Source organism: Amycolatopsis sp. WAC 04197, assembly GCF_003947475.1.
GTDB classification, from domain to species: Bacteria; Actinomycetota; Actinomycetes; order Mycobacteriales; family Pseudonocardiaceae; genus Amycolatopsis; species Amycolatopsis japonica.
The window spans coordinates 284998-342668 of record NZ_QHJK01000011.1 but is presented as its reverse complement, the minus strand read 5'-3'; the positions used below and the strand labels follow the sequence as shown (position 1 = coordinate 342668).

The window sequence follows — 57671 nt, the reverse complement described above, 5'->3', positions numbered from 1 at the left end:
CGCGCAGCGGAGCCGCGGGCCAGTCCCGGATGCCGAACGCGCCGCTCTTGCCGGAAGCGAACAGCTGCCGGAACGACTGCGCCGCGTAGAACGTCCCCGAAGTGTCCACACCGGACAGTGCGACGACACCGCGGTCGGCCGCGAGGACGTACCCGCCGGGGGCCAGGCCTTCCGGGCCTTTGAGACGGAGTGCTGCCAGGGCCAGTGCGGTCGCCCTGCTTTCGGTCGGACCCCCGACGAAGACGACGAGGCCGCCGTTGCCGCGTTCCCGGTCGATTGCCGCCTGATCGTTGTCGGTGACCTTGACGATCGTGCTCGCGCCCGCCGCCCGGAGGACCTGGTCCACGACGGCGAGCGCGGAGGGATCGGTGGCCGCTCCGACGACCTCGACGACGGTGCGCGGGATGGTCACCTGTCCCGCTCGTGGTGTCACCTGCTGGGGCGTCGGCCATACCTGTGCCAGGGGAGGGGCGGGAGCCGCGCTCGCGGGTGCGGGGACGGCCACCGCCACCGCGGTCACGAGCAGCGTCACCGGAATGAGTCGGAGTACCCATCGGAAGGACATCGGCGGCCCCCAAATCGTCGTTCAACGACGTTCTGTGAGCAAGCAAACACCCGATGCGATGACCTGGGCTAGGTCGGACCGGGTGATTTTCCGACCAGACCGACGGCTACTCGGTCAAGGCGGCGATTCGCCCCCGCGCGGACGCTGGGCACGACAGAATGTCCCGGTGCGGAACATCCTCGTAGCGATCGCCCTCGTCCTGCTCGGTGTCACCGGTTGCCAGGGCGGGGTCTCCGGCCAAGCCGAACCCGAAGGCGACAGTTTCGCGATCAAGGACGGGTCGCGGCTGCGGTTCCGTCCGGTCCTGGCGGAGCTCCCGCCCGGTCCGGCGACGGGCGCGGCGACCGACCGCCAGAGCACGGATCCCGCCGCACAGCAGGCGGCCGCCGCGGCGCTGGACTGTTCGGCGGGGCCGGATCCGCTGGACGGCCGCGACGATCCGGCGCTCCCGCTGGTCAGCTGCGACCGTGTGCAGGGCACGAAATACCTGCTCGGCCCGGCGTTCCTCACCGGAGCGGACCTCAGCCGGGCGAACGCTCGCCTCGACACGCAGTCGGGAGGTCCGCTCATCGGGCTCAGCTTCACCGACGCGGGCGCGCGGACGTGGGCCGACTGGACCGCGGCGAACGTCGGCAAGCAGGTCGCGATGGTGCTGAAGAGCCGGGTGCTGACCGCGCCGTCGATCCAGTCGGCCATCACCGGCGGGGAAACCCAGATCACCGGCAAGTTCACCATGGACGACGCGCGCCGGCTGGCGCGCGACATCGCCGGCGGCTGAGCCCGCGGAATACGATCACCGTGCCCGACGTTTGAGCGTTCAACTACTTGAGGAGTTGGACATGGGTTACGAGATCCTGGGCACCCCGCAGGCGCCGACGTTCGGCCTGGACACGTTCGGCGACGTCGGGAACGACGCGAACGGCCAGCCGGTGAGCCAGGCCGAAGCCATCCGCGAGGTCGTGGCCGAGGGTGTCCTCGCCGACCAGGTGGGCGTGGACTACTTCGGCGTCGGCGAACACCACCGCGCGGAGATGGCGGTGTCCTCGCCGGACGTCGTGCTGGCCGCGATCGCTGGCCGCACCGAACGGATCCGGCTGGGCACGGCGGTCACGGTGCTCAGCTCGGACGACCCGGTGCGCGTGTACGAGCGGTTCGCCACGCTGGACGCGGTTTCCCGGGGGCGCGCGGAGGTCACGCTCGGCCGTGGTTCGTTCACCGAGTCGTTCCCGCTGTTCGGCTACTCGCTCGAGGACTACGAAGCGCTGTTCGCCGAGAAGCTCGACCTGTTCACACATCTGCAGGAGGAGAAGCCGGTCGACTGGTCCGGGACCGTCCGCCCGGCGCTCGAAGGCGCGCAGGCCTTCCCGGTCACCGAATCGGGCAGCCTGCCCGCGTGGGTCGGCGTCGGCGGCACCCCGCAGTCGGTCGTCCGCGCGGCGGCGTACGGCCTGCCGCTGGTGATGGCGGTGATCGGCGGGTCGCCGGAGCGGTTCACCCCGCTCGCCGACCTGTACCGGCGCGCGTTGAAGGAGGCGGGCCACCAGGAGCTCCCGATCTCGATGCACAGCCCCGGCCACATCGCCGAGACCGACGAACTGGCCGTCTCCCAGCATTTCCCGCACCACCAGGCCGCTTTCGCCAAGATCGGCGCCGAGCGCGGTTGGGGTCCGATGTCCCGGGCCGACTACGACGTCATGGCGGGCCCGCGTGGTGCCCTGTTCGTCGGTTCTCCCGAGACCGTCGCGCAGAAGATCGCCTGGGCGGTGCGGACACTGGGCCTCTCGCGGTTCCAGCTCAAGTACAGCGTCGGCGCGCTTCCGCACGAGCAGCGTCTGAACTCCATCCGGCTTTACGGCGAGCAGGTCGTCCCGCGCGTGAAGGAGTTGCTCGGCTGACGTCCGAAGCCGTGGTGTTCGCTTCCGCGCCGATCCGTTGGCACCTCTGCCCGGTCCGGAGGCCATGACGGGGATCAGTGCCGATGGGCGGCTTCGCGGTGGAAGCCCGCGATCATCGCTTCGGTGCTCGGCGGGTTGAACGGCTGGCCGAGAGTGCGCATGAGCGAGTTCACGCTGGGCCGGTACATCCCGGTCTTGCAGTAGCGGGAACCCTCGAAGACACCGACCGTGCCGCCGTCGGGGGAAGGCTTGCCGAGCCACTTGTACCACTTGGCTTGGCGGTCCTTCATCTGCTGGGCCGTGAGCGCGGAAGCGTTGGGCTCGCGGGGTTCCCGGGTGTCGCAAGTGCCGTAGTCGTACTCGTCGGCCAGCCCGCCGATGGAGTGCCCGAGTTCGTGGGCGACGATCTGGCTGGCCTGGATGTTGCCGCCGGAAGAGGTCGCGACCCCACCGCCCGCGCCGCCGTACTTCGTGGTGTTCGCCAGCATGATGACCTGGTCGACGTCCGGTGCCGCCGCGGCGTACTGGTTCGCCTTGGTTTCGTTGACGCACAACAGCCGTTCGATGCCACCGCACCAGAAGTACGAGCCCAGCGCGGTGTTGCGCCGGATGCCCTGCGTCGGGTCGTTCGTGATGCCCGACTGGGGCGAGACGACGTCGACCTGCCAGAGGTTGAACTGCTTGCGGTAGCTCTTGTACGGCTCGATGGCGAACAGCGCCGCGATACTCGAGCGGACGTGCTGCGAGTACGTGCCCAGCTGCGTGGAGGTGTAGCCGTCTCCGACGAAGACCAGGTCGAAGGTGGTCTCGCTGGGGCCGTTGGTCTCGATCGGGGTCACCGCGGCGGCGGCCGCGATCTGCTGCGGCGCGGCCGCCCGGTCCGAAGCGGGCCGGGTGACGTCCACCCTGGTGATGGTTCCTCCGGGCTCGAAGGCCTCCATCGACGTCGTGAACCGGGGAGCCGCCGACGCCGTCGCGGGAACGAGCCCGGCGACGAGGACGGCGGTCAGCGCGACCATGAGACAGGCGCGTCGCATGCGTACTCCTTGCGGGGGAGGGGAGAGAGGGGAGGGGCGTGGAGGGGAGTACGAAAAACGATCCCGACTTTCGACGGCTTCCGGCACATCCCAAGTGGCCATAAGGTCCGCGTGATGGACGTCGAGTTACGTCACCTGCGAGTGGTGTGCGCCGTCGCCGACGCGGGCAGCATCACGCGCGCGGCGATCGTGATCGGGAGCACCCAGCCCGCGCTGACCGCCGCCGTGCAACGGATCGAGCGCGCGTTCGGGGGAACCTTGTTCGTCCGTGGGCGCGACGGCGTCTTCCCGACGGCGTTCGGCGAATGCGTCCTCGTCCGCGCCCGTGCCGTCCTCGCCGCGGCGGACACGATGCACCGGGACGCGGCGCGTTTCCTTGCGGAAGGCGAGAAACGTCCGGTCGCGCTGGGTGGGATCGGCGGGTCCATGGTCGTCGAGCTGGCGGACCGGCTCGGGGATTCCGGCCGGGGACAAGCGGTTTCGGTGACCACCGAGTTCTCGCCGTTGCGGCTGCTGGATCTCGTGGCCGGCGGGCAACTCGACGCCGCGGTCGTCGCCGACTATCCCGGCCACCCGCTGCCGTCGGCGCCGGGCGTGGCGTCGCGGCCGCTGGCCACGCAACCGGTGTTCGTGGCGATCGCCGCGGACCATCCCGCGGCCCGCCGAGCCGAGATCGATCTCGCCGAGCTCGCCGGGGAACGGTGGGTGCTCGGGCCGTCCGACGGCGCCGGATGGCCGGAGTGTTTCGAAGAAGCCTGTGCCCGTGCGGGATTCCGGCCGCAAGTCGCGCATCGGAGCACGGAATTGCGCCCGCTGCAACGCCTGATCGCGGCGGGCCGGGCGATTTCCCCGTGCCAGGTCACCTTTCCCTCGTCACCCGGGATCGCGATCCGGCCTCTCGCGGGGGATCCGCTGTGGATGCGGTATCTGATCGCTTGGAGCGCGGAAGGAGCCTTCGGCGGGGACACCGATGCCTTGATCGCCGCGGCCGAGGCGGCTTACCGCTCCGACACCGAAACCAGCCTGCCCTATCGCCACTGGCTCGCCCGCCGCGCGGGACCGGTCAACGGCAGACGTGCCATCGGGTGACACCTGGTCGGGGAATTCCCCTTGTCGGGCAGGGGGTCCTAGCCTCGGATCACCTCCGACGAAGGGTAAGAAATTGCGTCTGCGCGCCCTGCTGGCCGCTGCTGTCCTGACCATCACCACCGCTCCGGCCGCGCTCGCCGCGCCGGACGTCGCCCACGGCACCGATGTCCCACCGGGGCGGTTCGGGTTCGTCGCGAAGATCGCGATGACGAAGATCCCACGTCCCGACGGTTCGACCTACGGCAGCTACTGCACGGGCGCGCTGATCGCGCCGAGCTGGGTCGTCACCACGGGACACTGCTTCCACGACGCGCACCGCAAGCGGGTCGCGGGCAAGATGCCGTATCCGACGATGGTGACGTTGGGCCTGGTCGACGAGGCGGTCGAATCGGGTGTGGCCCGCAAGGCGACCGAAGTGCTGCAGGCGAAGGAAAACGACGTCGCCCTCATCAAGCTGGACACGCCCGTGACGACGGTGTCCCCGCTGAAGGTGAGCCGGGTGCTCCCGAAGGTCGGCCAGCAGCTGACCTTGGCGGGCTGGGGGAGCCTGAACGCCACGAATCCCGCTCCGGCCACCCGGATGCAGCAAGGCACCGTGCAGGTGGCGACGGTGGCGCCGACGACGATCGGCGTCCGCGGCGCCGCGCCGTCGATCACGACCAGTGCCTGCACGTACGACTCGGGGGCGCCGTACTTCGTCGCCGAGGGCGCGGGTGGCGCGTTGGTGTCGCTCGAGGCCACCGGGCCGAACTGCCCGCACGCCGGGATCGAGACGACCTCCCGCGCGGACGTCATCGCGGACTGGATCGCCACCCATACGGGCTAACGGACCGTTTCGGCCGGTGGCGCATCGGGTAGTGGCGTGATCAGGAGGTATGTGCGATGACGAATCCTCGAACGACCGCGCCTCCGGCGCCGCCGGACCCGATGCCGCCGGAGCCAGGTATGCCCGAACCGGTGCCCGATCCGGGCAGGCCGGAACCGGTCCCGGACCCCGGGGCACCCGAACGGGTTCCCGCTCCGGGACCGGACCGCCCGCTGCCGGAACCCGAGAGCCCGCCGGAATCCCAGCCGGGACCGGCGGGTCTCAGAGGGTGAACGCGAGCCAGAGCGCGAGCCACGCGCAGGCCGCGATCGCGACGACGACCGCGAAGACCCGCAGGCCGGCGGTGGCGATCCGGAGCGACGCCGTGCCGGTGTGGTGCCGGTGATTCCCCATGATTCCGCCCTCCTTCCAAGATCACCATCCGCTCCCGGCGCCTTCACCGCAGCGGGGATGATCGACCCGGGTGACCCCATCCGGGTGAGGGCTACCCGCATTCAGAGGACGAAATGCGGGGGTTTTCAGAGCCAGTTGTTGTGCGTGGCGAAGACCCCGAGCTGGAACCGGCTGGAGACGCCGGCGCGGTCCATCAGGGTTTCGAGGTAGCGGAACAGGGTGCGTCTGCTGACGCCGAGTTCGGCGGCGATCTCGTCGTCCTTGCGCCCGGCGGCGAGCAGGATCAGCAGCTCCCGCTCGACCGGCCGGATCGGTTGCCCGGACGTCCGGCCACGCCGGTCGATCGGGAGCGCGGCCGCCCAGGACGTCTCGAAAAGCCCCTCCAGTGCGGAGAAAAGGCTGCAGGGACGCACGATGACGATGGACTGGTTGCGATCGGCCTCGCGGATGGTCAGCGCGATGGTGGCCGCACGGTCGTCGAACAGCGTCAGCTTCACCGGGAGTTCGGGCAGCAGCCGGGCCCGCTCACCGGCGCGCAGGCACGGCAGGATGTTCGCGGCCAGATAGCCGGGATCGCCGAACGACGCTCCACTGTAGACACAGCGGTAGCCGATCCCGCGCCGCAGTTGCTCCTCCTCCAGGAGATTCCGTCGGCCGCCGGTGAAGTAGGGCGGGGAATCGAGACGGCGCACCTGATGCCGCACCGTGGTCGCGAGATGCTGCAGCCGGGGGATGATGGCGTCGCCGGTGACCACTTCGAGTAGGTCCTGCGCGTTCGGCATCCCCGCGTGCGCCCGCCTGAAGGCGCGGTACGCGGTCTGGACCGCGAGCCGCGCGTCGTGCAGTTCGGCCTGTCGTCGGGTGGTCAGCGCGGTGAGCGCTTCGCTGGGGTTCGCCGGGACGTACTCGTCTCCGTCCACTCCGGACGAAACCGCGAGACCGGCGTCGGCCAGTTCCTTCAGTGCCAGCTCGACGTTCTCCGCGTCGTCCTCCCGCCAGGCCAGTTCCGCGGCGGTGACGGGCGCGTTTTCGAGCATCCGCCGGTAGATCCGGGCGGCGGTCTCGCCGAGACCCAGCCTGCCCAGCTGTGGGCCGAGCCCGTCCGGAGTCGTCGATACCACTTTCCACCTGCCTCTCAGTGGTCCGGGAGCGGTGGCGCCACCGCTCCCGGACCCGTTCGGACCTAGACCCCCGAGGTGTTCCGGATCCAGGTGCGGTTCGCCGAGATGCTGGTGTGCGTCGAGCTGTCCACCTTGTTGCCCGCGATGTGCACGCCGACCTGCTTGCCGCCGACGAAGACCGGGCCGCCCGAGTCGCCGCCGTTGGTCAGGCCGTTGCCCCGGCGGGCCTTGATCAGTCCACTCCCGACACTGGTCACCGTCATCCGGGCGACCTTGAGGTAACGCTGCAGATCGCCGTCTTCGTTGTAACCCCAGCCATAAACGTATTCGGTGTCGCCGACCGCGACGGAGGTGCCGAGGGACGCGTACGTCGTGGTCACGGAACGGTCCAGTTTCAACAGTGCGATGTCGGCGCCGCTGGACGGCGTGTAGATGTCGGCCACCACCGCGTACGTGCCGGCCTGGTGGTCGACGTCGCCCACCCGGACGGAGTATCCGGCGCCGGGTTCGTCGATGCAGTGCTGGGCGGTGAGCACCCAGCGGGCGCTGATGATCGAACCGGAGCACCACTGCTCGCCGTTCTGCTCGATCATGGCCGCCCATGGGCCGGACTGGGCGTATTCGCCGTCGATGATGGGGGCCGCGACGGCGGCGGGTGCGACCGTCGTGAGCCCGGCCGCGCACAGCAGTGCGGTGAGGAGACCTCGGATGCGCATGGGTGCCTTCCAATGCAGGGGAATTCAGGGAAATCGACGGGTCACCCGTTTACGGCCACGGCGGATTCGCCAGGGATCGCCCGGCCGGATCCGATACCGGTTTTCCCATGCTAGGCAAGCGGATACGGCGGTTGATAGCGACTAAAGACGGGAGAAGGCCGCGGCGGGCGGCACGGGACCCGGGCTTCCGGCACTCGAGTGCCGATGGCACCGATGTGCCAGGGACTTCCGGCTGCGGCCAGTTTCAGGCCAGGTCCGTGAAGGCCTCCTTGAGGGACCCAGAGTCCCTCAAGGAGGCCTTCACGGACCGGCGAGATGTGGTCGACTAGCGACGTCGGCGGCGCTCGGACGGCCGCGGATCGAGCAGTTCCTCGGCGAGCAGGATGGCCCGGTCCGAAAGCGTGACGGACAGCCGCTCCACCGACTCGCCGATCCGGCCCGCTTCGCGGCGCACGCCCTCGCCCACGGGCTTGCTGTGCCGATCGGCGAGGCCCGCGAGCCTGCTCCCCGAGACCAGGACCAGATCGGCGAGGCGCTCGCCCAGTTCGGTCAGCCGGTTCGCCGTCCTGCCCGCGCGGCGCGCCACGAGATCTTCGGTCTCCCGTCGCAGCTCACGGACCGCGGACCTTGACTCTGTCGTCGTGCCGGTGAGTGCCGACCTCAAGGTTTTCGTCACGTCCATCAGGGTTCGACCTCCACACGGCTCGCCTGCGTTGAGTGTACAACTGTGCACCGTTTCTGCGGAATACGCGACCACGTCTTCCCGTATTCCCTCGTATTCGGAGAACAAGTGTGTCGCTAGACGGCCCAATGCCGACCGACGAACGCATGTCGCAAAATTTCGGAAACAAGTCTACTTCTTGCATTTTGTCTCCGAGTTGTTGCATGCTCGTACGGCTCTGGCTCCCTCCCCGCCGTCTCAAAGAAGAGAAGACGCCATGACACGTATGCGCCTGTCCCGGATCGTCGCCGGTCTCCTGGTCACGGGGCTTTCCGTCGCCGGACTCTCCTTCGCCTCCGCCGCGAGCGGGCCGCCACCGGATCCCGCCGCCCCACCCGGTCCGGCGGCGCTCGCCGAAGTGCCGTTGACCCGCACGGTGTCGGCGAGCAGCGCGTTGCCCGGTTATCCCGTCGCGAACGCCGTGGACGGAGAGCAGGACAGCTACTGGGAATCAGCCAACAACGCGTTCCCGCAATGGATCCAGGCCGACCTCGGAACGGCCAAATCCCTGTCGCGGATCGTGCTGAAACTGCCGTCCGGCTGGGAATCCCGCACCCAGACGCTGGCCGTGCGTGGAAGTACCGACGGCTCGGCGTTCACCGACCTCGCCGCGCCGACCGGCTACGCGTTCGCGTCCGGGACCAACACCGTCACGATTCCGATGACCGCGTCGGCCCGCTACGTGCGGCTGCAGGTCACCGCGAACACGCGCTGGCCCGCGGCGCAGCTTTCGGAATTCGAGCTGTACGGACCGGACACCGGCGACACCCAGGCGCCGAGCGCGCCCGCGAATCTCGCGCTGACCGAGCCCGCCGCCGGTCAGATCCGGCTGACCTGGGCGGCTTCGGCGGACAACGTCGGGGTCACCGGGTACACCGTCTACCGCGACGGCACGCCGGTCACGACGATCACCGGCACCACGTTCACCGAATCCCGGCCCGCCGGGACCCGGGTCGAGTACTTCGTGCGCGCCAAGGACGCGGCGGGCAACGAGTCCGGTGACAGCAACCACGTCGTGCGCTCCGGGACGAGCGCGGGCGCGAACCTGGCGGCGGGTAAACCGATCGAGGCCACATCGGCGGTCCACTCGTTCGTCCCGGCCAACGCGAACGACAACAACACGGCCACGTACTGGGAGTCCGCCGCGGGCTATCCGAACTCGCTGACGGTGAAACTCGGCGTCGACGCGGACGTCGACTCGGTCGTGGTGAAGCTCAACCCGGACGCGATCTGGGGCGCGCGGACGCAGAACTTCGAGATCCTCGGCCGCGCGCAGGGCGCCACCGCGTTCACTTCCCTTTCAGCGCGGGCCGATCACCGCTTCGACCCGGCCACCAATCAGAACTCGGTGGTCGTACCGGTCAGCGGACGCGCTTCGGACGTGCGCCTGCAGTTCTTCGCCAACTCCGGCGCTCCCGGCGGCCAGGTCGCGGAATTCCAGGTGATCGGCACGCCCGCGCCGAATCCGGACCTCGTCGTCACCGGCACGTCGTGGACGCCGGCGAATCCGACGGAGACCAGCCACCTCGCCGTCTCGGCGACGGTGAAGAACACCGGCACCGCGAGCGCGGCCGCCACGACCGTGAACGTCAGCCTCGGTGGCACCGTCGTCGGCGAAGCGGCGGTCGGGGCGCTCGCCGCCGGCGCGTCCACGACGGTGACCGTCGACGCGGGAACGCGTCCACAAGGGACGTACACCGTGGCCGCGACCGCGGATCCGGCGGGAACGGTGGCCGAGCAGAACGAAACCAACAACACCTACACGTCGCCGACCGCGCTGGTCGTCGCGCAGGCGCCGGGGCCGGATCTCGAGGTCACCGGCATCACGTCGAACCCGCCCAACCCGGCGGCGGGTTCGGCCGTGTCCTTCACCGTCGCCGTGCACAACCGCGGCACGAGCCGCGCGGACGCTTCGGTGACGCGGCTGGCCGTCGGCGGCACCACGCTGACCGGCGCCACCGGTGCGATCGAGGCTGGAGCCACCGCGAACGTCGCGATCGCGGGCACCTGGACCGCCGCCGACGGTGGCGCGACCCTGACCGCGACGGCCGACGCGACCGGCACGGTCACGGAGACCAACGAGTCCAACAACAACCTCTCGCGGGCGATCGTCGTGGGCCGCGGCGCGGCCGTCCCGTACGTCGAGTACGAGGCGGAAGCCGCACAGTACCAAGGACAACTGCTGGAAGCCGACCCGTTGCGCACCTTCGGCCACACGAACTTCGCGACCGAGTCCTCCGGCCGCAAGTCCGTTCGGCTGGCGAATCAGGGGCAGTACGTGGAGTTCACGTCGGCGAACGAGGCGAACTCGATCGTCGTGCGCAATTCCATCCCGGACGCCCCCGGCGGTGGCGGACAGGAAGCGACCATCAGCCTGTACGTCAACGGGACGTTCGCGCAGAAGCTGACGCTGTCGTCGAAGCACAGCTGGCTTTACGGCAGCACCGACGACCCCGAAGGCCTGACCAACACGCCGCAGGCCGACGCGCGGCGCCTGTTCGACGAGTCGCACGCGCTGCTGTCCCGTTCGTACCCGCCGGGCACGAAGTTCAAGCTGCAGCGGGACAGCGGTGACAACGCGGCGTTCTACATCGTCGATCTCATCGATCTGGAGCAGGTCGCCCCGGCCTCGGAGAAGCCCGCGAACTGCACGTCGATCACGGAGTACGGCGCCGTGCCGAACGACGGGAACGACGATTCGGCGGCGATCCAGCGCGCGGTGACCGACGACCAGAACGGCGTGATCGCCTGCGTCTGGATCCCGGCGGGGCAGTGGCGGCAGGAAAAGAAGATCCTGACCGACGACCCGAACGTGCCCAACGGCGGCGGCCAGTACAACCAGGTCGGCATCTCCAACGTGACGATCCGGGGCGCCGGGATGTGGCATTCGCAGCTGTACTCGCTGATCGAGCCGCAGAACGCGGGCGGCATCAACCATCCGCATGAGGGCAACTTCGGGTTCGACATCGACAAGAACACGCAGATCTCCGACATCGCCATCTTCGGTTCCGGCCGGATCCGGGGTGGTGACGGTGGCGCGGAAGGCGGCGTCGGTCTCAACGGCCGGTTCGGCACCGGCACGAAGATCACGAACGTCTGGATCGAGCACGCCAACGTCGGCGCGTGGGTCGGCCGGGACTACAGCAACGTCCCGGCGCTCTGGGGGCCGGGCGACGGCCTCGAGTTCAGCGGTATGCGGATCCGGAACACCTACGCCGACGGCATCAACTTCACCAACGGCACGCGGAATTCGAAGGTGTTCGACTCGTCGTTCCGCACCACCGGTGACGACTCGCTCGCGGTGTGGGCGAACCAGTACGTGAAGGACCCTTCGCAGGACATCGCGCACGACAACGTGTTCGCCAACAACACGATCCAGCTTCCGTGGCGTGCCAACGGGATCGCGGTCTACGGCGGCTACGGCAACAGGATCGAGAACAACATCGTCCACGATACGATGAACTACCCGGGCATCATGCTGGCGACGGACCACGATCCGCTGCCGTTCTCCGGCGAGACGCTCATCGCGAACAACGCCCTGTACCGCTGTGGCGGCGTGTTCTGGGGTGAGCAGCAGGAGTTCGGCGCGATCACGTTCTTCGCGCAGGGCAAGGACATTCCCGGGGTCGTGCTGCGGGACACGGAGATCCACGACTCGACCTACGACGGTGTCCAGTTCAAGACGGGCGGCGGCGTCGTGACCGCGGCCCTCACCAACGTCAGGATCGACAAGTCCAACAACGGCGCGGGCATCCTCGCGATGAGCGGCGCCCGTGGCAGCGCGACCTTGACGAACGTGACGATCAGCGGTTCCGCGAACGGTGATGTCGTCCGTGAGCCGGGGTCGCAGTTCGTGATCAACGGCGCTCCGGTGCCGGCGGTGGTCTCGTCGGGCCGCCGCGGCACCCGGTAGGCGGAATCCGTGCCGGGGGCCGGAGTGGGCGACCACTCCGGCCCCTTGTCACGTCCCGGGGCTCAGCCCCGTCACGGCCAGCCGGAACAGCCGGTCCGCCCGGGCGGCCGGATCCGGGTGGTGCTCGGTGGCCAGGACGATGCCGACGATCAGCGTGATCAGATCCGCGACGGTGACGTCCGGCGGCACCGCGCCGTCCCGCGCGGCCCGCCGCAGGAGCGGTTCCCCGGCGTCCTCGATGGCGGCGGAACAGGAGTTCTCCTGCGCGGGCCCGTCGTAGGAGAGCGCGGCCGCCAGCCCACGGGCGGAGACGCAGTAGACGACGACCTCGTCGAGCCAGGTCAGGAGCGCTTTCCGGCTGTCTTCCTCGTCGGTCAAGGCGGCGGCGCGGGCGCACAACGCGGCGATCCGGCTCGCGGAGACCGCCTCCAGCAGCGCCCGGCGGGTGGGGAAGTGGCGGCGCACGGTCGCCGAGCCGACGTTGGCGGTGCGGGCGATCTGCTCCAGCGAGGCGCCGGAGCCGTGGGCCGCGACCTCTTCCTCGGCCACCGCGAGGATGCGCGCGTAGTTCCGCCGCGCGTCGGCGCGCTGACCGTCGGACATGCCTTCACCTCGGTGTTTGCGTAAGTGGCGGGGCCCGCCATATTGTAGCGGACGATAAGTGGCGGGCCCCGCCACTTAGTCGAGCGAAGGAGCCACCATGTCCGAAGCACCCGTTCTGGTCACTGGCGCCACCGGCAGGCAGGGCGGTGCGACCGCACGCGCCCTGCTCGCGGCCGGCGTTCCCGTCCGCGCCCTCGTCCGCGATCCGGCCAAGGCGAAAGCCGTCGAAGCGCTCGGCGCCGAACTCGTCGTCGGCGATCTCCACGACATCGAGTCCGTGATCCGCGCGGCCAAGGGGGCCCGCGCCGTCTTCTCGGTGCAGATGCCCGGAATGAACGAAGACGGATTCGACTTCGCGGGGGAGGTGACGCAGGGCGTCAACCTCATCGAGGGTGCGAAGGCGGCGGGCGTGCCGCAGTTCGTGCACACCTCCGTCTCGGGAGCCGGACAGCACGTCGAGGCGGACGGATGGGCCGAAGGGCGCTGGGCATCGATGCAGCCGACGCTGGGCGCCAAGGCGGCGATCCAGGTTCACCTCCGCGAGGCTGGCTTTCCGCGGTGGACACTGCTCAAGCCGGGTTTCTTCATGGAGAACTTCCTGCCCGACATGAAGTTCCTGTTCCCGCGCGGGGTGGACGGCGGCCTGGTGAGCGTCATCAAGCCCTCGACGTCCCTTTCGCTGGCCGCCGTCGACGACATCGGCGCCGCCGCCGCGGCGGCCATCGCCGAACCGGACCGGTTCACCGGCGTCGAACTCGAGCTCGCGAGCGACTTCCTGACCATGACGGAGATCGCCGAAGTCCTGTCCGGTGCGCTGGGGGCGAAGCTGGCGGCTCCGGATATGACCGTCGAGCAGGCGGTCGCCGCCGGGATGCCGCCGATGGGCGCTTCGCACGAGTGGCTGAACGTGATCGGTCAGCCGGGACGCCCGGAATTCGCGCGGGACCTCGGCATCCCGCTCACCGGCTTCGACGACTGGGCGCGGAAATACCTTGCGTGAGGTGTGATCGTCGAGGCATGCGCATCGAACCCCTGCTGGACCATCTCGACCGTGAGGATCCCGGCGGCGTCCTCGGGTTGTACCTCTACGGTTCCGCCGCGGCGGGCGGGCTCAAACCGGACAGCGACGTCGATCTGCTGCTGGTCACCCACCGGTCGCTCGATGAAGAGGAACGCGCCGCTCTGGTTTCGCTGCTGCTGCGGCTTTCCGGCTGGCGTGGCCACGCCGACCGCTTTCCTGACGCGGCGGACCGGCGTCCGATCGAACTGACCGGGATCGTGGCCGGGGGCGCACCGGCTCGCCGGGATTTCCAGTACGGGGAGTGGCTTCGGGAAGAGTTCGTCGAGGGCCGTCTTCCCATGCCTGCCGAGGATCCCGATGTCGTGATCCTCGCGGCCACGGCCCATGCGGCGCACCGGGTTCTGCGCGGCGCCGCGCTCGCGGACGTCGTCGATCCGGTGCCGCCGGATCAGCTCCGCGAGGCGGCACTCGGCGTCATTCCCGACCTTCTGGCCGAGATCGAAGGCGATGAACGCAACGTCCTGCTCACGCTCGCGCGCATCGTCGTGACCGTCGAAACGGGACGGATCGTCTCGAAGGACGCCGCGGCGGCGATGGTCGACGGCGGTGTGCTGCTGGAACGAGCGCGGGCGGGATACCTCGGCACGGCTCCCGATGACTGGACCGGGCTTTCGGTCGAGGTGTCCTCGCTCGCGCGCGCTCTCGCGGACCGCGCGAGTGGCGTTTGACAAAGCGGAACACTGCTCCGTATGTTTGTGGAACAGTGTTCCGCTTAACTCGCGAAGGAAGTCCACATGAGCACGCCAGTGATCTCGATCGCCCCGGTGCAGCTGTCCACGCCGGACCGGGTCGTGGACCTGCGGCTACGGATCTCCGTGCCGGCGACCGGGCACGAACTGCCGATCATCCTGCTGTCGCACGGCCAGGGGCCTTCGAACCATCTCTCGTCGTTGCACGGCTACGCCCCGCTCGTCAATCACTGGGCGGCGCACGGATTCGCCGTCGTGCAGCCGACCCATCTGAGCTCACGGTCGCTGAACCTGCCGCCCGGCGATCCGGAAGCGCCGCTGTACCAACGGTCCAGGGCCGAGGACATGATCCGGATCCTCGACCGGCTCGACGAGATCGAGGACGCCGTCCCGCTGCTGCGGGGCAGGCTGGACCGGGGGAGGGTCGCGGTGGCCGGGCATTCGATGGGCGGGCACACCGCGAGCCTTCTGCTGGGCGCGCGATACACCGATCCCCGCAGCGGTGAGGAAGTACGCCTCGCCGAGCCGCGGATCTCGGCCGGTGTCCTGCTCGCCGCGCCCGGCCGCGGCGGCGACGCGGTCACCGGATTCGTGGCCGAGAACTATCCGTTCTTTCTCAGCATGGACTTCTCCGCGATGACGACCCCCGCGCTCGTCGTCGCCGGGGACAAGGACGACTCCGGTCATCTGACGGTCCGGGGCCCGGAATGGCACGCCGACCCGTACTTCCTTTCGCCGGGCCGGAAAGCGCTGCTGACCCTGTTCGGCGCCGAGCACGGGCTCGGCGGGGTGTCCGGCTACGACGTCGCCGAGACGACGGACGAGAACCCGGAGCGGGTGGCCGCGGTGGGGCACCTCACCTGGGCTTATCTCCGCTCCGAGCTTTACCCGGGCGACACCGCGTGGCAGGTGGCTTGCGAGGAACTGGCGGCGGCGCCGGATCCGCTGGGCCGGGTCGAGTCGAAGTAGTTCAGCGAACCGCCGGTTCGACGGTGAGGATTCCCGTCTCCGTGTCCAGGACGGCGGCCGTCCCCAGTGGCAGCGATAGGGGATCCGGGCCGTGTCCGACGTCGATTCCGCCGAGTACCGGCACGTTCAAGGAACCCAGACGGTCCTTGAAGACGTCGACGAGGGTCCAGCCGCGATCGGTGAAGCCCTCGAAACCGGGGAACCGGCCGAGCGCGATCCCGCGTACGCCGTCGAGCGCGCCTGATCGGATCAGTTGGGTCAGCTGGCGATCGATCTGACCGAGGCCCATCGTCCGCTCGGCCTCGAGGAACAGGATGGCGCCCGACAGTGAAGGCAGGCCGACGCCGACCGCGTGGGCGATGGTACCGAGATTGCCGCCGATGAGATCCCCGGCGGCCGTGCCGGGCACTTCGGCCGCGACGGTCATGGCCCGTGGATCGCGATGCAGGACGGCAGGTTCACCGTCCATCAGCAGCCTGCGGGTCGCGGTCGCGGAACGGGAGCCCGCCAGGAAACCGTGGATCCCTGCCAGTCCACAATGCCGCCGGAGTGCGAGGTGCAGGGCGGTGATGTCGCTGAAACCGATCACCGGCTTGGGATCGGCCAGCACCGCGGCGAAGTCCAGGTCGTCGGCGATGCGGTACGCGCCGGCTCCGCCACGGGTGGCGATCACCGCGCGGACGGCGGGATCACGGAACGCGTCGTCGAGGTCGGCGAGACGGTCTTCGTCCCGGCCGGCCAGGAATCCTCGCTGGTCGAGCGCGTGTTTTCCGATTTCGACCACCAGCCCCCAGCTTTCCAGGACCGCCTTGGTCTCGGCGACCAGTTCGCGGCTCGGAAAGCTCGCGGGGGAGACGAGGCGAACGTGGTCGCCGGGTCGTGGCTTCGGCGCGATCAGGGTGCTGGGCGGGGCCGTCACGCGATGATCGTGTCAGAGCACCGGGATCTCCGCCCACACCGTTTTGAATCCCGCGCCGGTGTCCACGCCCCATTCGGTGCTGATCGATTCGACCAGTGCCAGCCCCCGTCCATGCGGACTCGTCGGGTCGCTTTTGATCACCCGGTGCGGCCGCAGCCGAGGGCGGCGGTCGTCGACCTCGACGCGGACGACGTCCCGTCCCGAGGGGACGGAGACCCTGAGCTCGGCGACGCCGTCCGCGTGTTCGTGCGCGTTGGTGACCAGTTCCGTGGTCAGCAGTTCGGTGTCCGCGATAGTGGCGCGCCCGACCTCGCTCAGCCGCTCGCGCAGCCAGGCCCGGACCTCTCCCAGTGGCGGGGCGATGCCGGTGGGGAATTCGTACGTCTGTCGTGTTCTCGTGATACCCACGCGTTCTCCTTAGCGGGTTTCCCAGCTGGGCCAAGAGCATGGGCGCAGCCATGGAGTACCCAAGGAGTGCCGGGTTCACACGCGGGCGTTCCCGGCGATCGCGGTGACCCTGATCTCGACCCGCATCCTCGGCGCGCCGAGGGCCGCGACGCCGATCTCGGTCCAGATCGGCGCCCGGTCGCCCATGTGCTCGCGGAACTGCGCCACCATCACGCGGTTGTGGGTCTCGCCGATGAAGCCGGGGACCTCCGGGACGTGGTAGGAGTCGACTGAGATCACATCGCGCCAAGTGGCGCCCGCGGTGGCGAGGGTGCGGGCGACGTTCTCGAAGGCCTTGACGATCTCCTCTTCCAGTGACTCCGGGAAGGTCAAGTCATCGTCCCAGCCTCCCTGCCCCGAGATCTCGACGCGATCGCCGACGCGCACCGCCTGGCTGTAGCGCATTTCGGCCAGTTGCCGGTCGCCGTAGCCGGGCGTGGCGAAGAACTTCGGCTGGGTCATGGTGGATCCTCTCGTTGACTTCACGCTTGAAGTCAAGCTAGCACGATTCACTTCACGTGTGAAGTCACGCCGTTCTGGGTAAGGTTCCGCCATGGCCACCCTGGACCCGGACGAAGCGCTGTGGCTGACCCCTGCCGAAAAGGAGGCCTGGACCGGGCTGGTCTCCTTGGTCCTCCTGCTGCCGGGGCGGCTCGAGTCGCCGTTGCAGCACGACGCCGGGTTGACGCTGTTCGAGTATTTGACCCTCAGTCATATTTCGGAGGCCCCGGAGCGGCGGCTGCGGATGAGTGAACTGGCGTACCTCGCCAACGGCTCGCTCTCCCGTCTGTCCAATGTGGTCAAACGCTTCGAGCAACGCGGCTGGGTGGAGCGGACGCCGGATCCCGGCGACGGCCGGTACACGCTCGCCGTGCTCACCGACGACGGCTACGACGTGGTCGTCGCGGCCGCGCCCACGCACGTCCGTTCGGTACGGGAGCTCGTCCTCGATCCGTTGACCTCGGAGGACCAGCAGGCGCTGGCGCGGATCGCCGCCAAGCTGCGGACGCGGCCCGCGGATCTCGCCTAGCGAACCGAAGGTCGAACGTGTGTTGCTGGGCGGAGTGTCCAGGACCAGGGCACCTGCGACCGAACCGCCGCTCCCCGTAGCCGACCGGGGGCGAAGGCTCCTTTCGTCGCATCAGACTCGGTGAAGGGAGCCTTCGGCCCACATCACTCCGTTAGTGCCTACTGACGCAGGTTGGATCAGCCGGAGCCGCTCTCCGCGTAGGTAATTAAGGCGGTCGAATGTGCGCGCGAAGGTACGTTGTGCGCGCGTCGCGGACTCTGGTCCCCTGGCGGAGTTCATTCCGCACGAAGAGGGGGAACTCTCGTGGTCAAGAAGATATTGGCCGTCTTGTCGGTGTTTTCGACGGCGATCCTGGGGCTCGCGGGAACGGCGCAGGCCGGGATCGTGCAATGGTCCGACGGTTACGAATCGAACCCGTTCGGTGTATGGGAACGGGGAATCCAAGGCGGTGACGGGCATTCCTGGTTCGATATCGGTATGGGAGTGGCCCGGACCGGCAACAACAACGGCTGGCTCTTCGCGGACAACGGCTGGTCGGCGATGCGGACCGCGAAGTCGCTCAGCAGTTTCCCGTCGAATCGGTCGAATTGCGCCGCTGCGATCCATGCCGACCCGGTCGGTGGCGGAGCGAACATCGGCCTCGAGATCTGGGACCCCAACGGCTGGCGGAAAATCTCCCACACGGTGAAATGGATCGACGACTGGGCGGGCTATCAGCTCATCACACTGCCCAATCTGAATCTCAACGGCGTGGGTACCGTCTATCTGCAGCCGATCTACGGCAACAACGGCGGGCCGGCGAAGTACATCCGCTTGGACGACGCGATCATCCAGTGCGTCTACTGACGGACCCGATGTCTCGCGGCGGTATCGATCGGCCCGTTACGTTGCGACATTCGGTGACTGTTCGCCGCGTGAATACGGATTCCGCCCGGCCGAGGTGATCACGGAAAGCAGGAAACTTCGACATCTCTCACGCTGAAGAGTGAGAGATGTCGAAGGTCCTTCGGCTGGACGGTCCAATGCGGACCTGGTCCGAGTAGCCCGGATTCGCGGTAACAGCCCGTTGGGCGGCTTGACACAGGGCGCTCCGGGTGAAGCCCGGCTCTCACGCTAACGAAAATCGAAATATTCCGTCTTTCCGAGGAAGCCCACAGGAATTCCGGCTCCGGCCGGGTCTCGAAAGGGAAGTCCATGTCACGAAGACCACTGCTCGTCGTCTTGGCCGCGGTCACGGCGATGTTCGCGTCCACCGCGGTCGCCGCCGCGGCCCCGCCGGGAGTCGACCCGGCGACGGTCGATCTCACCCTCAACGCGGGGCAGAGCACGACCGTGACCAAGAACGTGACGACCTCGGCCGTACCGCCGAACCCCGACCTCGTCCTGCTCGCCGACACCACGGGCAGCATGGGCGGACCGATCGGCAACGTGCGGTCGAACGCCAGCGCCATCACCGGTGACGTGCTCGCCGCGCAGCCGACCGCGCAGTTCGGCGTCGCCGAGTACAAGGACTTCACCGATTCGGTGCCGTTCAAGGTCAACCAGGGCATCACGGGGGACACGACCGCCGTCCAGGCGGGGATCGACCAGTGGGTGGCCGCGGGCGGCGGGGACACGCCGGAGGCCAACCTGAACGCGCTTTACCAGCTGGCCACCGGCGCGGTCGCGTTCCGGCCGGACGGCACCCGCATCATCGCGTGGTTCGGCGACGCGCCGTCGCACGACCCGAGCGGCGGGCACACACTCGCCCAGACCATCGCGGCGTTGCAGGCGGCGAAGATCCGCGTGGTCGCGGTCAACGTCGGCGGCCTCGACGCCACGGGGCAGGCCTCCGCCATTACCTCGGCGACGGGCGGCGTCCTGCTGAACAACGTCCCGGCCGGGCAGGTCTCGCAGGCCATTTTGGACGGGATCAAATCCATCGAGGTCACGGTGACGCCGAAGGTGACCAGCTGCGACCCGCAGCTCACCGTCACCAACGATCCCGGCAGCATCAAGGTGACCAGCGGCGAGGTCGCCACGTTCACCGAGACGATCAAGGCCGCGGCCGGCGCCGCTCCCGGCACCTACCAGTGCGTCGTCGACTACCAGGTCGACGGTGTCTCCCGCGGGTACATCGAGACCACCACGGTGCGCGTGCTCGGCTTGAGCATCAACGACGTGACGGTCGACGAGGGCTCCGGGGGCGCGCAGGTCCCGGCGACGTTCACGGTGTCGCTGCTCGGCGGCCCCAGCCCGAATCCGGTGACGGTCCAGTACGCGACCGCCAACGGGACCGCCACCGCGCCCGCCGACTACGCGGCGGCGAGCGGGACGGTCACGTTCGCCCCCGGGCAGACGGCCAAACCGGTGACCGTCCTGGTCAACCCGGACACGGTCGACGAGCCGAACGAGACCTTCACGGTGAACCTCTCGGCCCCGTCGGGCGCCGGTCTCCTCGACGCGACCGGAGTCGGCACGATCGTCGACGACGACCGTGACGGCGTCTTCTCCTGCACGGGTACCGCGGCGAACGTCCTCGGTGTGACCGCGGCGCGCGCCAACCCGGCGAACCTGCCGTGTGCCGACGACAGCAGCACCGTCGCCGCCGCGACGCTCAACGCCGGTCTGATCAAGGTGGACACCAAGGTGCTGACCGCGTCGACCGATCTGACGCCGGACGACCAGTCGGCGGCTCCGGCCGCGGGCGATCGCGCGCTGGCGTCGGCCAAGATCGACAAGACGGTGATCAGCACGCTCGGGCTGACCATCGAGCTCGGCGTGATCCAGTCGCAGGCGACCGCGACCTGCCAGCCGTCGCCGGGCGGGCTCGCGCCGGTGCTGGCGGGCAGTTCGAACGTCGCCTCGCTGAAGATCAACGGCGAGTCGATCACGGTGGGCTCGGCGCCGCTGACCATTCCGCTGGTCATCGGTTCGCTGAAGCTCAACGGCCAGACCGTGGCGAACGGCGTCGTCAAGCAGCAGGCCGTCGCGCTGGACACCGCGCTCGCGAAGATCGTGCTCGCGGAGTCCCAGGCCGACGTGCACGGAACCCCGGCGCATCCGGCGGGCAACCCCTGCCGTCGCTGAGCCGCTGAACCCCGCCGGGACGGACGGATCCTCGTCCGTCCCGGCGGGACCGGTCACGGGAGGGCCTTGATCGCGGCCGCGGTGGCGTCGGCGAGGAGCTTGTTGTCGATCTTGGCGTCTTTCTCCGCCCGGTCGGTGAGCACCGAGATGACGATCGGCGCCCGGTTCGGCGGCCACACGACCCCGATGTCGTTGCGCGTGCCGTAAGCCGCCGTGCCGGTCTTGTCGGCGACCGCCCAGCCGGGCACGCCGGCGCGGATGTTCTGGTCGCTGGTGGTGTTGGCGCGCATCATGTCGACGAGGATCTTGCGCTTGTCCTCGGGGAGGGCGTCGCCGAGCGCGAAGGCGCGCAGGCTCACGGCGAGGGCCCGCGGTGTGCTGGTGTCCCGGAGGTCACCGGGGAAGGTGTCGTTGAGTTCGGGTTCGATCCGGTCGGCGTGGCTCGTGGTGTCGCCGATCCCGCGGAACACCGCGTTGAGTCCTTCGGGGCCGCCGAGTTCGCGGAAGAGCAGGTTCCCGCCGGTGTTGTCGCTGTAGCGAAGGGTCGCGTCCATGACGGCGCGCAGCGGCAGGCCCGTCGCCACGTGCTTCTCCGTGACCGGCGAATTGGTGACCAGGTCCTGCTGCCCGTAGGTCACGGTGCGGTCCAGTTCGGCGACCGGCGTCCGCTGCAGGACACCGCCGGCGCTGAACACCTTGTGCGTCGAGGCGTAGGCGAAGCGTTCGTCGGCGCGGAAGGCGACCTCGCGGCCGGTCGCGGTGTCCACCGCGTACACCCCGAGCCGGGCGCCGAAGGCTCGTTCGAGCTGTTCGAAGTCGGCGCGCTCGGACGCCGCGACCGGCGAAGCGGCGGCGGGAGGTGGCGCGGGGGCAGGTGCGGAACACGCGGCGAGTGATACGGCCGAGAGCGCCAGTAGTGCGGCCCAACGGCGAGAAGTGACTGACATGCTCGCAGTCTGTCCAGCTCTGATCATGCTGTCCAAGACACGAATGACGTCTTTCATGCGAAACACGCATAGTATGTGGTCGTGGACCTGATCGGGAGTTGCCGGGCGTTCGTGAGCGTGAGCGAGGCCGGGACGTTCACCGCCGGAGCCGCGCTCGCGCGTATCCCGCAGCCGGTGGTGAGCCGCCGGATCGCCGCGCTGGAACGGCATTTCGGCGAGCGGCTGTTCGACCGCTCCACCCGGCGCGCCGTGCTCACCCCGTTCGGACGGGACATGCTGCCGTCGGCGAAACGGCTGGTGGCCTTGGCCGACACCCTGGAGCACGACGCGCGGCGCGCCAGGCTGCGGCCGATGCGGCTGGCGATGCCGGAAACCTGCACCGTCCGCGAACTCGCCGAACTCGACGCGGCGGCGCGGGAGCTGGAGGTCTTCCTGGAGTTCCGGCAGGCGCCGCCGAGGGAACGGGCGGAACTCGTGCGCACGCAGGAGGTCCGCGCCGCGCTCACCGCCGTCCCCGGCGAGGAGGGCAGCTGGAAGGTGCCGCTCGGGCTGGCGGGTGGAGGCAGGCCGCGCGCGGACGTCCTCCATCTGGAAACGCTGCGGGTCGGCCGGTCGGGCGGTTCGCCTCGGCGGGTCTGGATCCAGCCGGAGGACGACGTCCCGCATCTGCGCGACCGTCTCTTCCGGATCCGTGACGCGGTGGGGCTGCGGCCCGCGCAGGTGTCCGTCGCCGATTCGCTCACCGCGGCCGCGGCGGCCGTGTTCGGTTCGGACGATCTGCTGCTGTGCTCGGCGGCGCAGGCCACCGAGCTCGGCCTGAACTGGCGGACCATCGGCGAGATCCGGCTCGTGCGCGGGTTCGAGATCACGACGGGGCCCGGCGAGGACGCGCAGCGGCTCCGGGCACGATTGGGGCCGGACATCGCCCGATGTCTCGGCGCGGAGGAGACGACGTGAACACGGAAACGCTGCTCCTGCGGCTGCGCGCCGAACTGGCCGACGGAGGCCTGCGCGGTTCGTTCCTCGTGCGTGATCTGCGGACCGGTTTCGAGGTGGGCATCGACCCCGACCTCGAGTTCCCGAGCGCCTCACTGGTGAAGATCCCGCTCGCCGCGGCGACCCTGGAGCGGATCCGGCGCGGCGAGCTGGACGGTTCGGCGGCGCTCGACGTCGAACCGGGGCGGGCCACCGCGCCGGGGCCGACCGGGCTGACGCGGTTCCGGCATCCGGCCAGGGTGGCGATCGACGACCTGCTCTACCTGACCATGGCCATCAGCGACGAGACCGCCGCGGACGCGCTGTTCGCGCTGACGCCGCCCGCCGAGGTCACCAGGATGACGCGAGACTGGGGGATCACCGGGATCACCGCGCGGCATCCGGCCGCGGATCTCAGCGACACCCCGGCCGAACGCTTCGACCCCGCCGACGTCCACCTCGCGCACGCGCTCGCGATCAACGCGGGTACGTCGGGGCAAGGGCATCCCGTCCCGCAGCTCGACGTCACGCGCGCGAGCTCCGGTTCGGCCCGCGCGTTCGTGAACCTGCTCGAAGCGCTGTGGAATCCGTCCAAAGTGGACGAACAGGTGGCGGCGCGGGTGCGCGAGCTCATGGGGCTCAACCTGTTGCGTCAACGGCTGAGCCCGGATTTCGTCTCCGACGCAACGAAATGGTCGTCGAAGACGGGCACCGTGCTGAACCTGCGGCACGAGGTCGGGGTGGTCGAGCACGCCGACGGCGGGATGTTCGCGATCGCCGCGCTGACCGAATCCCAGGTGCCCGCGGCGATCCAGCCGGAGGCCGAGGTGCTGATGGCCCGCGTGGCGCGGGAGCTGCGGGATCACCTGCGCGAGGGCTGACGTCACGTTCTCCGCCGCTGCCCGGTTCTTGAGGGAAAGGGACCGGCGAAGTGGAGGATCGGCATGAAGGTCGTCATCGTGTGCGTTTCGGTGTCGCACGGCAACACGGCGAGGGTCGCCGAAGTCATGGCGGAGGTACTCGGCGCCCGCGTCGTCGGCCCCGAGGAAATCGAGCCGGGTGATCTCGATTCCTGTGACCTGGTGGGATTCGGCTCGGGGATCTTCGGGATGGATTTCCATCCGCGCCTGCTTCGTTTCGTCGAGGCGTTGCCGGGGGAGCAGCGGCGGAAGGCGTTCGTGTTCACCACGAGCGGGCTGCCAGAACCGCCGTTCCGGCGCTACCTCCGCCGCCTCGCGCGGCTGCTCGGCCACAAGGGATTCGACGTGGTGGGAACGTTCTCGTGCCGCGGTTTCGACACGTGGTTCCCGTTCCGGCTCGTCGGTGGCATCGGCAAGAACCGGCCCGGTACGGCGGATCTCGACGCGGCGCGGCGATTCGCCGAAGGCCTCGCGGGCTGAGCCGAAACGTGAGCAGGCTCGGTCCGTGATCGCGTCCCGCAGCAGGTCCCGAGGCCTCCCGGCGGGCAGGCAAAAGCGAGTACCCGAGAACTGAGGAAAAGCTCATAATAGTGCCATGACCTGCAAAGATACCGAGGGCGCACGTTGATCCCGCGCCTCAAGGCCCCGGTCTCGCGCAAGATGATCACGCTGGAGGTCCGGGAGCGTGTCAGCCTCAGTCCGAACTTCGCGTCGGTCACGCTCGGCGGGCCGGAGCTGAAAGATCTCGTCGTCACGGGCGCGGACCAGACGGTACGGCTGTTCTTTCCCCGCGAGGGACAGCGCGGGCTGCGGATGCCCACCTTTTCGAACGAGACGTGGATGCCAGAGCTGATGCTGTTGCCCAAATCGGTGCGGCCCTGGGTGCGCACGCTCACCATCCGCCGGGCGAGGCCAGCCGACGACGAGGTCGACATCGAGTTCGCCCTCCACGGGAATTCGCCGATGAGCGAATGGGTCCGCCGCGTGCGACCGGGCGATCCGGCCGGGATCTTCGACATGGGCACCACCTACCGGCCACCGGACGACGTCGGCGCTCAGCTCATCGTCGCCGACGAGAGCGCGCTGCCCGCCGCGTTGGCGATCCTCGACGACGCCCCGGAATCCCTTACCGCGCAAGTGTTCCTGGAAGTCCCCACCGCCGAGGACATCCGGCGGTACGACACGGCCGACGGCGTCCGCGTCCACTGGCTCAGCAGGGACGACCCGGGACTCCGGCCGGGAACCCTGACCCTGGAGGCGGTTCAGCGGGCATCGTTGCCACAAGGGCGGTTCTACACCTGGGTCGCGGGCGAGTCCCGGCTGGCGACGTCGTTGCGCCGCCATCTGGTGTCCGAGCGAGGTGCGGCGAAGGCGGACATCTCGTTCGCCGGGTATTGGCGGCACGGCTGGAGCAGCCCGGGCTGACCGTTCGTGTCGAGATCCCGCCATGTCGGGTATCCGCCAGCTCTCGGCCGTGTGGGAAACCTGATCACCCGTCTTTACTTCACGTACGGACGTCGGGGGGCTCCTGTCGAAAGGGATCATGGTGATCAGTAGGACGAGAAAGACGCGGAGACGCACGGTGGTCGTGGTCGCCGGTGCGTTCCTGGCCTCGGGCCTGGTGCTGGCCCCCGCCGCGGGTGCGGCTCCCGCGGCCAAAGCGGCCGAGCCGGACACCGCCGCGCTCGCCGGCGCGCTGACCAAGCAGGCCGTGGCCTGGGGCGAGTGCTCGTTCCCGTCCGTCGCGCCGGCGACGGAAGCGGAACTGAAGAAGGTCAAGGGCCTGGCCTGTGCCACCGTCCAGGTGCCGCGGGACTGGCACAACCCGCAGGACGGCAACACGATCGGCGTCCGCGTCTCCAAGACCGCGACCGCCTACCCCGGCACCGGCAGGCAGGGCATCGCGCTGGTCAACCCCGGCGGACCCGGCGGCGAAGGCCTCCCGTGGGGCGCCGCGATGGCGATGCGCAGCCCCGTTCTGGCCGCGCAGTACGACTTCGTCGGGTTCGACCCGCGCGGCGTCGGCCAGAGCACTCCGCTGACCTGTAGCTACACCGTCCCGGACAGCACGGATCAGAACGTGATCAGCCGGGCGAAGGTCGAGGGCTGTCTGAAGAACCCGCTGACGAAGTTCATCACCACCGAGCAGACCGCGTACGACATGGATTTCATCCGGGTGCTGCTCGGGGAGAAGAAGACCAGCTACATCGGCTACTCGTACGGCACGTGGCTCGGCACCTGGTACGCCACCACGTTCCCGAGCAAGGCGCACCGCTTCCTGCTCGACTCCTCGACCGACGCGAGCCGCCCGACCCTGGAGAAGACCTGGGACCTGCAGCCGCGCAGCCGTGACCGCCAGTTCCAGGAGGCGCTGCTGCCCTACGTCGCGCGCAACGACGCCAAGTACAAGGCGGGCACCGATCCGCTGGAGATCCGCCGCAACTGGGAGAAGGCGGGCGGCACGCGGGAGTTCGCGGGCATGCTCTACGCCGCGTGGTTCATCATCCCGGCGATGTACGACACCACCCAGTACCCGTCGGCGGCCTCGATGGTGGCCGCGCTGGTGAAGGGACCGGCGCCCACCGGGACCGACGCGGAGAAGCTGGAGCAGGTCGTCGCGAAGGCCCTCGCCACCCCGGGCCTGACCGACGCGAACAAGGCGTTCCTGAACAAGGCCAAGGGCAACGCGCTCGAGGCCATCGCGAAGAAGGACTCGGTCGAGCGCAAGGCCTCCTACCAGGGCGGCGCCGAGGTCGAGACCTGGGACGCGGCGTTCGAGGCGATCCGCTGCCAGGACGGCCAGTGGAACCAGAATCTGCACTACTGGACTTACTGGCAGGCCGACCTGACCGTGAACGCGCCGTTCATCGCGCCGATCATGGCCCTGTCGGGCGCGCCGCTGTGCGCGTTCTGGCCGACCACCAACGCCAAGCCGGCGCCGGACGCCAAGACGTTCCCGAAGCTGCTGATCGCGCAGACCGAACTCGACGCGGCCACGCCGTACGAGGGCGCGCTCGCCACCGCGAACGGCCTGCCGGGCGCCAAGATGATCAGCGTCGACAACGAAGGCAGCCACGGGATCTTCCCGTACAACACCGACTGCGTCGACGACCCGATCGTCGCCTACTTCCAGACCGGTCTCACGCCGAAGAAGAAGTTCACCGGCTGCCAGGGCCTGCCCTTACCGGGTGAGGACAAGACGGTCGAGGTCGGTGGCAACCTCGGGCACGACGGGAAGATCAAGATCAAGATGATCACGCCCCAGGTGCGCAAGGCGAACGAGATCGTCCGTGAGCTGCTCGAAGGCACCGCCACGCCGGAAGCGGACGAGAAGGGCATGCCTGCCAACGCCTGATCACCGGCGGCGTCGAACACAGGCTCCCGCGGACCGATCCGGTTCGCGGGAGCCTCTTCGGCGTGATCCGTGACGGTTTCGTTATCGGCCCGGCCGCACGATCCGTCCGTTTTCCCCCTCAAGACCTGTGAACGGAATCAGCGTTCCCTGAGGCGTGACATCGATGTCACGCCGATCGATCCTGGGGTGGGGGAGGAGAAGCGTCATGCTCGCCGAGTCGCGAGGACTGTCGGTGGAGGCCGAGCAGCTGTACCGGGCCCTGCTGGAAGGGCGTCCGGGCCCGCCCGGTGCCGAACTGGCGGAGCTGGAGCGGTTCGGCCTGATCCGCGCCGGCGCGTCCGGCGTCGAGGTGTGCCCGCCGCGTGCGGCGTTGTCGGCGTTCGCGGCGCAGCACGAGGCCGCGGCCGTCCGCGCGCGGGAAGCGGCGGAGGTGCTCGGCGCCGCCTACTCCTTGCGGACCGGCCGCGACGCGGACTTCGTCGAGGTGCTGCGGAGCCGGGACGAGGTGATCGCCACCTTCGAGGCCATGCAGACGCAGGCGGGCGTGGACATCGTCGCGCTGGACCCGGGGTCGTACATGAGCCCGAAGGCCGAAGTGAGCACGGTGCAGCCGGGATCGATGGCGCGCGGCATCGCGTACCGCGTCGTCTACGACTCGTCCGTGCTGCGGACCGACGACGGATTCGCCCAGGTGCAGTCGAGTATCGCGCTCGGCGAGCAGGCCAGGGTGTTCCCCCGGCTGCCGCTGAAGCTGGTGATCGCCGACAGCAACCGGGCGCTGATCGCCGTCCCGAACTCCGACGCCGGTGACGTACTGGCCCTGCTGATCCATCCGTCGATGCTGCTGAGCGCGCTGATCGAGTTGTTCGAGTCGTTCTGGCGGATGGGGGTGCCGGTGCGGGCGGGTGGTCCGGACGACGCGGAAGCGACGCAGGAGCCGACCGTCGCCACGCGCCGCCTGCTCGCGTTGCTGAGCGGAGGCCTGACCGACGAGGCGATCGCGCGCGAGCTCGGGATCAGTGAACGCACGGTGTTGCGGCGGATCAGCCGTCTGCAACAACTGCTGGGCGCGCAGACCCGGTTCCAGCTGGGAGCTCAGGCTTCGCGGCAGGGGTGGTTATAGCGCGAGCGTGAACCCGAGTCCGAGGAATTGTCACGGGCGAGTGGGGTCCCGTTTCGTGAGTGGTAAGGACGGTTAGAACCGTCCTCTTCACTCACGAGGAGCCGAAATGCGAGCGACGCTCCTCATGATCGGGCTCGGTGCCTTCGTCACCACCCTCGACAACACGATCGTCGCGGCGGGCGCGCCTTCGCTCGCCCGGGAACTCGGGCTCGATCTGCCCACGCTGCAATGGGTGAGCATCGGCTACATGCTCCCGTTCGCCGGGTTGCTGCCGGTGGCGGGGACGCTGGTGGACCGTTGGGGTCAGGCGGCGACCCTGCGGGCGGGGCTGCTCGCGTTCGGCGCCGGCGCGGCCGTCGGCGGATTCGCCACGACCGCGTGGCTCGTCATCGCCGCGCGGATTCTGCAAGGCACGGCGGCGGCGTTCCTGGTCCCGGCCCTGCTCAGCCTGCTCCGCACCAACCTCGACGCCCGAAGTCGCGCTGTGGGAGCGACGGTCTGGACCGCTTGCCTCGCGGCCGCCCTCGCGCTCGGCCCGACGCTCGGCGGGATGCTGAGCGAATATCTGGGCTGGGGCTGGGTCTTCTTCGTCAACCTCCCGTTCGTGGCGGCGATGCTGCTACTGGTGCGCAAGGTCGCCCTCGCCGATCGTGATCCGGCGGCGGGGCGGCCCGCCGTACTGTCCATGCTGGTCGTGACCACCGCGATGGTCCTGACCACCGCCGCCGTGGTGGAACTGAGCGTCGTGCTCGGTGCGGCGGGGACGGCCTTCGCGATCTGGTTCGTGCTCAGGGAAAGACGCGCGCGCGTGCGGCTGGTGCCGAAGGCGCTGACCGGAACGCGGGTCTTCACCGGCGCGCTCACCGTGCAGTTGCTGTGGGGACTGGGGGTTTCGGGCGTCTTCTTCTTCACGCCGTTGCTGCATCAGGAATCCCTCGGCCTCGGGCCGATACTCGCCGGATTGCCGCTGGTCGTGGTGGCGGTCGCGGTCGTCGCCGCCACTCCGCTGGTGCCCTGGGCGGTACCGCGCTGGGGTCCACATCGGACGGTCGCTGCCGGGCTGACCACGGTGGCCGCCGGACTGCTGGCGCTCGCCGCGGTCAACCACCTGCCGGAAATACCGCCCAGGATTCCCGGGCTGGTGCTGATCGGCGCCGGATCGGCCCTGACCACCCCGCTGACCTCGTACGCGCTGGAAATCGTCGCCGAACGGCACGCGGGCACCGCCTCCGGACTGCTCACCGCGTCCCGTGAACTGTCGAGCGCGCTGGGCGTGGCGCTGATCGGGGCCGTGCTGTCGGTGGTCCGGGCGGCCCGGCTCGACGACGGTGCCGCGGCCGCGCTGGCCGACGGCTACACGGCGGGCCTGCTGACCGCGGCGGCACTGCAACTCGCCGGAGCGCTCCTCGCACTCCGGCTCCTGAACCCCAGAACTTCGTCCCGAAGTGACAAGCGGGGTGCCCCCTTTCTCACTTCCCGGTGAGCACGTCCGCACGCGTACCGGCGTTCCATCATCCTTTCATTGACACCCTTCCCGGGACGTCCATACAGTTCCGGGCAGATAAAGAACGGTCTCCGGAATGGAATCCGCTTTCGGCAACGGCGCCGTTCCGAATTCACCCGCTCCTGCTCACGTCGTCAAACGAGGGGCCATGGAAACCATTTCGGAAACGGTCGTCGCCGCCCGAGGCACGGACGACGCACCCGGTGGGGAATCGTTCGCGACCCTGCTGAGGTACTGGGCGTGGCGGCTCGGCGACGAGGTCGCGGTGACCTACCTCGACCATCGCGCCGGAGCGGACGGCCGCGCGATCACCCTGTCCTGGCGGGAACTCGACGAACGTGTCGACGTCCTCGCCACCCGGCTGACCTCGTTCACCGGCGCCGGTGACCGGGCCGCGATCCTGGCGCGGCAGTCCGTCGACTACGTCGTCGCCTTCCTCGGCGCGATCCGCGCCGGGCTGGTCGCGGTCCCGCTGTTCGCCCCGGACCTCCCCGGGCACGCGGGCAGGCTGGCCGCCGTGCTCGCCGACTGCGCGCCGAGGGTCGTGCTCACGACCACCGACGGACTCGACACCGCCGCCGGTTTCCTCGCCTCGACGGCGATCGAGCGCCCCGCCGTGCTCGCCGTCGACACCACAGCTCCGGTCGCGGCCGGTGACCGCTCCTGGCCGCGACCGGAACCGGACGGACTGGCGTACCTGCAGTACACGTCCGGTTCCACGAGGACACCGGCGGGCGTGATGCTGACCCATCGCAACGCGCTCACCAACGCCCGCCAGGCGTGCGACGCCTACGCGATCGAAACCGGGACGACGTCCACCGTCAGCTGGCTGCCGCTCTTCCACGACATGGGCCTGATCCTCGGGATCGGCGCGCCCATGGCGGCGGGCGTGTCGTCGGTCCTGATGGATCCGCTCGCCTTCCTCGAACGTCCATCCCGCTGGCTGCGCGCGCTCTCGGCGAGCCCCGGCGCGATCAGCGCGGCACCCAATTTCGCCTACGCCTACAGCGCTTCCCGTGTGACCGAGGCTGAGAAGAGCTACCTCGAACTGAGCCGGGTCATCTCGCTGATCAATGGCAGCGAGCCGGTCCTCCCGTCGACGATCGCGAAGTTCCACGGCGCTTTCGAGGAATGCGGGCTGCGCCCGGAGGTGCACCGGTCGTCCTACGGGCTGGCCGAGGCCACCGTGCTCGTGTCCGTCACCGAGGCGGGCAAGGCGCCGCGAGAGGTCGCCTTCGACCGCGATCAGCTCGCCGCCGGCCTGGCGACGCCAGCGCTTCCCGGCGCGGCGGCCACCACGCTCGTCTCGTGCGGATTCCCGGTGGGGCAACGGGTCCGGATCGCCGATCCGGTCACCGGCGCGCTGGTCGAACCCGGCAGGGTGGGGGAGATCCAGGTCAACGGGCCGAACGTCGGAGTGGGGTATTGGGGACGGCCCGCCGCGGACGGTGTCTTCGGCCTGCCGCCGATCGACCCGGAGTCCGGCGCGGGCTGGCTCGCGACCGGGGACCTCGGCGTGCGCTACGACGGCGAACTGTTCATGACCGGCAGGCTCAAGGATCTCGTCATCGTCGACGGCCGCAACCACTATCCGCAGGACATCGAGCAGACCGTGGAGACCCATCCCGCGGTCCGGCCGCATTCCGCCGCGGCGTTCGCGATCCAGCGCGAAGACGGCGAAGCGGCGGTCGTGCTGGCGGAGCGTGCCAAGGGGAGCGAGGCCGACCTCGTCGTGGCGACCGGTGAGATCCGGCGGGCGGTCTCGGCCGCGCATGGTCTGCGGGCGTACGACGTCGTCTTTCTCGCCCCGGGCGAGATCCCGCGCACCTCCAGCGGCAAGATCAGCCGTGCGCTCTGCCGGAAGTCCTATCTGGACGGTTCGCTGACCGCGCGGCGGCTCGGGTGACCGCGGATATCCGCGCCTGGCTCATCGCGCGCGTGGCCGAGCGGACCGGATCACCCGCCGACCAGGTCGATCCCGATCGGCCACTGCACGAGAGCGGGCTTTCCTCACGCGAGTCGATGGAACTGGCGGCGGAGCTGGGCAGGCACCTCGGCCGCCCGTTGCCGCCGACACTGGTGTGGCAGTACCCGACGATCACCGCGCTCGCCGCCCGTCTGTCCACAGTGGAAGAGACTGCGGCGATCGGCGGCGAATCCCGTGAAGAGGAACCGATCGCGATCGTCGGTGTCGGCTGCCGTCTGCCAGGCGGCGCGGACTCCCCGGAGCGGTACTGGCGGCTCCTGGACGCTGGACGCGACGGCATTCGCGAGGTCCCGGAAGACCGCTGGGACACCCCAGCCCGCGGCGGGTTCCTCGACGACATCGCCGGTTTCGACGCCGAGTTCTTCGGTATCACGCCGGGTGAGGCCGAGACGATGGATCCCCAGCAGCGGATGCTGCTCGAAGTCGCGTGGGCGGCGCTGGAACACGCCGGGATCCCGCCGTCCACGCTGCGCGGGAGCCGGACCGGGGTGTTCGTCGGGCTGTCGGCGGGCGAGTACGGCCACCTGACGATGGCCGATCCCGCCGCCGTCGACGTCTGGTCCGCCACCGGTGCCGCGACGAGTATCACCGCGAACCGGCTGTCGTATCTGTTCGACCTGCGCGGCCCCAGCCTCACCCTCGACACCGCGTGCTCGTCGTCGCTGGTCGCGGTGCACCAGGCGGTGCAGAGCCTCCGCCGCGGCGAATGCGGGACGGCGCTCGTCGCCGGGGTCAATCTGCTGCTCTCACCCGCGGTCACCGCGTCCTTCGAGCGGGCCGGGGTGCTGGCGCCGGACGGGCACTGCAAACCGTTCGACGCCGCCGCCGACGGTATCGCCCGCGGCGAGGGCTGCGGGGTGATCGTGCTGAGACCGCTGAAGGCCGCTCGCCGTGCGGGCGACCGGGTGCTCGCGGTGATCCGCGGCAGCGCGGTCAATTCCGACGGCCGGTCGAACGGTCTCGTGGCACCCAGCCCCGGCGCGCAGGCGGACCTGTTGCGCGACGCGTACGCGGCGGCGGGCGTCGAACCGTCCTCTGTGGACTACGTGGAGGCGCACGGGACCGGGACCGAGGTGGGTGACCCGATCGAGGCCGACGCGCTCGGCGAGGTGCTCGGCGCCGGCCGCGAACCCGGCCGTCCGCTCCTGATCGGCTCGGTGAAAGGAAACCTGGGGCATCTGGAAGGCGCGGCGGGGATGGCCGGGCTGATCAAAGTCGTCCTCGCGATGGTCCACCGGAAGCTACCGCCGACCCCACATCATCACGAACCCAGCCCGCATATCGATTTCGCCGGTCTCCGCCTTCGCGTGGTGCACACCGGGACGGACTGGCCGCGCTACACCGACGTCGTACGCGCCGGGGTCTCCGCGTTCGGTTTCGGCGGCACCAACGCCCACGTCGTCCTCGAAGAATGGCCTGCCGCGTCGTTCGCCGCCCGGGGGAAGGAAACCGAGAGGGCGCACGTGTTCGCGCTGTCCGCTCGTTCGGCCGAGGTGCTCCGGGCGCGGGCGGCGGATCTGGCCGACTGGCTCGAAGACCCCGCCCACCGGTCCGTCTCGCTGGACACGGTCGCCGCGACGCTGACCAGGAGCCGGGACCAGCTGCCCGTCCGTGGCGCGGTCATTGCGGAGGGCCGCGACCGGGTGGCCGCCGCCTTGCGGGCGATGGCCGCCGGACGCGAGAGCGCCGACGTCGTCCTCGGCGAGGCCGCACCCGTGTCCGACGTCGTGTTCGTCTTCTCCGGCTACGGCTCCCAGTGGCCCGGGATGGGCCGTGTCCTGCTGCGCACCGAGCCCGCGTTCCGGGCCGAGGTGGAGGCCCTCGATCCGGTGTTCCGGGCCGAAGCCGGATTCTCCCTTCGTGCGGTGTTCTCCGGCGACTACGACCCGCCGGACCTCGGCGCGACGCAACTCGCGTTGTTCGGCATGCAGCTCGCCCTCGCCGGGCTCTGGCGCGCGCACGGTGTCGTCCCGGCCGCGGTGCTCGGGCATTCGATGGGCGAGGTCGCGGCCGCCGTCGTCGCGGGCGCGCTGGACGTCGCCGACGGTCTGCGCGTGATGGCCACCCGCGCCCGGCTGCTGGCCGAGGTCGACGCCTCCGGCGACGGCGCGATGGCGGTGGTCGAGCTGTCCCCGGCCGAACTCGCCGACCTGGAAGCGGACTTCCCCGGGATCACGGTCGCGGTCTACGCCTCGCCGGTCCAGTGCACCGTCAGCGGTGGAGCCGAGCAGGTCGAGGCACTGGTGTCGCACGTCGAGAACCTCGGCAGGCTGGCGAAGCGGCTTCCGGTCGGCGGCGCGGGTCATTCGGAAGCCGTCGACGCCGTTCTCGGCCGGTTCCGCGCCGAGCTCGCCGGGCTGTCGCCGCGACCGGTCGAAATCCCCTGTTACAGCAGCGTTCTCGACGATCCACAGTGGATGCCGGTGTTCGACGTCGACTACTGGGCGGCGAATCTGCGGCGTCCGGTGCGGTTCAGCCAGGCGCTGGCGGCGGCGACCGCCGACGGATACGGCGTGTTCGTCGAGATCTCGCCGCATCCGGTGGCGCTCGCCGCGATCGAGCAGAGCACCGGCGCGCTCGCGGTGCCGTCCGCGAGCCGCAAGGTCGACGAGCGACAGGCGTTCCTGACCACGCTCGCCCGGCTCCACACCCTCGGGCTGCCCGTCGTGCTCGACGACGGCGGCCCCCGCCCGCTTCCGGTCGAGCTGCCCGGTCCGCGCTGGCGGCATCGGCGGTTCTGGCCGCGCCGCCCGGCGAACCGATCCGGTGGCACGCATCCGTTGCTGGGTGTCCACATCGAACAACCGACCGGCGACGGGCACCTGTGGCGCGCGGACGTCGGAACCGAGACGCTGCCCTGGCTGGCCGACCACGCGGCGATGGGGGTCCCGCTGTTCCCCGCCGCCGGATTCCTGGAACTCGCGCTCGCGGCGGCGAAGTCGGTCCTGCGGCCAGGCGGACAGCTCCGTGTCGGCGGCCTCGAACTGCACCGGGTCCTCCCGCTCGCCGCGCATACCGAGGTGACGACCAGCCTGCGCACTGGACCGTCCGAAGTGGACGTCTACGCGCGGTCCGCGGACGGCGGCTGGATGCGGCACGCCACGGCCCGCGTCCGCGACGGGAACACCGCGGTGGTGCCGTTCGGCGCGGTCGGCGACGACGCCCGGCCGATCGACCTGTATCAGGTGCTGGCCGGGATGGGGCAGAGTTACGGTCCCGCTTTCCGCGGGTTGCGTGATGTCCTGGCGGCACCCGGCCGGGCGTCGGCGTGGATCACCCTGCCCGCCGACGATCCGGCGTACGTGCTGCATCCGGTGATCGCCGACGCCTGCCTGCACGCGCTGGCCGCAGCCGCCGGGGACGTGCTGCGCGAAGCCGACGGCGTGTTCCTGCCGCTGACCTTGGGCGAGGTCGTCCTCGCGGGCGACCCACGCCGCGGTGTCCGGGTCGACGCCGTCCTCGACTCGCTCGATCCAGCCGGTGACGGCCTGGTCGGCGGGGTCCAGCTGATCGACGCCGACGGCGTCGTCCTGGTCGAGTTCCGCGAGGTCTACTGCCGCCGGTTCCAGCGTTCGGCGCTGCCGGTGCCGATGGCGGAGCTGCTGTTCGAGACGGTCTGGCGGCAGGCCGACCTGCCGCCGGCGGCGCCGGGCTCGCGCCGCTGGGTCGTCCTGCACGAGGACGCGCCGTGGCTGAAAGCGTTGGGTGACCGGCTCGCCGGGGACGAACTGGTGACCGTCCCGCTCGGGGACCGGGCGGCGCTGGCGGCAGCCGTGCGAGCCCGTGAGGTCACGGGAGTCCTGGTTTGCGTCGGGTCCGGTGAGCCCGACCCGATGCGGGACGCGCGGATGGTCGCGACGCTCTCCGGTGTCGCCGCCGAACTGGTCGGACGGGCGCCGAGGCTGTGGCTCGTCAGCGCGGGTGCGTCGGCCGTCGAACCCGGCGAGCGCGGAGACCCCGGTCAGGCATGGCTGCGCGGACTCGTCCGTGTTCTCGCCTTCGAGCATCCCGAACTGCGGGCGAGCCAGGTCGACTTCGACGCCGAGCCGGATCCCGCCCTGCTCTGGGTCGGCAAGCTGGCGGCGGAGCTCCGCGCGGACGCGCCGGACGACGAGATCGCCTGGCGCGAGGGCGTCCGCTACACCCGGGTGCTGGCCCGTCCGGAACTCGGCGAACCCGGCCGTGAAACCGTTGTGCGCGAAGGCGCTTACGTGATCACCGGTGGTCTCGGCGGCCTCGGCCTGGTCGCGGCGGACTGGCTGGCCGGACGCGGCGCGACCAGGCTCGTCCTCTCCGGCAGGCGTGGTGCGAGCCCCGCCGTCGAACCGTTGCTGGCGGATTTGCGTGACCAGGGCGTGGACGTCCGCGTGGTGGCGGCAGATATCGCGGCGCCCGGGACGGCCGAAGCGCTGGTCGCGGCCGCGACCGAGGGCGGCCTGCCGTTGCGTGGTGTCCTGCACGCGGCCGGTGTGCTGTCCGACGGTGCCGCCGTCGGCCTCGACGACGACGCGGTCGAGGCCGTCTGGCGAGCGAAAGCGCTGGGGGCGTGGCGTTTGCACGAAGCGACGGCCGGGCGCGAAGTCGACTGGTGGCTGACGTACTCGTCGGCGGCCGCGTTGTTCGGATCGCCGGGGCAGACCGCCTACGCCACCGCGAACGCGTGGGTGGACGCGCTCGTCGCGTGGCGCCGGGCCGCCGGATTGCCGGCGGCGACCATCGGCTGGGGTGCCTGGGGCGAGGCCGGAGCGGCCGTCGGCAACCGCAACCCCGTCCTCGAACCGCTCGGTACGGAGGAGGCGCTGGCGGCGCTGGACGCCGTGCTGCGCCGCGACCGCGCCGCGACCGGGATCGCCCGCGTCGACGCGGGGACCGTCCTGGCCCTGTTCCCGCGGCTGGCCGGACGGCCCTTCTTCGAAATCCTGGTACCGGGCGACGAACCGGTCACCGGACAGTCCACTTGGGACGGACTGGACGCGCTGCGGGCCGTCCTGCCCGAAGCGGCCCGCGAGATGCTGGCCGACTACCTGGCCGGGCTCGTCGCCGGGATGCTCGGCCTCGCCGCGGACGAGATCGACCGGAACGCGCCGCTCACCCGGCTCGGCCTGGACTCGCTCACCGCCATGCGCGCCAGGGGAGTGGTGGAGCGCGACTTCGGTCTGCCGCTGCCGATCCCGCTGCTGCTGCGTGGCGCGAGCCTCGGCGAACTCGCCGACCATCTCGCGGAACAGGCCGGGTTCGGCGAGGCGGGCTCGCGGCCTGCCGGACCGAGTGCGGTCGTCGGGCCCCGCGATCCGGCCGAGCGCTGGATCGCCCGGCACTGGCAGGCGGAACTCGGCTGCGCGGAACCCGGCGTCCACGACGACTTCTTCGCCGTCGGTGGCGACGCCGAGGCGGCCGATCGGCTGCGCGTCGTTTTCGCCGGGCAGCTCGGAGCGGTCCCTGAAGGGCTGTTCGCGACGCCGACGATCGCCGCGATGGCCGATCTGCTGCGCGACGCGATCGAGGGACGCGGAGGCAGCCCTGTCCGGCCACTGCGCGAGGGTGGCGCGGATCCGGTGTTCCTGTTCCATCCGGCGGGCGGTCCGACGAGCGTCTACGAAGGGCTCGTCCGTCTGCTGCCGCAGGGCAGGCCCGTCTACGGGCTCGAACGGATCGACGAAGAGGACACGGTAGAGGACAAGGCCGAGTGCTATCTCGAGCTGATCCGGGAAATCCAGCCGCAGGGCCCGTACCGGCTGGGTGGCTGGTCGTTCGGCGGCTGCCTCGCCTACGAAACCGCCAGGCGGCTGACGGCGGCGGGGGAGCGGGTCGATCTGGTGTTCATGATCGACAGCATCCTGCCGCTGCCCGCGCCGGGGAAACCGGCGCACGAGATCCTGCTGGACCGGTTCGACCGCTTCGCCGAACACGTCGAGCGGACCTACGGCGTCCCGCTGGACATCCCGCGCGAAGACCTCGTCCGGCTCGGCGACGACGAACAGATCCGGCTGGTGATCAGTAGCCTCGCCGCGCAGGTGCCCGGGATGGGGCACGGTGTGCTGCGGCACCAGTACGAGTCCTATGTGGACGCACGCGTGGCCGAACGGTACGAGCCGGAACCGTATGCCGGGCCGGTGCTGCTGATGCGCGCGCAGGAGCCGCATCCGCTGACCACCACCCTCGATCCGCGGTACCTGCGCACCGACGAAGCCCTCGGCTGGGACGCCTTCTGCGCGGATCTGGAGGTCGTGCGGGTACCGGGCGATCACCTGTCGATGATCGACCCGCCGCACGTCGAGGTGGTCGCCGCCGCGCTCGCGGCCCGGCTCGGGGCGCCCAAGGCGGCGCGGCCATGACCGACACGACGGCGTTCCGGATCGCCGACCTCGCCGCCCGCCGGGAAGATCTCCGGATCGCCGAGAAACGGGCGGTCGACCGGCAGCACGCCAAGGGCAAACTGACCGCGCGCGAACGCGTCGAACTGTTGCTGGATCAGGATTCCTTCGTCGAGCTCGACCAGTTCGCCCGGCACCGGTGCACCGAGTTCGGGATGGACGCCAACCGCCCGTACGGCGACGGCGTGGTGACCGGGCACGGCACCGTCGACGGCAGACAGGTCTGCGTGTTCTCGCAGGACTTCACCGTGTTCGGCGGCAGCATGGGCGAGGTCTTCGGCGAGAAGGTCCTCAAGGTGATGGATCTGGCGATGACGCTGGGCTGCCCCGTGGTCGGCATCAACGACTCCGGCGGCGCCCGGATCCAGGAAGGCGTCGTCTCGCTGGCCTATTACGCCGAACTCGGCAGGCGCAACGCGCTCGCGTCCGGGGTCATCCCGCAGATCTCGCTGATCATGGGGCCGTGCGCGGGCGGGGCGGTGTACTCGCCGGCGATCACCGACTTCACCGTGATGGTGGACGAGACCGCGCACATGTTCGTCACCGGCCCCGACGTCGTGCACGCCGTCAGCGGCGAGCGGGTGTCCGCCCAGCGGCTCGGCGGCGCCGCGGTGAACAGCGAGGTCTCCGGGAACGCCCATCACCGGGCCGCCGACGAGCACGACGCCATCGACTGGGTGCAGACCTTGCTCGGCTACCTGCCGTCCAACAACCTCGACGCCGCACCGGAATACGCCGACGAGACCGATCCCGGACTCACCGCCGCCGATCTCGAACTCGACCGCCTGGTGCCCGACTCGCTGAACCAGGCCTACGACATGACCGAGGTGATCTCGCGGCTCGTCGACGACGGCGAGTTCACCGAGATCCACAGTGCCTTCGCGCCGAACATGATCTGCGCGTTCGGCCGGATGCGGGGCCGCACGGTCGGGGTCGTGGCGAACCAGCCGCGGCATCAGGCGGGCGTGATCGACATCGACGCCTCGGAGAAGGCGGCGCGCTTCGTCCGGTTCTGCGACGCCTTCGGCATCCCGATCCTCACCCTCGCCGACGTCCCCGGCTACCTGCCGGGTGAGGCGCAGGAACGGCACGGGATCATCCGGCGCGGCGCCAAACTGATCTACGCCTACGCCGAAGCGACCGTGCCGAAGGTGACCGTGGTGATCCGCAAGGCCTACGGCGGCGGGTACGCGGTGATGGGGTCGAAACACCTCGGCGCGGACGTCAACCTGGCGTGGCCCACCGCCGAGATCGCGGTGATGGGCGCCGAGGGCGCGGTGCGGGTGCTGCACCGGCACGAACTCGCCGCGCTGCCACCGGAGCGGCGGACCGCGGAACGACGGCGGCTCACCGAGGCGTACCGGGAACGCCATTCGAACCCCTATGTGGCGGCGGAACGCGGCTACGTCGATCAGGTCATCGCGCCGTCGCAGACCCGCCTTCAAGTGGCGAGGGCCCTGGACGCGCTGCGGACCAAACGGCAGACCCTGCCGGCCAAGAAACACGGAAACATCCCGTTGTGAGCGAGGAGAAGTGATGAAGCGAACCCGGCGGTGGGGTCTGCTGGCGCTGGCCATGGTGGCCCTGCTCGGAAGCTCGATCCCGGCGAGCGCGGCGCCCGCGCCGGTCTCCGCCGACAACGGGGCGAAGGTCGTCGAGGAGACCTGGCTGGACGCGCGCACGGTCGACCTCAAGATCAGTTCGCCCGCGCTCGGCACCACCGGCATGGTCCGCCTGCTGGTGCCGACCGGCTGGGCCGCGCAGCCCACGCGGACTTGGCCGACGCTGTACCTGCTGCACGGCTGCTGCGAACCGGTCGACTACCGCTCGTGGGACCAGTTCACCGACGTCAAGGCGTTCACCGCCGACAAGGACGCCCTCGTCGTCATGCCGACGGGCGGCCCGGCCGGTATGTACACGAAGTGGTGGAACTTCGGGCTCAGGAGCACTCCCGACTGGGACACCTTCCACACGCTGGAAGTGCGGCAGATCGTCGAACGCGGCTACCGGGCGGGCACCCGCCGGGCGGTCGCCGGACTGTCGATCGGTGGGTACGGCGCGCTCGCGTATTCGTACAAGCACAAGGGGATGTTCACCGCGGCGGCGTCCTACAGCGGGGTGCCGAACACGCTCAACCAGGGCGCGCCGCTGTTCATCCAGGGGATCCTGGCCCGCGCGGGGATCTTCAACTACCTCGAACTATGGGGCGACAGCTGGGGGATGCGGCCGATCTGGACGGCGAACAACCCGTACGACAACATCGACGGCCTGCGCGGCACGGCGCTCTACATCTCGTGCGGGAACGGCAAGACCGGCCCGCTCGACCCGCCGGGGCAGTCCGACATCTTCGAGCCGCAGGCGCTGGCTTCGTCGGTGACCTTCACGGATCGGTTGAAGGCCAAGGGGATTCCGGCGACCGTCGATTACTACGGCGACGGTACGCACAGCTGGCCCTACTGGCAGCGGGCGCTGCGAAACTCCTGGCCGGTGCTGGCTGGTGGACTCGGCCTGTGAGCGCAAGTCCGTGAAGGCCTCCTTGAGGGACTCTGGGTCCCTCAAGGAGGCCTTCACGGACAGCCGCATTCAGAGGACGAAATGCGGGAGAGGTCAGCCGGCGATCAGTTCGGCGAAGCGTTCCGGGCTGACGTTCCCGCCGCTGATGATCACCCCGACCCGGCCCGACGCGGGAATCCGGCCGCTGAGCAGCGCGGCGAGACCGGTCGCTCCGCTCGGTTCGATGACGAGCTTCAGCCGTTCGAACGCGAACCGCATCGCGTCCCGGACCTGCTCGTCGGTGACCAGCGCGATGTCGTCCACGAGCCGCCGGTTGATCGAGAACGTCAGTTCGCCGGGGACGGAAGCGGCCTGGCCGTCGGCGATGGTCCGCGGCACCGGGATCGACACGCGTTCCCCCGCCTCCAGCGAGCGTTTGGTGTCGTCACCCGCGGCGGGTTCGACGCCGACCACCCGGATACCGGGCCGCACGGCCTTCGCGGCGGTCGAGCTGCCCGCGATCAGGCCGCCACCGCCGACCGGGACGACGAGCGTGTCCAGGGATTCGGTGTCCTCCAGCAGTTCCAGTGCCGCCGTGCCCTGTCCCGCGATCACGTGCGGGTGCTCGTAGGGCGGGATGAGTGCGAGACCGCGGTCGGCCGCCAGCGCCTCGCCGATGGCGACGCGGTCGCCGGTGTACCGGTCGTAGGTGACGATCTCGGCGCCGTAACCCGCGGTGGCGTCCTTTTTGGACTGCGGGGTGTCCTCCGGGATCAAGATGACCGCGCTGCTCCCGAGTTCGCGCGCGGCCAGGGCGACGGCCTGCGCGTGGTTGCCCGAGGAGTACGCGGCGATGCCCTTGGCCAGCTGTTCCGGCGAGAGCCGGGAGGCGGCGTTGTACGCGCCACGGAACTTGAAGGCGCCGACGCGCTGAAGGTTCTCGCATTTGATGAAGACCTCGGCGCCGACGAGCTCGTCGAGGGTGCGGGAACGCACGACCGGGGTCCGGTGCGCGACCCCGGCCAGGCGGGCGGCCGCGTCGCGGATGTCGTCGATCGTCACGGGGGTGGTCATGATGCTCCTTGTTCACGGATTTCGGCGAGATAGTTGTAGGCGGAGGCGCGGGAGATCCCGATCCGCGCCGCGACCTGGGGAACGGCCCGCCGCACGGCGAAGACGCCACGCGCGTGCAGGCTGCGGAACAGGTCGAGACGTTCTTCGCGACTGAGTGCGGTCCACGGTTTGTTCAGCCGGAGTTGGTGCTCGTCGACGATCGCGTCGACCACCGCGTCGACGTCGTCGCCGAAGGTGGTGGTCGGCGTTTCGGCGGCGGTGCCGACATCGGCGAGTTCGCCGACGAGGGTCCGCAGCTGGCCCAGCGCGGTGACGTCGAGGTTCACGCACAACGCCCCGAACACCGAGCCGCCGCTGTCGCGCAGCAGCATGGTCGAAGACTTCACGAGCTTCCCGGACGCCGTCCGTGTGACGTAGTTCAGCTGGTCTTCGGCGTCGTCGCCGCGGGCGAGCAGGCCCATGCCGATCTCGCTCATCGACCCGCCGACGGTACGGTCGGTGACCGAGCCGGCGATCGCGACCACCGACTGTTCCGGACGGCGGAAGTCGTGCACCACGACCTCGCAGAACGAGCCGAGCGTCGCCGCGATGCCGTCGGCGACCGGGGCGAGCGCGTCGAGGATCGCGTCCTGCTCAGACATCGCGTACTCGGGCGAGGGCCTCGACTTCGACGACGCCGCCGTACGGCAGGGACGCGACCCCGACACAGGTACGGGCCGGCCTGGGCTCGGAGAAGAACTCCTCGTAGACCCGGTTGAGGCCGTCGCGGTCGGCGATGTCGGTCAGGTAGACGACGACCTTCACCACGTCCGCGCGGGTCGCGCCCACCGAACGCAGCGCGGCGTCGAGGTTGGCGAAGGCCTGCGGGCATTCGGCGTCGAATCCGCCGGACACCAGCGCCCCGGTCTCGGTCACGCCGAGCCGTCCGGACACGGAAACCAGGTCGCCGCTGCGGAAGGCGGGCGGATACGGATGCTCGTTGGTCACGAGACCGACTGTATAAGTGCTGGACGGATTGTCCAACCGAATAAGAAGTGACCTACCGCTCACGCGTGAAGACGGTGATTGATATACCGTATACAGACAGGGAGGGGTCCGTATGACCATGAGTTCCGTGCAGGACGAGGACGGCCGGATCGTCGCGCCGCCGAGCATGGCCGACCTGGCCACCCGGGCGCTGCGCGCGATGATACTTTCCGGCGAACTCCCGCCCGGCACGCGTTTGGTCGAGGCCAAGCTCACCGAGCGGCTCGGGGTGTCCCGCCCGCCCCTGCGCGAAGCGTTGCAGGTCTTGGCGTTCGAGGGACTCGTCGTGCCCCATCCGCGGCGTGGCGTCATCGTCCGCCCGCTGACCCGCCACGACGTCTACGAAATCGTCACCCTGCGCGAAGAACTCGAAGCCTTCGCTGTCCGGATCGGGATCCCGGTCCGCTCGCCGGAGCGGTTGCAGGCGTGCCGCGACGCCCTCGCGGCGTTCGAGCAGGCGGGCCGCGACGGCGACGAAGGTGTTTTCACGCAACGGAAGTACGACTTCCACCAGTCGATCGTCGCGCTGGCCGGGCACGAGCGGGTCACCGAGGCCTATCGCGCGCTTTCCCTGCAGATGCAGCTGTGCATGGCCCTCAACCGCAGCGCCCGCCGTGACGGCGAATCGTTGATGCAGAACGTCGAACGGCACCGCGAGCTGCTCACGATCATCGAAGGTGGAGATCCCGAAGCGGTGTTGCGGGCGCTGGCCGATCACGGTCACGGCAGCTTCCTCGACGCGGTGGTGGACCAGCTCGACGGCGGCACCCCCGACTCGGAACGCTGGCTGGAGGAGCGCCGGCGCCGGTAGTCGAAGGGCGCGGGTGGGTCGTGAGTGATAAAGAGGGTTAGAACGACCCAAATCACTCACGACCCTCGCGCACAGTGGTCAAATCGGGCATCTTGCTCCGAAAGTGTCTCTTGTGGACAGTCAAGGGCGTGCGCCAGGTCTCTGTGGCGAGCATCCTCCCGTCGGCGACTCCATCACGCTACGTTTGACTTACCTCTCAAGAAACCCGAATCGCCACTCACGACCAACTTGACCGACGCCCCTCCGGCTCAGCCCCAGCCGGGCAGGATGAACAGCGGCCAGGTCGCGATCGGCGCGGTCGTGCCGTCACCAGATCCGCTTCGGCCGGCAGGAGGCCGCCAGGGGCGGGCTGCGTCGGCAGCAACTATCGCGCCAGCTGAAGGAAAAGGGGGAGTTGACCAACCCCGTCCGCTAGACCACCTCGAAGTTCGCCATCATCGCCATGTCCTCGTGTTCGGCGTTGTGGCAGTGGAAGACGTACCGGCCGCGATAGCCGTCGAAGCGGGCGATGACCTCGACCGATTCGCCCGGGGCCAGATCGACGGTGTCCTTGATACCGCCGTCGAACGGACCCGGCGCCCGCCCGCCACGCGAAAGGATCCGGAATCCCACCAGATGCAGATGCACGGGATGGTGGATGTCGGCGACGAATCGCCAGATCTCGGTGTCGCCGAGGCGCGGGCTCGCCGACATGAGGTCCGGTGAGAACGGCTCCCCGCCGATCACCCAGCCCGAACGACCGTGGACGGCGCCCGCGCGGAACGAGAAATCGCGCGTGGTGGTGGCCTGCTCGCGGGGGAGCGGCGGGATCTCGCTGAGCTTGGCGGGAACCCGGCTGTCGTCCGCCGCACGGCGCGCGACGACGAACCGCATGACCTGGGCGGTCGAGCCGGTGCCGAGCCGGTTCACGAGGGTGACCTCGGTGCCGACCGGATACCGGCCGAAGTCGACGACGACGTCGTACCGTTCCGCCGGGGCGATGGGGAGATGGTCGTGTGCGCGCGGCGCGTCGAGCAGGCCCTGGTCGGCGCCGATCTGCACGAAACCGCCTCCGCCGGGCGGTGGCGGGTCGAGCGCCAGGTCGTACCGTCGCGCGTTGGAGCCGTTGAGGAGGCGCAGCCGGTACCGTGCGGCCGCGACTTCGTGCACCGGCCATGGCGCCCCGTTGACGAGGATCACGTCACCGAAAACGCCCTCCACGTAAGCACTTTCGACTCCCGGTGTGGTCCGCAGCGAGCGGTCGAGGGAGGGATAGGCGAACTCGCCGTGCTCGTCGAAGGAACGATCGGCGATCATCAACGGCAGTTCGCGTTCTCCCGACGGGAGCCCCAGGGCGTCTTCCTCGTCGTCGCGGACGAGGTGGAATCCGGCCAGGCCCCGGTACACGGCCGGACCGGTGAAATCCATGCGATGGTCGTGGTACCACAGCGTCGCGGCCCGTTGCCGCAGCGGGAAGACGTAGTCGCGCTCCCCGTTCGAGATCCGGGCACGGGCGTCGACCATGCCGTGCCCGGCGTGCGCGGTGTTCCAGCCGGACCGCGGCAGGACGAGATCGGTCGGGTAGCCGTCGGAATCGGCGGGCGTGTGCCCGCCGTGCAGGTGGACCACGGTCGGCACGGGAAGCTCGTTGCGGTGGTGCGCCACCACCGTCCGGTCCCGCCGCGATTCGATCGTCGGCCCCGGGAAGATCCCTTCGTAGCCCCAGATCGGCGTCCGGACGCCGGGCAGGATCTCGGCCGTGGCCGCCCGCTGGGTGATCGTGTAGTGATCGGCGTCGGCCGTCTTTTGTGGACGCAGGACCGGCGGGATCGGCAGCGGTACCCGGAACGGCTCCGGCAAGGGGAGCCCGCTGCGCAGCAACTCACCGGTCCCCGGCGCGCCTTGCGCGAGCAGACGGGGAGCAGCGATCCCGGCGGCGGCGAGGACACCGGCCCCGCCCGCGAGCCCGAGGAAGGTCCTGCGGGGAAGACGGCGGCTCATCGGCGCGCCCGCCAGATCTGCGGCCGCCAGACGGCGATGGTCGTCAGCACCGCTCCGGTGACCAGCGCGACGCCGAGGGGGATGTGCAGATCGAGTGCCCCCGCCATCCCGGCGAGGTACTGGCCGGTCTCGCCCGCGGCGAGGAGCAGGCTGATCCAGAACAGCCAGCGCGGTCCGCGGACCAGCCAGAGGACCAAGGCCGCGATGATCTGCGCGTACGCCAGGTACGAGACCGCGTCCGCGCCCCAGCGGTGCAGCCAGAGCATGTCGTAATCGCCGCCGAGGTAGCCGCCCGCGAACACCGGCTGGCCGATGATCGCGACGGCGTGGGCGCTCACCAGCACCCGGTTCACCACCAGCGTCCCGTTCGCCGTCCGGCTCGGGCTGGTCAGGGTTTCACTCACGCGATCGAACGTAAGAGCCGGGGCCTTATGCTGTCCAAGACAAGATCGGTTATCTGTTCATAACAGGCGAGGTATCAGCAGTGGATCTTCTGGCCCTCCGGTACTTCCAGACCGTCGCCCGGCTCGAACACGTCGGCCGTGCGGCCGAGAAGCTGCGGGTCGCGCAACCCTCGCTCAGCCGGACCTTGGCCAGACTGGAAAACGAACTCGGGGTTCCGCTGTTCGACCGGCACGGCCGCCGGATCAGGCTCAACCGCTTCGGCACCGCGTTCCTCCGCCGCGTCGACCGGGCGCTGGCCGAACTCGACGACGCCCGTCAGGAGCTCGACGACGCCGCCGGGCTGGAACGCGGCACCGTTTCTGTCGCGGCCGAAAGCCTGCTCGCCCTCACCGATCCGCTTCGCACGTTCGTGCCCGGGCATCCGCTGGTGGACGTGCGGCTCTCCCAGGCGTCGGCCGAGGGCATGGCCGAGAAGCTCCGAGCCGGCGACGTCGACCTGTGCATCTCGTCGCAACCCTTGGCGGGCAACGACCTCCGCAGCCGCGTGCTGCTCGACGAACAGGTCTTCCTCTGCGTGCCTTCCGGGCACCGGCTCGCCGGGCGCGGGCACGTCGGCCTGGCGGACCTCGAAGGCGAGCCGTTCCTCACCACACGCCCCGGCTACTGGCAGCGCGCGCTCGTCGAGCGCCTGTTCGCGAAGGCCGGGCTCGAACTCCACATCGTCTGCGAGGGCGACGAAGCCGCCGTGCTCTTCCAGCTCATCGACGCGGGCCTCGGTCTCGCGCTCGTGCCGTCGCTCGGACTGCGGCCGGAGACCAGCCAGACGGTGGTCTGGCTCGACGTCGACGATCCCGATTGCCGTCGCGTGCTCAGCGTCGCGTGGCGCGAGGACACCTATCTTTCGGCCGCGGCACAACGCTTCCGTGACCACGTCGTCGAGCACTTCCACGCACCGGCCGGGCCCCGGTCGCGGTGACCGGGGCCCGGAACGTGCTTACGGGTTGAGCGTGACGCTGTAGGCGCTCAGCGCCTCGCCGATCGGCTGGAAGTACGAGGTGCCGCTGCCCTTGCCGGAGGTGATGCCCAGTCCGACGCTGCCGGAGAACAGGCAGCCGCCCGAGTCGCCGGGGTTGACCAGCGCGCTGGTCTGGATCAGCTGGTACACCGAGCCTTCGGCGTAGTTCACCGTGACGTTCAGCCGCTGCACCGAACCCGAGGTGAGCCGGGTGGTGCTGCCGCTTTTGCTGATCCGCTGCCCGACGGTGGCCGAACCGGCGGAGGCGATCCGCTGGGTGGAGCCGTTCCACAGGGTGACCGCGCCCGGCGCGCTGCCGGTGGTGTTGCGGATCAGGCCGTAGTCGTTGGTCGGGAAGCTGGCGCCCTGCGACGGTCCGACGTTCCACTGCGACACCGCGCGGGTGCAGTGGCCGGCGTCGAGGATGTAGTTCTGGCCGCCGCGGTTGGTGTTGAAGCCGACCGAGCAGCGGGTGCCGCCGCCGGTGATGGCCTCGCCGTTGTAGATCGCGGTGTGCATCTCGCCGGTGGTCCGCTCCACGCGGACCCGGTCGCCGAGCGCTTCCGCGGCCTTCACGAGGGCCTCGGTGCCCTTCGCGGCGTCGGAGATGGTCAGCACGACCTGGTTGGCCTTGGGGTCGAGGCCGATCGAGGTGTGCGCGACCGTGGGCAGCGCCTGCAGGGCGTTCTGCGCGCTCGTGAGCGCCGCGGTGGAGTGCTTGACCACGCGGGCCCGCGCGCCGGCCGCGGTGACCTGGTCGGCGGCGGCCTGGTCGAGCACGTTCACCACCGGTTTGGCGGCGTCGTCGAGGTAACCGTCGGCGGCACGGGAGCCGAGCGACGCGGTGACCTTCTGCAGCGTTTCGACACTGGCCGTCTGCGTCCGGAGGAACTCGACCGCGGCGGCCTGGCTGATCCCGGCTTCGGCGGCGAGGGACGTCACCGCCTCGTGCTGCACCGTGGGGGAGTAGCCCGCGATGGTGGTGGCGGTGGCCGTGGACGGGGCGAGGAAGCCGACGGCCGCGGCGGCGGCCACCAGTGTGGTGGCGGTACGGGCCAAGGGGTTTGTGCGCATACCGGTGACTCACTTTCGCGAGGGAGGATCCAGCGCGAGGGGTGGCCGCACTGGACACAGTGGGGTCGCCGGGCACGGCCAAGGCGACCCGGCACCGGTGATCCGGTGCCGATCATGGTGATCCGCCGCACCGGTGGCGGATACCGACTTTCGTTGGACAGGAAGAAAAATAGGTAGCCACACCGGGTGCTACCGGGCTTGACGCGCAGAGTAAACGATGGGACTCACGAGGCGCCGAAAGCCAGGCGGGCGAAGCGTTCCCCGATGAGCCGGTGCGTGGCCGCGTCCGGATGGAGGCGGTCGGGCAGCGGCAGCTCGGCATGGTCCGCCTCGCCGTACAGCTCGAGGCCGTCGAGATAACGCAGGTGCGGATCGCTCCGCTCCTTGACGATGCGGGCGAGTTCGTCGCGGATCACGGTGAGCGTCAGCTTCCCCGCGGCGGTCTCCGCGGGATCACCGGTCGCCCGGAACCGCACTTTTCCTTCCCGCAAGGCCTCCGGGTCGAACTCGCCGGGCCCCGGCGTGTGCTCGTGGATGGGGCAGTAGAGCGGCGAGACGACCAGCAACGGCGTGGTGGGATGGCCTTCCCTGATGGTGTCGAGGAAACCGTGCACCGCCGGGCCGAACGCGCGCAGCCGCATCAGATCCGCGTTGACGACGTTGATCCCGATCTTGAGGCTGATGAAATCGGCCGCCGTGTCCCGCATCGCGCGGGCGGTGAACGGGTCGAGCAGCGCACTGCCGCCGAAACCGAGGTTGACCAGTTCCTTTCCGGCGATGGCCGCGGCCGTGGCGGGCCAGATCCCGGTCGGGGTCGCCGCGTTGGAGCCTTGGCTGATGGAACTGCCGTGGTGCAACCACGTCTCGCCACCGGGTGACTGGACACTGTGGACGGACGCGTCGGTGCGTAAGGCGACGAGCTGCGTCGTTTCGTTGTGCGGCAGCCAGATTTCGATGTTCTTCTCGTGCCTGGCCAGACCGTCGAACCGCAGCGTGCGGACAGGGCCGGGCTGGTGCCGCGCGGTGCCGGTGGCCAGGTCGACGGTGATCGTGTCGCCTTCGGTCACGCTCGCCCGCCCGGCGAGCCGACCGTCGACGAGCAGTTCGTAGACGCCGTCGGGCCGGGGCGGCGTGCCCGCGAAGACCCGCTTGGTGGCCAGGACGTCCAGTTCGACGACCGATGCCGTGCTGTGGAAGACCAGTCGCACCCCGGACGGCTGCGCTTCCGCCATGGCCAGCTGGCCGTCGGGGATCTGCTGCCTGGCCCGGGCGGGCAGCCGGTGGGGGAGCACGCCGCGTTCGGTGTGTTCGAGGTCCAGCGCGCCGCGGACGAGGGCGGCGCTGATCGGGGTGGTGAGCATTCTTCCGTTCATTTCGTTCGGGGCCAAGCGCGCAGCAAAACGTCGAGCGCGTCGAGGATCTCGGTCCAGCTCTCCTGCGGGCCGGGGGTGCTGTGGCTGAAGCCTCCGGCGGACTCCAGGCCGACGAAACCGCTGAACACGCTGCCCAGCAGCCGGACCGCGTGTGTCCGGTGCGGCTCGGCCAGGTCGTAGCCGCGCAGGATCGCCCGCATCAGTTCGGCGTGCCGGACACCGGCGCTGGTGGACGCCTTCTCCGGGGCGAGCCGGAACCTCGCGGCGGTGAATCTGCCGGGGTGTTCGAGCGCGTAGTCACGGTGGACGTTCGCCAAGGCGATCAGCGCGTCCTTGCCCGCCAGGCCCGCCACCGCGGTGGCGGCGAGATCGGCGAGTTCGGCCAAGGCCAGCAGGGCGATCTCGGTCTTCAGCTCGTGGGCGTTCCTCACGTGCGAGTACAGGCTCGCCGTCTTGACGCCGCACCGCTTCGCGAGCTCCGTGGGCGTCACGTGCTCGAAACCGATCTCGTCGGCGAGCTCCGCGCCCGCCCGGACCACTCGTTCCGTGGTCAGTCCCGCTCTGGCCATGACGACCACCGTACCATAGTCCATTCGGGATTAGCCTAATCAGATTAGGAAGCTGAAACCTGGGTTCGGTAGCGCATGGCAGGCCGAAGACTGACCGCACCCGCCCCGGAAGTCTGGAGTCACGCCCATGCCGCTCGCCCTCGTCCGCGGATTCCTGAGCGGGATCATCACCGGGACGACCCTGTGCGCGTTCGTCGTGGGGATCGTCATCGAGTACGTGCCACTGATGATCACGGGCGTCGGACTCCCCATCGCCTACGGAATCCTGCTCTACCTCGCCGGAGCGCCACGACGTGCTCGTGAGGCGAGGATCGCGCCGGTGATCGCGCTCGCCAAGGTCGAGAGTCTCCGCGCGGGCGGCACCGAGACGGGCGACATCCCGGTCTACTTCGACCTCACCGTCGCCCCCGAGGGGTCGGCGACCTACCGGTTGAAGATCACCCACGGCATCAACCTGGTCGACCTCCCGGACTACCACGCGGGCGACGTCCTCGTCGTGCGGTATCCGCCGGACCGGCCGTGGAAGGCGGAGGTCGTCGAGCGGCTGTCACCGGAGTGGGAGCGCCGCGTGGCCGAGGCGGTGATCGAATCCGCCCCGGAGTCCAGCCTGGTGCGGGAACCGGCGGAGGGTTGCGCGTTCGGCGCGCTCGCGGTCCTCGGATTCGCCCTCGGGGCGGCGCTCGTACTGTACCTGTTCCGTACGGAACTGTTCGCGCCCGAAGCGCCCGTCCGGGCGGAGGAAACCCAGTCGGGCACGACCACGTCCTCCTCGGGATCGGCGACCGTTAACGTCGACAGATCCCTGCTGGGCGAAGGGGAACTGCGCCGGGCGATCGACTCGCTGGCACTGGCCACGGATGTTTCCCGAGTGATCACCGCGGTCGTCGAGGACCGGCGGCTGACCGTGGTGTTCGCCCCGACGGACGCCCAGGTGCCGCGGTTCGACCTCCGTGAGCCGGCGGTCGACCGCGTCCCTGCCCTGGTGCAGCGGGCGAAGGCGACCATCCACGTCGGGGAGCCGAAGACGTGGCAGGTCACGATCATCCCGTTCGGCACCGCGGTGAGCAGCCGGGTGATCGTGACCGGCCCCGATGGCAGCGGCTCACTCGCGGACGGTGGCTGAAGCCGTGGTCAGGCTCCGTGTTTTCCCGGCGCGGCGCTGCCGGAGTACTCGCCGAGGCCGGAGATCAGCTCGGTCAGCTCGGCGTCGTTGTCGTAACGGCGCTGATGCAGTTCGGCGATCTTCGCGCCCATCTCCGGATCCGGGTCGTCGGTGACGTCGAAGGACGCGAACCGGTCGACCAGCGGGAGCCCGACCCGGTCGGTGTTCCGGTGCGCCGGGTGCATGAGGTACTCCCAGTACCCGTCGAGGTCTTCGATCGCGAAGACGGCACCCCATTCGTAGTCGCCGCCGAAATCGCGGCCGACGACGAAGGATTTCACCGCCGGGATGACCCGGCCCTGGTTCCGGAGGCTCTCCAAGGCCTCTTCGACCTGCTCCGGTGAGGCGTCGGGCCGCAGGGTGAAACGGTTGCCGTGGTAGATCATCGTGTTTCCTTTCCGTTGTTCCGGTTCGAGATGACGGCGGCGAGTGCCGGTTGAGGTTCGGGACGACGAAACCGACGCCGAGACCGCCCGCGAGCAGTCCCGTCACGACCTGGGCGACGGTGCCCGCGGTCCCGATCACCAGCCAGCCCACGCCCATGAGCGCGACACTGACGGTGGTGATCGCGGTGGGGCCCAGGCGCCGGCGCAGCCGCGCCCACGAAGAACCCGGCCGTACCGGAAACCGCGTAGAGCCCCAGACCCGTCAAGAGCAGCGGGCGGCGTCCGACGCGGTCCGCGACGATCCCGGAGAGGGGCGCGCTGATCGCGATCGCGAGCGAGGTCACGGTCAGCGCCAATCGGACGAGAAGACCCGAACCGGCCGTATCGGCGAAGTCCTCCCGCATCGCGGGCAGGCTGGGCGCGATGATCGCCGCGGCCATGATGGTCAGGGGCGCGGCGGCCAGCACGGTGCCGCGAGCCCGTCCCGTCGGTGCCAAGGTGTCCGTCACGCCACCAATTTCGCAGCGGGACACCGACGTTCGCGTCGGTGAAAATCGCCTATGTCCGTCCTGGCGTGAGCGCTTCGGCGACGCGAAGGCCCGGTGCGCGCCGGGGAACCTGCTCGACCCCGGCCGGCGCCCGCACTGGTAGAAATGTCCGGTGCGGGACTTTTTCAGGGGTATCCGGATGTTCGGGCGAGGCCTCGGCATCCTGGCGCGGTCGCCGAGGCTGCTGCTGATCGGCGCGCTGCCCGCGCTGCTGACCACGGTGCTGCTGATCGGCGGGATCGTCGCGCTGGCGTTCTGGATCGACGATCTCTCGCTGCTGATCACGCCGTTCGCCGACGACTGGTCGCCGGGCTGGCGGACGACGATCCGGGTGGCGGTCGGCGTCGCGGTGTTCGGCGCGGTGCTGGCGATCGCCATGATCGGCTTCACGGCGATCACCCTCGCCGTCGGCGGGCCGTTCTACGAGCACATCGCCGAGAAGGTCGAGGACGATCTCGGCGGCGTGCCCGGCGCGGTGGACCTGTCGGGGTGGCGGTTGCTGGTGATGGGCCTGAAGGACGGCCTGGCCCTGGTGCTGCGTTCGCTCCTGTTCACGATCCCGCTGCTGATCGCGGGTTTCATCCCCGTGGTGGGGCAGACCGTGGTCCCGGTGCTGCTGGCCCTGGTGACGGCGTGGTTCCTGGCGCTGGAACTGATCGCCGTGCCGTTCTACCGGCGCGGAATGGGCCTGAAGCAGCGCCGGCTGGTGCTGCGGCGGCACCGCGCGCTCGCCCTCGGGCTGGGGCTTCCCGTCTCACTGCTGTGCCTGATCCCGTTCGCCGCGCTGATCGTGATGCCGGTCGGTTTCGTCGGCGGCGTGCTCGTGGCGCGCGAAGTCCTGGCGGACGACATGGCCTAGATGTCTGTGTCAGATGACGCAGACACGGGCGGCTCCCCGGCGCCATCGTTGGCGCGACACTGAGGGGAGCTCCGATGAAGAGAGCGTTGTTCCTGGCCGCCGCCATCCCGATCGTCGCGCTGCTGACGACCGGTCCGGCGATGGCCGACGAAGGGATCGTGGCCGGGGTGGTCAAGGCCGCCGACTCCGGTGAGCCGGTGGCCGGGGCGTGTGTGACGCTGTTCGATCTCGACCTGAAGGAAACGGGTTCGGGGTGCGCGGGCGCGGACGGCCGCTACGAGATCGCGGGCGTCGCACCCGGCAAGTACAAGGCCCGCGCGACCGCCGCCGGATACGCCGAGCTCTGGGCGTACAACAGGGGAAGCGCGCTCGCCGCCGAGGTGCTGGACCTGCCGCACGGTCTGGACTTCTCGTTGCGGCAGGGCACGGCCACGGTCCGCGGGCAGATCACCGCCGAGGGAAAGCCCGCCGCGGGTGCCTCGGTGAGCCTCACCGACCAGAACCAGCGGTGGTGGTCGACGGTCCTCACCGCGGCGGACGGCACGTATTCGTTCAGCGGTGTCAAGGCGGACACCTACACGATGGCGGTCACCTACGGCGATCGCACGCAATGGATCCGGCAGAAGTCGAGCTTCCCGGGCGCGGACACCTTCGCGGTCGAGGAGGGTCAGGTCGCCGTCGTCGACGAGGCCATGGCGTCATACGGAAAGCTCCGGGTGGTCGCGACGGACGAGAAGACCGGCGCGCCCGTCGCGGGTGCGTGCTCGCAGGTCGAGCAAGGGCATCCGCCGGAGCTGCGGAAGTGCGCGGGCGCCGACGGAGTCATGCTGTACGAGGACATGCCGCCGTTCGGCTACTACACGCTGAGCGTATGGGGTCCGGACGGTACGCATTACCCGGTCAACTGGCAGCATGTCGATCTGGCTCCCGGACAGACCACCGATTTCCGGGCGTCGATGAAGCCCGCCGCGTCGGTGGTGGCCACCGTCCGGGACGCGAAGACCAAGGCACCGCTGGAGCGGATCTGCGTCGACACCTACGCCCTTCCGATCGTCGGTGTCCTCGACGCGGACTATCAGTACTACTGCAGTGACGCGAACGGGAAACTGGTGATCGGGCCGATCGAACCCGGCGCGTACAAACTGCTGGTCAAGCCGCTCGACGAGCGCTACGGCATGCAGTGGGCCGGGCCGGACGGCGGTACCGGCGACATCGGGCAGGCCCGTACGGTCACCGCCGAACTCGGCAAGGCCGTCCTGACCGCGGACATCAAGATGGATCCCGCCGGCACGATCACCGGCAAGGTCACCGATCGCGCCACGGGGGCGCCGGTGAACGGTGTCTGCGTGTACCCGTACGCGGTCGATCCCCGGATCGGCTTCCGCTTCGACGTGAACTGCAGCCGCAACGGCGGGGACTACACGATCAAGGGCCTCGGGCCGTACAAGTGGCCGCTCGAATTCGCGTCCTCGCGCGGCGACTACGCGTGGCAATGGTCGGGAGGGGGCGCGGACCGGTTCGCCGCCCGTCCGGTATGGGTGCGGCCCGGCGCGACCGTGACCGAGAACGCCGCGCTGGTGCCGAACGGCGCGGTCAGCGGACGGATCCTCGACAAGGACGGCAAGCCGACCTTCGGCTACGTCTACGCCTACAGCGCGCGCACCGGCGACATCGTGGACTCGACCAATTCGGATTCGAACGGGCAGTACACCGTCAACGGTCTCACCACGCAGAACGTCAAGATCAAGCATTACATCGATGCCGACTGCTGGTACCGCGACGCGGCCGATTTCGCCTCCGCCACGCCGATTCCGGTCACCGCCGGGCAGACGACGGGAGGAGTGGACCTCCGCCCCTGCCGCCGCTGACAAGCGCGTGAAGGCCTCCTTCCCTCGGCTCAGCCGAGGGAAGGAGGCCTTCACGCGCAATGCGTGCTAGCCGATGGGCTCGATCCAGATGTTGCGGAACCGCGGGTTCTCACCAGGATCCCCGTGGTCCTGCAAGCGGATCGCGCCCGGTGCCGCGCTTTCCGGGATGCTGTCGCCCGTACCGCCGTCGATCGCCACGTCGTTGTGGACCACGACGCCGTTCCACACCACGGTCACACGGGCGTTGTCGGTCTTGTTCCCGGCACCGTCGAACCGGGCGGCACGGAAGGTGACGTCATAGGTCTGCCAGGTGCCCGGCGCCGTCGCCATGTTCCGGTCAGGCGCCTTCTTCGAGTAGATCGCGCCCGCCTCGTTGTTGGCGAGCGTGGTGTCCCCGAAGGATTCGAGCACCTGCAGTTCATAGCGTTCCTGGAGATAGACGCCGCTGTTGCCCCTTTGCTGCCCGGTGACCTCCGGCGGATAGTTCGGCTCGTTCCATTCGACGTGCAGCCGGAAATCGCCGAACTGCTGCTTCGTGCGGATGTCCCCGCCGTTCGACTCCATCGCGCCGCCGGACACCGGCCAGGTCGCCGCGCCGCCCGCGCGTTTCTCCCACGCGTTCAGATCGGTGCCCTTGAACAACGTGATGCGCCGGGACTCGGTCAGGGTGAGACTGTCGAGGTTGACGTTGCCAGCGTCGCCCGTGTCGTAGCGATAGGAGATCGTGTTCGCTCCGGCTTTGAGGTCGAGCGTCTCGGGCTGGGTGTTCCAGGTGTCCCAGTTGCCGGTGCTCGCGAGCCGGACCTGTTTCACCTTCGTCCCGTTGACGTAGACGGTCACCGATTTGGTCCCCGGCGCCGGATCCGGGCCGTTCGAGTAGCGCAAGGCCGCGTTGTAGGCACCGGATTTCGGCGCGTTCACGGTGAACGTCGTCGCGGCGCCCTGGTTCCAGTAGCCGTCGACGAATCCGGTGCCCGTGTAGCCGGCGTGGTTCGTGTTCGTCCCCGCGCCACCGCTCAGCGCGGCCCGCTCCGCCTCGTAGGTCGTGCTCGCCGGCGGACCGCCGACCAGGGAGTTGAGCGTGTACCAGGCTTCCGTGCTCCACAGCGCCGCACCGGACTCCGACGCGAACGGACGCGGTGACCGCAGGTGCACCACGTGCCCGGCCTTCAGCCCTGCGACCTGCAGCGTGACCTTCTTGCGGTCGGCCGACAGGCTCGCGGACGTGACGGACAACGTCTGCTCGTCGATCTTCGGCCCGCCGTAGGCCGGTGTGGGCTGGTAGCGCCACTGCTGTGCCTGGTACTTCGCCGCGAGGTTCTGCGCGGTCCCGGCCGACAGCGGCTGGGTGTACTCCAGTTCGAATCCGCCCGCGACGGCCCGCATCGCCCGGATGTCGAAGGCGTTCGTGCCGTTGGGCGTCACCTTCTGGAGGCCGTAGGCGAGTTTGCCGGGCTGGCCCCAGTTCCCGCCGCCGTCGATCCCGCCGGTGTAGATCGCGCCGTCGGGGCCGAGGCTGATCCGGCTGACACCCGACTCGAGGCCCTGGGTCATGCGGAAGACCGCACCCTGGTACTCGCCGTTGACCTTCTCCAGGAAAGCTCGCTGCAGCCCGCCGTAGGTCACGTCGCCGTACACCATCTGCCCGGCGAACGGGCCCGTCGGCAGCATGACCATATTGCTCGGCGAGTTCGCGATCTCGTTGTGCGGCAACCACAACACGGGCGCGGTCACCGGCTTCGCGTCGAACGGGCCCGCGGGATTGGTGTAGTGGTTGAAGAAGCGGTCCTGCTTGATCCGGACGAGCTTGTTCGCGGGAAGCCAGCCGCCCTGGTTGTCGGTGACGAAGACGTCGCCTTCCGGTCCCCAGCCGATGCCGTGCGGTGTACGCAGCCCGCCGGCGATGTAGGAGACCTGGCCGGTGGCCTTGTTCACCTTGATCGTCGTGCCGCGGTTCTTCGCGGGCTGCGGGTCGGTCGTGGCGCCGCCGTAGTTGATGGAGACGGAAAGGTTGGCGTAGAAGTAGCCGTCCTTGTACAGCAGGCCGAACGCGAACTCGTGGAAGTTGCCGCCGAACGGCCAGGTGGCGACCGTGCGGTAGTCGTCGGTCACGCCGTCGCCGTTGGTGTCGTTCAGTTCGACGAGCCGCGTCTTCTCCGAGACGTACAGCTTGCCGTCGACGTACTTGACGCCCATCGGTTCCTTGAGTCCGCTGGCGACGCGCTGCGTGCGGACCTTGCTCGGGTCGGTGTTCCCGCTGACGTTGCTCAGCAGGTGGACCTCGCCGAGAATCTTGTCGGAGCCGCCCCAGGTGGCGATGGCGAGCCGTCCGTCCGGGAGCCAGTCCATGCCGGTGACCTGCGGCTGGAATCCCTCGGGACGCAGGTTCGTCAGCGTGAAGCCGGGGTGGACGCCGTTGAGCGGCAGGCCGTCACCGGGGGAGTCCGCGGCGCCTTCGCATTCCTTGCGCCCGGGCGAGGTCACCCGCACGACGTCGGCGTCGGTGCTGAGCACCGAATTCGGCACGAGCGCGAAATCCGCCGCGCCCGGCGGCCGCCATTCGAGGGTGACCTGCTGATCGTTGGTGTTGTCGAAATGGTCGATCCGCAACGCGTGATACCCGGTGCTCAACTGCACCGACCCGGTCGCCGGGGTCGCCCCGTGCAGGCCGTCGTGGTTGATCACCGTCTGGCCGTCGAGCCGGAGCCGGGAGCCGTCGTCGCTGGTGAGCCGGAATTCGTACTGGCCCGCGGTGGCGAT

At 69.7% G+C, this 57671-nt stretch carries 50 protein-coding genes (2 of these 50 only partly in view); 28 read left to right on the top strand and 22 right to left on the bottom strand.

What is annotated here, in order from left to right; genetic code table 11:
* On the bottom strand, positions 1-532 hold the beginning of the coding sequence (locus tag DMC64_RS36095; RefSeq protein ID WP_233629932.1) for a beta-N-acetylglucosaminidase domain-containing protein. The gene continues 2147 nt to the left of window position 1, outside the view; 532 of the gene's 2679 nt are visible here — the first part of the coding sequence; its start codon is at positions 530-532; its stop codon lies beyond the left edge, outside the window.
* Between the two features lie 199 nt (positions 533-731).
* On the opposite strand from DMC64_RS36095, the gene DMC64_RS36090 reads away from it, so the two are divergent.
* The gene (locus DMC64_RS36090; RefSeq protein WP_125737142.1) at positions 732-1343 is read left to right on the top strand and encodes a precorrin-3B C(17)-methyltransferase; all 612 of its coding nucleotides are present in this window, start codon (positions 732-734) and stop codon (positions 1341-1343) included.
* A 61-nt stretch (positions 1344-1404) separates the two neighbouring features.
* The gene (locus tag DMC64_RS36085; protein ID WP_037336611.1) at positions 1405-2460 is read left to right on the top strand and encodes an LLM class flavin-dependent oxidoreductase; all 1056 of its coding nucleotides are present in this window, start codon (positions 1405-1407) and stop codon (positions 2458-2460) included.
* 74 nt (positions 2461-2534) lie between these two features.
* Here the strand turns inward: DMC64_RS36085 and DMC64_RS36080 are convergent, their stop codons facing one another.
* A complete protein-coding gene (locus tag DMC64_RS36080; protein WP_038514857.1) occupies positions 2535-3497 on the bottom strand; it encodes a M64 family metallopeptidase in 963 nt (320 codons plus the stop codon).
* Positions 3498-3611: 114 nt separating this feature from the next.
* Between DMC64_RS36080 and DMC64_RS36075 the strand changes: the two genes are divergently transcribed.
* The 3 genes from DMC64_RS36075 to DMC64_RS36065 all read left to right on the top strand — a co-directional run bounded on the left by DMC64_RS36075 (position 3612) and on the right by DMC64_RS36065 (position 5684).
* Entirely contained in the window at positions 3612-4586 is a 975-nt protein-coding gene (locus DMC64_RS36075) for a LysR family transcriptional regulator (RefSeq protein WP_125737141.1), read from the top strand.
* Positions 4587-4659: 73 nt separating this feature from the next.
* Positions 4660-5412, top strand: coding sequence for a trypsin-like serine protease (locus tag DMC64_RS36070; RefSeq protein ID WP_125737140.1), 753 nt, complete (start codon positions 4660-4662; stop codon positions 5410-5412).
* A gap of 56 nt (positions 5413-5468) precedes the next feature.
* Complete coding sequence (locus DMC64_RS36065) at positions 5469-5684, top strand: hypothetical protein (protein ID WP_125737139.1); 216 nt, start codon at positions 5469-5471, stop codon at positions 5682-5684.
* Here the strand turns inward: DMC64_RS36065 and DMC64_RS43570 are convergent.
* The 4 genes from DMC64_RS43570 to DMC64_RS36050 all read right to left on the bottom strand — a co-directional run bounded on the left by DMC64_RS43570 (position 5674) and on the right by DMC64_RS36050 (position 8324).
* Positions 5674-5805, bottom strand: coding sequence for a hypothetical protein (locus DMC64_RS43570; RefSeq protein WP_255355316.1), 132 nt, complete (start codon positions 5803-5805; stop codon positions 5674-5676). The two genes, DMC64_RS36065 and DMC64_RS43570, sit on opposite strands and share 11 nt — an antisense overlap.
* A 125-nt stretch (positions 5806-5930) precedes the next feature.
* On the bottom strand, positions 5931-6926 hold the full coding sequence (locus tag DMC64_RS36060; protein WP_125737138.1) for a helix-turn-helix domain-containing protein: 996 nt from the start codon (positions 6924-6926) through the stop codon (positions 5931-5933).
* 62 nt (positions 6927-6988) lie between these two features.
* On the bottom strand, positions 6989-7642 hold the full coding sequence (locus DMC64_RS36055) for a trypsin-like serine protease (RefSeq protein ID WP_125737137.1): 654 nt from the start codon (positions 7640-7642) through the stop codon (positions 6989-6991).
* Positions 7643-7967: 325 nt separating this feature from the next.
* The gene (locus DMC64_RS36050) at positions 7968-8324 is read right to left on the bottom strand and encodes a hypothetical protein (RefSeq protein ID WP_038514842.1); all 357 of its coding nucleotides are present in this window, start codon (positions 8322-8324) and stop codon (positions 7968-7970) included.
* 256 nt (positions 8325-8580) lie between these two features.
* Between DMC64_RS36050 and DMC64_RS36045 the strand changes: the two genes are divergently transcribed.
* The gene (locus tag DMC64_RS36045; RefSeq protein ID WP_233629931.1) at positions 8581-12276 is read left to right on the top strand and encodes a CARDB domain-containing protein; all 3696 of its coding nucleotides are present in this window, start codon (positions 8581-8583) and stop codon (positions 12274-12276) included.
* A 48-nt stretch (positions 12277-12324) separates the two neighbouring features.
* Here the strand turns inward: DMC64_RS36045 and DMC64_RS36040 are convergent, their stop codons facing one another.
* A complete protein-coding gene (locus DMC64_RS36040; RefSeq protein ID WP_125737136.1) occupies positions 12325-12879 on the bottom strand; it encodes a TetR/AcrR family transcriptional regulator in 555 nt (184 codons plus the stop codon).
* A 97-nt stretch (positions 12880-12976) separates the two neighbouring features.
* Here DMC64_RS36040 and DMC64_RS36035 point away from each other — a divergent pair, with 97 nt between their 5' ends.
* From DMC64_RS36035 to DMC64_RS36025, 3 genes are all read left to right on the top strand, one after another.
* Complete coding sequence (locus DMC64_RS36035) at positions 12977-13879, top strand: NmrA family NAD(P)-binding protein (protein WP_125737135.1); 903 nt, start codon at positions 12977-12979, stop codon at positions 13877-13879.
* A gap of 17 nt (positions 13880-13896) precedes the next feature.
* Positions 13897-14628 (top strand): aminoglycoside adenylyltransferase domain-containing protein, encoded by a 732-nt coding sequence (locus tag DMC64_RS36030; RefSeq protein ID WP_125737134.1) that lies wholly within the window; start codon positions 13897-13899, stop codon positions 14626-14628.
* A 66-nt stretch (positions 14629-14694) separates the two neighbouring features.
* Positions 14695-15618 (top strand): chlorophyllase, encoded by a 924-nt coding sequence (locus DMC64_RS36025; protein WP_125737133.1) that lies wholly within the window; start codon positions 14695-14697, stop codon positions 15616-15618.
* Position 15619: 1 nt separating this feature from the next.
* On the opposite strand, the gene DMC64_RS36020 is transcribed toward DMC64_RS36025, so the two are convergent.
* The 3 genes from DMC64_RS36020 to DMC64_RS36010 all read right to left on the bottom strand — a co-directional run bounded on the left by DMC64_RS36020 (position 15620) and on the right by DMC64_RS36010 (position 17446).
* Positions 15620-16537: an LD-carboxypeptidase gene (locus tag DMC64_RS36020; protein WP_233629930.1), complete on the bottom strand. Its 918-nt coding sequence runs from the start codon at positions 16535-16537 to the stop codon at positions 15620-15622.
* A gap of 12 nt (positions 16538-16549) precedes the next feature.
* Positions 16550-16945, bottom strand: a complete 396-nt coding sequence (locus tag DMC64_RS36015; RefSeq protein ID WP_125737132.1) for an ATP-binding protein — start codon at positions 16943-16945, stop codon at positions 16550-16552.
* A gap of 75 nt (positions 16946-17020) precedes the next feature.
* On the bottom strand, positions 17021-17446 hold the full coding sequence (locus DMC64_RS36010; RefSeq protein ID WP_125737131.1) for a Rid family hydrolase: 426 nt from the start codon (positions 17444-17446) through the stop codon (positions 17021-17023).
* Positions 17447-17537: 91 nt separating this feature from the next.
* Between DMC64_RS36010 and DMC64_RS36005 the strand changes: the two genes are divergently transcribed.
* The 3 genes from DMC64_RS36005 (at position 17538) to DMC64_RS35995 (ending at position 21083) form a co-directional block, all read left to right on the top strand.
* On the top strand, positions 17538-18014 hold the full coding sequence (locus DMC64_RS36005) for a MarR family winged helix-turn-helix transcriptional regulator (RefSeq protein ID WP_125737130.1): 477 nt from the start codon (positions 17538-17540) through the stop codon (positions 18012-18014).
* A 327-nt stretch (positions 18015-18341) separates the two neighbouring features.
* Positions 18342-18860, top strand: a complete 519-nt coding sequence (locus DMC64_RS36000) for a hypothetical protein (RefSeq protein ID WP_125737129.1) — start codon at positions 18342-18344, stop codon at positions 18858-18860.
* Positions 18861-19208: 348 nt separating this feature from the next.
* Positions 19209-21083 carry a Calx-beta domain-containing protein gene (locus DMC64_RS35995; protein ID WP_125737128.1) on the top strand — a complete coding sequence of 625 codons (1875 nt, stop codon included), beginning with the start codon at positions 19209-19211 and terminating at the stop codon, positions 21081-21083.
* A gap of 53 nt (positions 21084-21136) precedes the next feature.
* On the opposite strand, the gene bla is transcribed toward DMC64_RS35995, so the two are convergent.
* On the bottom strand, positions 21137-22030 hold the full coding sequence (gene bla / locus DMC64_RS35990) for a class A beta-lactamase (RefSeq protein ID WP_125737127.1): 894 nt from the start codon (positions 22028-22030) through the stop codon (positions 21137-21139).
* A gap of 75 nt (positions 22031-22105) precedes the next feature.
* On the opposite strand from bla, the gene DMC64_RS35985 reads away from it, so the two are divergent.
* The 11 genes from DMC64_RS35985 to DMC64_RS35935 all read left to right on the top strand — a co-directional run bounded on the left by DMC64_RS35985 (position 22106) and on the right by DMC64_RS35935 (position 40782).
* On the top strand, positions 22106-22987 hold the full coding sequence (locus tag DMC64_RS35985; protein ID WP_125737126.1) for a LysR family transcriptional regulator: 882 nt from the start codon (positions 22106-22108) through the stop codon (positions 22985-22987).
* Positions 22984-23886 (top strand): serine hydrolase, encoded by a 903-nt coding sequence (locus tag DMC64_RS35980; protein WP_125737125.1) that lies wholly within the window; start codon positions 22984-22986, stop codon positions 23884-23886. The genes DMC64_RS35985 and DMC64_RS35980 overlap by 4 nt, the downstream gene beginning before the upstream one ends.
* Before the next feature lie 63 nt (positions 23887-23949).
* A complete protein-coding gene (locus DMC64_RS35975) occupies positions 23950-24405 on the top strand; it encodes a flavodoxin family protein (protein ID WP_125737124.1) in 456 nt (151 codons plus the stop codon).
* A gap of 144 nt (positions 24406-24549) precedes the next feature.
* Complete coding sequence (locus DMC64_RS35970; protein WP_125737123.1) at positions 24550-25350, top strand: siderophore-interacting protein; 801 nt, start codon at positions 24550-24552, stop codon at positions 25348-25350.
* Between the two features lie 157 nt (positions 25351-25507).
* Complete coding sequence (locus DMC64_RS35965; protein ID WP_125737122.1) at positions 25508-27280, top strand: alpha/beta hydrolase; 1773 nt, start codon at positions 25508-25510, stop codon at positions 27278-27280.
* A 205-nt stretch (positions 27281-27485) separates the two neighbouring features.
* Positions 27486-28403, top strand: a complete 918-nt coding sequence (locus DMC64_RS35960; protein WP_037336653.1) for a helix-turn-helix transcriptional regulator — start codon at positions 27486-27488, stop codon at positions 28401-28403.
* Between the two features lie 106 nt (positions 28404-28509).
* Positions 28510-29886 carry an MFS transporter gene (locus tag DMC64_RS35955; RefSeq protein WP_125737121.1) on the top strand — a complete coding sequence of 459 codons (1377 nt, stop codon included), beginning with the start codon at positions 28510-28512 and terminating at the stop codon, positions 29884-29886.
* Between the two features lie 169 nt (positions 29887-30055).
* The gene (locus DMC64_RS35950; protein ID WP_125737120.1) at positions 30056-31813 is read left to right on the top strand and encodes a fatty acyl-AMP ligase; all 1758 of its coding nucleotides are present in this window, start codon (positions 30056-30058) and stop codon (positions 31811-31813) included.
* Positions 31810-38229, top strand: a complete 6420-nt coding sequence (locus tag DMC64_RS35945; protein ID WP_125737119.1) for a type I polyketide synthase — start codon at positions 31810-31812, stop codon at positions 38227-38229. Before DMC64_RS35950 ends, DMC64_RS35945 begins: the two co-directional genes overlap by 4 nt.
* The gene (locus tag DMC64_RS35940; RefSeq protein WP_125737118.1) at positions 38226-39791 is read left to right on the top strand and encodes an acyl-CoA carboxylase subunit beta; all 1566 of its coding nucleotides are present in this window, start codon (positions 38226-38228) and stop codon (positions 39789-39791) included. Before DMC64_RS35945 ends, DMC64_RS35940 begins: the two co-directional genes overlap by 4 nt.
* Positions 39792-39804: 13 nt before the next feature.
* Positions 39805-40782 (top strand): alpha/beta hydrolase family protein, encoded by a 978-nt coding sequence (locus tag DMC64_RS35935; protein WP_038514788.1) that lies wholly within the window; start codon positions 39805-39807, stop codon positions 40780-40782.
* A gap of 93 nt (positions 40783-40875) precedes the next feature.
* Here the strand turns inward: DMC64_RS35935 and DMC64_RS35930 are convergent, their stop codons facing one another.
* From DMC64_RS35930 to DMC64_RS35920, 3 genes are read right to left on the bottom strand one after another with little or no spacing between them, the layout of a single operon-like run.
* Positions 40876-41835: a pyridoxal-phosphate dependent enzyme gene (locus tag DMC64_RS35930; RefSeq protein WP_125737117.1), complete on the bottom strand. Its 960-nt coding sequence runs from the start codon at positions 41833-41835 to the stop codon at positions 40876-40878.
* On the bottom strand, positions 41832-42476 hold the full coding sequence (locus tag DMC64_RS35925; RefSeq protein ID WP_037336669.1) for a transcriptional regulator: 645 nt from the start codon (positions 42474-42476) through the stop codon (positions 41832-41834). The genes DMC64_RS35930 and DMC64_RS35925 overlap by 4 nt, the downstream gene beginning before the upstream one ends.
* A complete protein-coding gene (locus DMC64_RS35920) occupies positions 42469-42822 on the bottom strand; it encodes a RidA family protein (RefSeq protein WP_125737116.1) in 354 nt (117 codons plus the stop codon). The genes DMC64_RS35925 and DMC64_RS35920 overlap by 8 nt, the downstream gene beginning before the upstream one ends.
* Before the next feature lie 112 nt (positions 42823-42934).
* Here DMC64_RS35920 and DMC64_RS35915 point away from each other — a divergent pair, with 112 nt between their 5' ends.
* Entirely contained in the window at positions 42935-43672 is a 738-nt protein-coding gene (locus DMC64_RS35915; RefSeq protein ID WP_081975766.1) for a GntR family transcriptional regulator, read from the top strand.
* A 411-nt stretch (positions 43673-44083) separates the two neighbouring features.
* On the opposite strand, the gene DMC64_RS35910 is transcribed toward DMC64_RS35915, so the two are convergent.
* Complete coding sequence (locus tag DMC64_RS35910) at positions 44084-45652, bottom strand: multicopper oxidase family protein (protein WP_125737115.1); 1569 nt, start codon at positions 45650-45652, stop codon at positions 44084-44086.
* Positions 45649-46056 (bottom strand): hypothetical protein, encoded by a 408-nt coding sequence (locus DMC64_RS35905; RefSeq protein WP_125737114.1) that lies wholly within the window; start codon positions 46054-46056, stop codon positions 45649-45651. Before DMC64_RS35905 ends, DMC64_RS35910 begins: the two co-directional genes overlap by 4 nt.
* A gap of 80 nt (positions 46057-46136) precedes the next feature.
* Between DMC64_RS35905 and DMC64_RS35900 the strand changes: the two genes are divergently transcribed.
* Positions 46137-47033, top strand: coding sequence for a LysR family transcriptional regulator (locus DMC64_RS35900; protein ID WP_125737113.1), 897 nt, complete (start codon positions 46137-46139; stop codon positions 47031-47033).
* An 18-nt stretch (positions 47034-47051) separates the two neighbouring features.
* Here DMC64_RS35900 and DMC64_RS35895 read toward each other — a convergent pair whose 3' ends face one another.
* The 3 genes from DMC64_RS35895 to DMC64_RS35885 form a co-directional block, all read right to left on the bottom strand.
* On the bottom strand, positions 47052-48146 hold the full coding sequence (locus DMC64_RS35895; RefSeq protein ID WP_199755201.1) for a S1 family peptidase: 1095 nt from the start codon (positions 48144-48146) through the stop codon (positions 47052-47054).
* Between the two features lie 224 nt (positions 48147-48370).
* Entirely contained in the window at positions 48371-49507 is a 1137-nt protein-coding gene (locus DMC64_RS35890; RefSeq protein ID WP_125737112.1) for an SGNH/GDSL hydrolase family protein, read from the bottom strand.
* Between the two features lie 8 nt (positions 49508-49515).
* Positions 49516-50088 carry a TetR/AcrR family transcriptional regulator gene (locus DMC64_RS35885; protein WP_125737111.1) on the bottom strand — a complete coding sequence of 191 codons (573 nt, stop codon included), beginning with the start codon at positions 50086-50088 and terminating at the stop codon, positions 49516-49518.
* Positions 50089-50215: 127 nt separating this feature from the next.
* Here DMC64_RS35885 and DMC64_RS35880 point away from each other — a divergent pair, with 127 nt between their 5' ends.
* Positions 50216-51211, top strand: coding sequence for a hypothetical protein (locus DMC64_RS35880; RefSeq protein WP_125737110.1), 996 nt, complete (start codon positions 50216-50218; stop codon positions 51209-51211).
* 8 nt (positions 51212-51219) lie between these two features.
* Here the strand turns inward: DMC64_RS35880 and DMC64_RS35875 are convergent, their stop codons facing one another.
* Together DMC64_RS35875 and DMC64_RS35870 are read right to left on the bottom strand one after the other, a co-directional pair.
* Positions 51220-51636, bottom strand: a complete 417-nt coding sequence (locus DMC64_RS35875) for a Dabb family protein (protein ID WP_037336691.1) — start codon at positions 51634-51636, stop codon at positions 51220-51222.
* A complete protein-coding gene (locus DMC64_RS35870; protein ID WP_233629929.1) occupies positions 51633-52145 on the bottom strand; it encodes an MFS transporter in 513 nt (170 codons plus the stop codon). The genes DMC64_RS35875 and DMC64_RS35870 overlap by 4 nt, the downstream gene beginning before the upstream one ends.
* Before the next feature lie 151 nt (positions 52146-52296).
* On the opposite strand from DMC64_RS35870, the gene DMC64_RS35865 reads away from it, so the two are divergent.
* Together DMC64_RS35865 and DMC64_RS35860 are read left to right on the top strand one after the other, a co-directional pair.
* A complete protein-coding gene (locus DMC64_RS35865) occupies positions 52297-53043 on the top strand; it encodes an EI24 domain-containing protein (protein WP_037336693.1) in 747 nt (248 codons plus the stop codon).
* A gap of 74 nt (positions 53044-53117) precedes the next feature.
* Entirely contained in the window at positions 53118-54911 is a 1794-nt protein-coding gene (locus tag DMC64_RS35860) for a carboxypeptidase-like regulatory domain-containing protein (protein WP_125737109.1), read from the top strand.
* A 66-nt stretch (positions 54912-54977) separates the two neighbouring features.
* On the opposite strand, the gene DMC64_RS35855 is transcribed toward DMC64_RS35860, so the two are convergent.
* A protein-coding gene (locus tag DMC64_RS35855; RefSeq protein WP_125737108.1) for a family 16 glycoside hydrolase crosses the window boundary here: on the bottom strand, positions 54978-57671 show its 3' portion. 291 nt of this gene lie beyond the right edge of the window; 2694 of the gene's 2985 nt are visible here — the last part of the coding sequence; the start codon falls outside the window, past its right edge — the gene reads right to left on this strand; its stop codon occupies positions 54978-54980.

Bases quoted from the DNA above. Each gene is read 5' to 3' on its own strand.
- DMC64_RS36065 (WP_125737139.1), top strand. From the start codon at position 5,469: ATGACGAATCCTCGAACGACCGCGCCTCCGGCGCCGCCGGACCCGATG.
- bla (WP_125737127.1), bottom strand. From the start codon at position 22,030: ATGTCAGTCACTTCTCGCCGTTGGGCCGCACTACTGGCGCTCTCGGCC.
- DMC64_RS36030 (WP_125737134.1), top strand. From the start codon at position 13,897: ATGCGCATCGAACCCCTGCTGGACCATCTCGACCGTGAGGATCCCGGC.
- DMC64_RS36035 (WP_125737135.1), top strand. From the start codon at position 12,977: ATGTCCGAAGCACCCGTTCTGGTCACTGGCGCCACCGGCAGGCAGGGC.
- DMC64_RS35895 (WP_199755201.1), bottom strand. From the start codon at position 48,146: ATGCGCACAAACCCCTTGGCCCGTACCGCCACCACACTGGTGGCCGCC.
- DMC64_RS35935 (WP_038514788.1), top strand. From the start codon at position 39,805: ATGAAGCGAACCCGGCGGTGGGGTCTGCTGGCGCTGGCCATGGTGGCC.
- DMC64_RS36010 (WP_125737131.1), bottom strand. From the start codon at position 17,446: ATGACCCAGCCGAAGTTCTTCGCCACGCCCGGCTACGGCGACCGGCAA.
- DMC64_RS35950 (WP_125737120.1), top strand. From the start codon at position 30,056: ATGGAAACCATTTCGGAAACGGTCGTCGCCGCCCGAGGCACGGACGAC.
- DMC64_RS35890 (WP_125737112.1), bottom strand. From the start codon at position 49,507: ATGCTCACCACCCCGATCAGCGCCGCCCTCGTCCGCGGCGCGCTGGAC.
- DMC64_RS35975 (WP_125737124.1), top strand. From the start codon at position 23,950: ATGAAGGTCGTCATCGTGTGCGTTTCGGTGTCGCACGGCAACACGGCG.
- DMC64_RS36045 (WP_233629931.1), top strand. From the start codon at position 8,581: ATGACACGTATGCGCCTGTCCCGGATCGTCGCCGGTCTCCTGGTCACG.
- DMC64_RS35960 (WP_037336653.1), top strand. From the start codon at position 27,486: ATGCTCGCCGAGTCGCGAGGACTGTCGGTGGAGGCCGAGCAGCTGTAC.
- DMC64_RS35875 (WP_037336691.1), bottom strand. From the start codon at position 51,636: ATGATCTACCACGGCAACCGTTTCACCCTGCGGCCCGACGCCTCACCG.
- DMC64_RS35860 (WP_125737109.1), top strand. From the start codon at position 53,118: ATGAAGAGAGCGTTGTTCCTGGCCGCCGCCATCCCGATCGTCGCGCTG.
- DMC64_RS35880 (WP_125737110.1), top strand. From the start codon at position 50,216: ATGCCGCTCGCCCTCGTCCGCGGATTCCTGAGCGGGATCATCACCGGG.
- DMC64_RS36050 (WP_038514842.1), bottom strand. From the start codon at position 8,324: ATGGACGTGACGAAAACCTTGAGGTCGGCACTCACCGGCACGACGACA.
- DMC64_RS36040 (WP_125737136.1), bottom strand. From the start codon at position 12,879: ATGTCCGACGGTCAGCGCGCCGACGCGCGGCGGAACTACGCGCGCATC.
- DMC64_RS36055 (WP_125737137.1), bottom strand. From the start codon at position 7,642: ATGCGCATCCGAGGTCTCCTCACCGCACTGCTGTGCGCGGCCGGGCTC.
- DMC64_RS36075 (WP_125737141.1), top strand. From the start codon at position 3,612: ATGGACGTCGAGTTACGTCACCTGCGAGTGGTGTGCGCCGTCGCCGAC.
- DMC64_RS35925 (WP_037336669.1), bottom strand. From the start codon at position 42,476: ATGTCTGAGCAGGACGCGATCCTCGACGCGCTCGCCCCGGTCGCCGAC.
- DMC64_RS36005 (WP_125737130.1), top strand. From the start codon at position 17,538: ATGGCCACCCTGGACCCGGACGAAGCGCTGTGGCTGACCCCTGCCGAA.
- DMC64_RS35995 (WP_125737128.1), top strand. From the start codon at position 19,209: ATGTCACGAAGACCACTGCTCGTCGTCTTGGCCGCGGTCACGGCGATG.
- DMC64_RS35885 (WP_125737111.1), bottom strand. From the start codon at position 50,088: ATGGCCAGAGCGGGACTGACCACGGAACGAGTGGTCCGGGCGGGCGCG.
- DMC64_RS36085 (WP_037336611.1), top strand. From the start codon at position 1,405: ATGGGTTACGAGATCCTGGGCACCCCGCAGGCGCCGACGTTCGGCCTG.
- DMC64_RS35955 (WP_125737121.1), top strand. From the start codon at position 28,510: ATGCGAGCGACGCTCCTCATGATCGGGCTCGGTGCCTTCGTCACCACC.
- DMC64_RS36080 (WP_038514857.1), bottom strand. From the start codon at position 3,497: ATGCGACGCGCCTGTCTCATGGTCGCGCTGACCGCCGTCCTCGTCGCC.
- DMC64_RS35930 (WP_125737117.1), bottom strand. From the start codon at position 41,835: ATGACCACCCCCGTGACGATCGACGACATCCGCGACGCGGCCGCCCGC.
- DMC64_RS35910 (WP_125737115.1), bottom strand. From the start codon at position 45,652: ATGAGCCGCCGTCTTCCCCGCAGGACCTTCCTCGGGCTCGCGGGCGGG.
- DMC64_RS36025 (WP_125737133.1), top strand. From the start codon at position 14,695: ATGAGCACGCCAGTGATCTCGATCGCCCCGGTGCAGCTGTCCACGCCG.
- DMC64_RS35940 (WP_125737118.1), top strand. From the start codon at position 38,226: ATGACCGACACGACGGCGTTCCGGATCGCCGACCTCGCCGCCCGCCGG.
- DMC64_RS43570 (WP_255355316.1), bottom strand. From the start codon at position 5,805: ATGGGGAATCACCGGCACCACACCGGCACGGCGTCGCTCCGGATCGCC.
- DMC64_RS35915 (WP_081975766.1), top strand. From the start codon at position 42,935: ATGACCATGAGTTCCGTGCAGGACGAGGACGGCCGGATCGTCGCGCCG.